Source organism: Actinacidiphila yeochonensis CN732, from assembly GCF_000745345.1.
In the GTDB taxonomy this organism is placed as follows: Bacteria; Actinomycetota; Actinomycetes; order Streptomycetales; family Streptomycetaceae; genus Actinacidiphila; species Actinacidiphila yeochonensis.
The window spans coordinates 1326094-1381581 of record NZ_JQNR01000004.1; the positions used below are offsets into that span (position 1 = coordinate 1326094).

Annotated in this window: 26 protein-coding genes and 1 pseudogene (1 of these 27 only partly in view); 14 read left to right on the forward strand and 13 right to left on the reverse strand. The window is 74.4% G+C overall.

Annotation, left to right across the window (positions count from 1 at the left end):
• Nucleotides 1-150: the final stretch of a M56 family metallopeptidase gene (locus BS72_RS12100; RefSeq protein WP_051950969.1), read on the forward strand. Its footprint begins 771 nt before the window's first position; the window shows 150 of its 921 coding nt (coding positions 772-921); its start codon lies beyond the left edge, outside the window; the stop codon is at nt 148-150.
• A 329-nt stretch (nt 151-479) separates the two neighbouring features.
• Here the strand turns inward: BS72_RS12100 and BS72_RS12110 are convergent, their stop codons facing one another.
• Nucleotides 480-3914 carry a glycoside hydrolase family 3 C-terminal domain-containing protein gene (locus tag BS72_RS12110; RefSeq protein ID WP_051950970.1) on the reverse strand — a complete coding sequence of 1145 codons (3435 nt, stop codon included), beginning with the start codon at nt 3912-3914 and terminating at the stop codon, nt 480-482.
• Between the two features lie 513 nt (nt 3915-4427).
• On the opposite strand from BS72_RS12110, the gene BS72_RS12115 reads away from it, so the two are divergent.
• From BS72_RS12115 to BS72_RS12145, 6 genes are all read left to right on the forward strand, one after another.
• Nucleotides 4428-5309 carry a hypothetical protein gene (locus BS72_RS12115; protein ID WP_051951042.1) on the forward strand — a complete coding sequence of 294 codons (882 nt, stop codon included), beginning with the start codon at nt 4428-4430 and terminating at the stop codon, nt 5307-5309.
• Nucleotides 5310-5671: 362 nt separating this feature from the next.
• On the forward strand, nt 5672-6301 hold the full coding sequence (locus BS72_RS12125) for a hypothetical protein (RefSeq protein WP_037909297.1): 630 nt from the start codon (nt 5672-5674) through the stop codon (nt 6299-6301).
• Nucleotides 6302-6642: 341 nt separating this feature from the next.
• Nucleotides 6643-7290, forward strand: coding sequence for an RNA polymerase sigma factor (locus tag BS72_RS12130; RefSeq protein ID WP_037909299.1), 648 nt, complete (start codon nt 6643-6645; stop codon nt 7288-7290).
• Nucleotides 7291-7367: 77 nt separating this feature from the next.
• Nucleotides 7368-8264 carry a hypothetical protein gene (locus tag BS72_RS12135; protein ID WP_232792344.1) on the forward strand — a complete coding sequence of 299 codons (897 nt, stop codon included), beginning with the start codon at nt 7368-7370 and terminating at the stop codon, nt 8262-8264.
• A 302-nt stretch (nt 8265-8566) separates the two neighbouring features.
• Nucleotides 8567-9400, forward strand: coding sequence for an SAM-dependent methyltransferase (locus BS72_RS12140; RefSeq protein ID WP_037909301.1), 834 nt, complete (start codon nt 8567-8569; stop codon nt 9398-9400).
• Nucleotides 9401-9914: 514 nt separating this feature from the next.
• Nucleotides 9915-10406: a hypothetical protein gene (locus BS72_RS12145; protein ID WP_037909303.1), complete on the forward strand. Its 492-nt coding sequence runs from the start codon at nt 9915-9917 to the stop codon at nt 10404-10406.
• Between the two features lie 117 nt (nt 10407-10523).
• On the opposite strand, the gene BS72_RS39195 is transcribed toward BS72_RS12145, so the two are convergent.
• From BS72_RS39195 to asnB, 10 genes and pseudogenes are all read right to left on the reverse strand, one after another.
• Nucleotides 10524-17105, reverse strand: coding sequence for a non-ribosomal peptide synthetase (locus tag BS72_RS39195; RefSeq protein ID WP_198545857.1), 6582 nt, complete (start codon nt 17103-17105; stop codon nt 10524-10526).
• Nucleotides 17042-19219 (reverse strand): type I polyketide synthase, encoded by a 2178-nt coding sequence (locus tag BS72_RS39200; protein ID WP_078901256.1) that lies wholly within the window; start codon nt 19217-19219, stop codon nt 17042-17044. The genes BS72_RS39195 and BS72_RS39200 overlap by 64 nt, the downstream gene beginning before the upstream one ends.
• A 96-nt stretch (nt 19220-19315) precedes the next feature.
• The gene (locus tag BS72_RS32245) at nt 19316-27763 is read right to left on the reverse strand and encodes a non-ribosomal peptide synthetase (RefSeq protein ID WP_265736797.1); all 8448 of its coding nucleotides are present in this window, start codon (nt 27761-27763) and stop codon (nt 19316-19318) included.
• A gap of 172 nt (nt 27764-27935) precedes the next feature.
• Nucleotides 27936-32492 (reverse strand): type I polyketide synthase, encoded by a 4557-nt coding sequence (locus BS72_RS12165; RefSeq protein WP_051950973.1) that lies wholly within the window; start codon nt 32490-32492, stop codon nt 27936-27938.
• A gap of 77 nt (nt 32493-32569) precedes the next feature.
• Nucleotides 32570-35926, reverse strand: a complete 3357-nt coding sequence (locus BS72_RS39205) for a non-ribosomal peptide synthetase (RefSeq protein ID WP_037909305.1) — start codon at nt 35924-35926, stop codon at nt 32570-32572.
• A gap of 38 nt (nt 35927-35964) precedes the next feature.
• Nucleotides 35965-39153, reverse strand: a pseudogene (locus BS72_RS39210) (non-ribosomal peptide synthetase); the annotation flags it as partial.
• Nucleotides 39039-39836, reverse strand: coding sequence for a condensation domain-containing protein (locus BS72_RS39215; protein WP_037909308.1), 798 nt, complete (start codon nt 39834-39836; stop codon nt 39039-39041). The pseudogene BS72_RS39210 and the gene BS72_RS39215, both read right to left, overlap by 115 nt.
• Nucleotides 39833-41569, reverse strand: coding sequence for a non-ribosomal peptide synthetase (locus BS72_RS12180; RefSeq protein ID WP_051950974.1), 1737 nt, complete (start codon nt 41567-41569; stop codon nt 39833-39835). Before BS72_RS12180 ends, BS72_RS39215 begins: the two co-directional genes overlap by 4 nt.
• Nucleotides 41566-42336: an aspartate/glutamate racemase family protein gene (locus BS72_RS12185; protein WP_078901258.1), complete on the reverse strand. Its 771-nt coding sequence runs from the start codon at nt 42334-42336 to the stop codon at nt 41566-41568. Before BS72_RS12185 ends, BS72_RS12180 begins: the two co-directional genes overlap by 4 nt.
• Nucleotides 42324-44204 (reverse strand): asparagine synthase (glutamine-hydrolyzing), encoded by a 1881-nt coding sequence (gene asnB / locus BS72_RS12190; RefSeq protein WP_037909311.1) that lies wholly within the window; start codon nt 44202-44204, stop codon nt 42324-42326. Before asnB ends, BS72_RS12185 begins: the two co-directional genes overlap by 13 nt.
• Before the next feature lie 209 nt (nt 44205-44413).
• On the opposite strand from asnB, the gene BS72_RS12195 reads away from it, so the two are divergent.
• On the forward strand, nt 44414-45196 hold the full coding sequence (locus BS72_RS12195; RefSeq protein ID WP_051950976.1) for a thioesterase II family protein: 783 nt from the start codon (nt 44414-44416) through the stop codon (nt 45194-45196).
• 338 nt (nt 45197-45534) lie between these two features.
• On the opposite strand, the gene BS72_RS12200 is transcribed toward BS72_RS12195, so the two are convergent.
• Nucleotides 45535-46032, reverse strand: coding sequence for a GNAT family N-acetyltransferase (locus BS72_RS12200; RefSeq protein WP_051950977.1), 498 nt, complete (start codon nt 46030-46032; stop codon nt 45535-45537).
• A gap of 39 nt (nt 46033-46071) precedes the next feature.
• The gene (locus BS72_RS12205) at nt 46072-48135 is read right to left on the reverse strand and encodes a M20/M25/M40 family metallo-hydrolase (RefSeq protein ID WP_198545858.1); all 2064 of its coding nucleotides are present in this window, start codon (nt 48133-48135) and stop codon (nt 46072-46074) included.
• A 452-nt stretch (nt 48136-48587) separates the two neighbouring features.
• On the opposite strand from BS72_RS12205, the gene BS72_RS12210 reads away from it, so the two are divergent.
• The 6 genes from BS72_RS12210 to BS72_RS12235 form a co-directional block, all read left to right on the forward strand.
• Complete coding sequence (locus BS72_RS12210; protein ID WP_037909314.1) at nt 48588-49499, forward strand: ABC transporter ATP-binding protein; 912 nt, start codon at nt 48588-48590, stop codon at nt 49497-49499.
• A gap of 122 nt (nt 49500-49621) precedes the next feature.
• Nucleotides 49622-50458 carry an ABC transporter permease gene (locus tag BS72_RS12215; RefSeq protein ID WP_078901261.1) on the forward strand — a complete coding sequence of 279 codons (837 nt, stop codon included), beginning with the start codon at nt 49622-49624 and terminating at the stop codon, nt 50456-50458.
• 57 nt (nt 50459-50515) lie between these two features.
• Complete coding sequence (locus tag BS72_RS12220) at nt 50516-51022, forward strand: condensation domain-containing protein (RefSeq protein WP_157856209.1); 507 nt, start codon at nt 50516-50518, stop codon at nt 51020-51022.
• 152 nt (nt 51023-51174) lie between these two features.
• Nucleotides 51175-52254 (forward strand): condensation domain-containing protein, encoded by a 1080-nt coding sequence (locus BS72_RS12225; RefSeq protein WP_037909322.1) that lies wholly within the window; start codon nt 51175-51177, stop codon nt 52252-52254.
• A 527-nt stretch (nt 52255-52781) separates the two neighbouring features.
• Nucleotides 52782-54020 (forward strand): glycosyltransferase 87 family protein, encoded by a 1239-nt coding sequence (locus BS72_RS12230; RefSeq protein ID WP_051951044.1) that lies wholly within the window; start codon nt 52782-52784, stop codon nt 54018-54020.
• A 948-nt stretch (nt 54021-54968) separates the two neighbouring features.
• A partial coding sequence (locus tag BS72_RS12235; RefSeq protein WP_037909324.1) for a hypothetical protein occupies nt 54969-55488 on the forward strand: 520 nt, incomplete at its 3' end.

A 55488-nucleotide genomic window follows, 5' to 3' on the forward strand; every position in this document is an offset into this window, starting at 1 on the left:
GCCCCACCCGTGCCCGCCCGCCGAGCACCGGTGGCCGCGTGCACCGCCCTCATGCTGGTCTGCTGCGTGACCCTGGTCCTGGCGGCCCACCACGTCGACGCCGTCTTCGACGCCTCAGCCTTCACCCGGGGCGGCGCCCACGGCGCCTGAGGAAGCGGGGACCGCTCCGGTGGCGATCCGGCGGCGCCGTCCCACCAGTGGTCCCGGTCCGTGGCCGCCCCCGGCTCCCGGGTCGGGCGCCGTCACGAGGAAGCAGCGCTTCGAGGCCGCTCGGAAACCCGCCGCGACGGTGCCGGCGACCTGCCCGGCACGCTCGCCGGACGGCGGGTCCCGTTCGTCCACCGGCTGCCGGCGGGCACCGACGACCGGCCGGCCCGGCCGAACGACCGGGCCGCGGCCGCCGCGGTGCTCAGCGGGGCCCCACCGGCCGCGGTGGGGCCCCGCTGACGTGCGCGGGTCTCAGCCCGGGGGCGCCGAACTCACTGCACGACGGACCACACGAAGGCGGCCGTGCCCGAGACCCCCCTCGTGTCCTTGGCCGTCACCGTCACCGTGTAGGTCCCGAGGGTGCTGCTGGAGCCGGAGACCGTGCCGTTCGAGGCCACGGTGATGCCCGGTGGCAGCCCGCTCGCGGTGAAGGTGAGGGTCTGCGCGGCGTCGGAGTCCACCGCCTGCAGGGTGAACGACGCCGTCGCGCCCTTCGGGCTGCTGTAGCCGAACGGGTTGACCACGCCGACCGTCTCGGCGCCCGGCACGCCCGAGTTCGCTGTGACGTTCGCGCTGACGGCCGTGTTGGCCGTCGAGACGCCCGCCCCCGAGGCGCCCGCGGCGACCTGCCCGGTCAGGGTGTGGGCCAGGCTGGTCGAGCCGGACAGCGGCAGGCTGGCGGAGGAGTCCCCGACCTTGATCGAGTACGAACCCGCCGGGGCTTCCCACTGGTTGTCCGCGGCCGAGAAGGAGGCCAGGTCGTGGACGGTCAGCGGGAAGGTGACCGTGGAGCTCTGCCCCGGATCGAGGGAGACGCGCTGGAAGCCGCGCAACTGCTCCGGCGGGTCGGCGCCGGCGGCCGGGTCGCCGACGTACAGCTGCGCCACGTCCGCGCCGGCCACCGACCCGGTGTTGGTGACGGTGGCGGTCACCGTGGCCGTGCCGTTGGCACCGAAGGCGCCGACGGCGAGGTTGGAGAAGGAGAACTTCGTGTAGGACAGCCCGAAGCCGAACGGGAAGGCGGGGGTGATGTTCTGCGACTGGTACCAGCGGTAGCCGATGTCCACCCCCTCGCTGTAGACCGGCCCGGTCGGGGTGCCCGGCCACTGCGCGGTGGTCTGCGCCGGGACCTGGCTCAGGCTGCCGGGGAAGGTGACCGGCAGTTTGCCCGACGGGTCGGCGGTGCCGAAGATCAGCGCGGCCGTGGCGGCGCCGGTCTCCCCTCCGCCGTACCAGTTCTCGAACACGCCCGCGACGTTGTTGAGCCACGGCATGACCACCGGCGAACCGCTGTTGACCACCACGACGGTGTGCGGGTTCGCGGCGGCCACGGCGTTGATCATCGTCTCGTCCGCGCTGGACAGGTCGAGCGTGGTCAGGTCGCTCTCCTCGCCCTCCGGGGCGCTGACGTAGACGATCGCGTCGGTGGCGGCCTGGGCGGCGGCGACCGCCTGCGGGATGTTCGCGGTGCCGTTGTCGTCGCCCGCGGTGTAGGTGACCTTGACGTTCGGGCCGACCGCGTTCTGGATTCCGGTGAGCGGCCAGACCGTGTTCGCGCTGTTGACGCTGCCACTGCCGCCGCCACCGAGCTCGACGGCGGCGCCGCCGTCCGTGCCGATCACCGCGATGGACCCGGTCATGTTCGGGTTGAGCGGCAGCAGGCCGTTGTTCTTCAGCAGCACGGTGCCCTCCTCACCGAGTTTCAGCGCGGTCTGCTGGTGCGCCGCGCTGGTGACGGTGGCGGACAGCGAGCCGGTCTGCGGGTTGTCGAACAGGCCGAAGGCGAACATCTGGGTGAGGATGCGGGCCACGACCGCGTTCAGGGTCGCCTGCTTCAGCGTGCCGGCCGCCAGGGCGGCGGACACGTCGCTCGCGTCGGAGAACGGCATGGCGATGTCCATGCCGCCCACGGCGTCCGCGACGGCGTTGCCGGCGGCGCCCCAGTCGGAGACGACGAAGCCGCCGTAGTCCGCCTCGTCGTCGAGCCCGCGCTGGAGCATCTGCGCGCTCGCGCAGGACGGGGCGCCGTTCACCACGGCGTACGAGCACATGACCGAGCCGGGCGCCGACTGCTTGACGGCGGTCTGGAAAGGCGCCAGGTAGAGCTCCTCAAGCGCCTTCTGGCTGACCGTCTCGTTGTCGCCCCCGTTCGGGTACTGCTCCTGGTCGTAGGCGGCGGCGTGCTTGACCTCGGCCAGCACGCCCTGGCTCTGCAGGCCCTCGACCTCCGCCGAGGTGATCTGGCCGGCCAGGTACGGGTCCTCGCCGTACGTCTCGTAGGTCCGGCCCCAGCGCGGGTCCCGCACCAGGTTGGTCGTCGGGCCGAGCGCGACGTTCGCCCCCTTGCCGGCGAACTCGGCGCCCTTGGCCGCGCCCTCCTGCTGGATCAGTGCCGGGTCCCAGGTCGCGGCCGCGTTCTCGCCGTCGGGGAAGGCGGTCACGCCGCCGTTGCCGTCACCGACTCCGGACGGGCCGTCCTCCAGGTTCAGCGCCGGGACGCACAGGTTCGGGATGCCGGCGACCTGGCCGATGTACCCCGAAGCGCCGTCGCCGGAGGCCAGCGTGACCTCCTCGGACCGGTCCATGGTGGTGAGCACCTGCTGGACCCGCTGGGCGACCGGCGCGGTGGAGCCCACCCACGGGCAGACGCCGTTGCCGCCGTTGCCGTCGCCGCCGGTGACCGGCGCGGTGGTGGTTTTGCCGTAGACGTCCAGCTCGAAGATGGAGTCGCCGAACTGGGTGCCGCGTGCGGTGGCGTACACCCGGACGTAGCGGGCGGTCGCGGAGACGGTCAGCGTCTGGCTCCCGCCGGTGCCGGCCGTCGTGGAGTAGACCGGGGTCCAGGTCGCGTTGTCGTTGGACACCTGGACCTGGAACGCCGTCGCGTACGCGGCCTCCCAGAGCAGTTCCACGCTGCATATCTGCTGCTGGGCCCCGAGGTCGACGTCCAGCCACTGCGGGTCGGCGGCCGCGCTGGACCACCGGGTCCCGGGGTTGCCGTCGGTGGCGTCGGCTGCCGGGTAGGCGGTGGCGTCCTGGGTCGAGGAGGCCGTGGTCGGCTGGTCGAGCGCGAGGTCCTGGATGCCGCAGTACTGGGTCGGGCCGGTGCCGCCGCCTCCACCGCCCCCGCCACCGCCACCGCCGCTGCCCTGGGTGAAGGACATGGCGTGGAAGTTCCAGCCGTTGGTGTCCTGGTCGACGGTCAGCGTCTGCTGGCCGGCCGGCAGGGTGACGGAGGCGGTGACGGTGGTCCAGGTCTCGTACCCGCCGGTGTTCGGGACGGCGACCGCCCCGGACAGGTTGGTGCCGGAGGCGTCGGCGATGTGGAGTGCGTCGGTGATGCCGTACGGCGAGGACAGCCGGAAGGCGACGTTGTACGTGCCGGCGGCGGAAACGTTTACGGTGTACTTGAACCACTGGCCCGGCGTCGTCCAGCCCATGTCGTACCCGCCGCCGGCCCCGCTGGTGTCCTCCGTGTCCGCGGTGGTTTCGAGGTCCACCCCGTCGGCGCGGTAGCCGTTGGCGCTGCCGTTGGCGGAGGCGACCTGGTAGGCGACGCCCTGGCCGCCGGTGTCGTAGTTCGCGGCCTGGACGGTGCCGGGGACGGCCGCCGGGGTGCCTCCGAAGGCCCCGCTGCCGGCCGCCTGCGCCGAGCCGTGCACACCGGCCAGTGACAGCACGGACAGGGCCGTGGCCGTGAGCAGCACACGTAAGGTGGGCCGGCGGCGGGCCGCCGGGGTCTGCCGCGGGCGGGCGCCGGCGGACGCGGGGGGTGGAGCAGCCTCATCTCGTTCTCTTTCCGTCGTCTCTCGGTCGTTCGGACCCTTCTCGGACGCCGGTCCGCTCGGCACAAGCCGGCGGCGGCGGTACGACCCGCCTCATGACGCCCCGTCAAACAGGGAGAGTGTCCCGCGGACCGGCCCGGCGCGATGAGAGAGCGCTTTCCCAAGGTTGTGTCAAAACTTCCGCGCGCCGGAACCGGAGGAGCGGGTGCCCCAACACCGGGTGTCCTGGAGCGCGCTTCGAGCAGGCCCTGATCCATCTGCCGCGCCAGCTCGAAGGACCGGCCCGACGTCGTCGTCATCCCGCTCGCCGTCCCGGCCCAGGCCACGCGCGACATCCGCCGCCCACCGTGCGTCCTGGTGCCGGGATGGTCCAGGGCGGGGGGAGGGGGCGAAGGAGGCCGCGGCGGACCGTAGAGTCGCGATGTGGTCATGGGATTGGTGTGCGCGCTGGGCGCCGCGGTGTGTTTCGGGACGGCGTCGGTGTTCCAGGCGGTCGCCGCGCGGAGGACGGCGGGCGGGGCGGAGGCGGCGGGCGTCGACGCGCGCCTGGTCGTCCAGGCGATGCGCCAGGGTTGGTACGTGCTGGGCCTGGCCCTCGACACGGTGGGGTTCGGACTGGAACTGGCCGCCCTGCGCACGGTACCGATCTACGCGGTCGGCGCGGCGCTGGCATCCAGCCTCGCCGTCACGGCCGTCGTGGCGGCCCGGATGCTCCGGACGCCGCTGGGGCGGGTGGAGTGGGCCGCGGTGGGCGTGGTGTGCCTCGGTCTGGGAGTGCTCGTGGTGGCCTCCGGCCGTGAGGGGCACGGGTCCGGGACGCCCGCGCTGCGCTGGGCGGCGCTCGCCGCCGCCGGCGTCGTGCTGGTCGCGGGGCCGGCCGCGGGCCGGCTGCCCCGACGGGCGCGGTCGGCCGCTCTCGGCCTGGGCGCGGGCCTGGGCTTCGGCGTGGTGACGCTGGCCGTGCGGCTCGTACCCCACCTGTCGCCCGGCGCGATCGTCTCCGACCCGGCGACGTACGCCGTGCTGGTGGGCGGCGGCGCGGCCTTCCTGCTGCTCACCTCGGCCCTCCAGCACGGCTCGGTCACCATCGCGACCGCGGCGATGGTGATCGGCGAGACCTTCGGCCCCGCGATCGTGGGTGTGGTGGCGCTCGGCGACCGCACCCGCCCCGGCCTCGCCCCGCTCGCCGTCGCGGGCTTCGGCCTCGCCGTCCTGGGCGCGCTCGCACTGGTTCGGTTCGGCGAAGGCGGCGCCCCACCGCACACCACGCCCTCCGACCACGACCACGCCGACCCGGTCACCGTCGAAGCCCGCTGACCAGCGTGGCCGTGCGGCGGCTCCGCGCTGTGGAAGGCGACGACGGCGGCCTCGTGCCGGACGCCGACGCGGCTGACGGGCAGACCGTCGCCCTCGCCGAGCCGGCCCTCCGCCCGGCCGGGGTGACCCTGGCGGCGCGGCCGTCGCGGATCCCGGCGAGCCGCGCACGCCGTTCCGGCTCGGGCCGCGCCACGGAGTACCGGATACGGGCTTCTGCGGACCGGACCCGGTACGTCCGCTCGAACCGGGTCGCCGGCCCTCCTGGGCCGGACGCCACCGGGCCCGCCGATGCCGGTCGCCGCGCTCGCGGCTCGGATGTCCGAGGGCTCTGGTAGACATGGCCGGTGAACAGAGGTCAGTTGATGGCAGCCCTCGCCGACGACCCGCGGGCCGCACTCGATCTCGGATGCCGGATCGTCGCCACGGCGGGCGTCGACGAACGTCGGCACGCGGAAATCCCGTTCGAGATCGCACGGAACGGCGACCGCACGACGGTGTGGTACGCCGCCGAGGCCTACGCGCAGAAGGCCGACGGCAGAGCCGCGCGCTGGATGGCGGAAGGAGCGGCGTCCCTCAGCGACCCGGACGGCATCGTCGTGGACCACCTGACGCTGCCGATCCTCGTCATGGAATACGACGTCGACCGTTGGACCACCTGTGACCAGGACTGGCGTATCGCTGTGCACTGCGATGATCCGGCCCGCGCGACGGTCGCGCTGAACGCGGCAGAACCGCGCCTCTACCTCGTCGCCAACGACGGCAGCGTGCAGCCGGACGGCATAGCCGGACTCACCGGCCCTCCTGGGCCCTGGTACACGCCGAACCACGTAGCCGTCGACGAGGACGCCCCCCTGATCCGGTTGGACTGCAAGAGCGGCGTCTTCCCACTCATGGCCCGCACCGTCCTCGAAATCGTCATCGAGGAGCTCCGCGCGGCCGGTGTCACTCAAGCCAGGCTCACGACGCCGAGGATCGAGGGGACAACGCCCTGACTCCGCCCGCCCGCGGCCGATCCGGGGACTTCCCGACCGGCGCCGCCGGGCCAGGCCGACCGACGAGCACCCACCCGTCGCCGAACCCGAACGGCTCGGCTTCGAGCAGCACTTGACGGCCGCACCTGCGATCTCCGGCTGCGCGCGGGGGTGCGGAGACAGGGCTGGCAAGGCCGGTGGGCGCCGCCGCCCGGCCGCACTCGGCCCTGACCGCGACTCCCCGGGGATGCGGGCGGCCGGGAGGAGTCCGGCGGTTCCGCCGGCGAGGTCGCGCGCGGTGTCCGTCAGGAAGAAGCGCCTTCAGCGGGAACCTTCGACCCGGTGCCGGACACATACAGCGCATGGAACTGAACGACGCCGGCCCCACCGCGCCTGTCGGAGGGATATCCGACCGGGAGCTGTGGGCACGGGCGGTCGACGGCGATCAGGAGGCGTTCGGCCGGCTCTTCGACCGCCACGCCAAGACCGTCTACAACCACCTGTTCCGGCGGACGGCTGACTGGTCCGAGGCCGAGGACCTCACCTCGACGGTGTTCCTCCACGCGTGGCGCCGGCGGTCGGAGACCGTGCTGGACCGCGACTCTGCCTTGCCGTGGCTGCTGGGCATCGCCGACCACCTGGTGTCGAACACCAGGCGGCGGCTGCGCCGGGCCGAGGCGCTGCTGCGCCGGCTCGTCTCGCATGACGAGCCGGCGGGCGACCACGCGGACCGCGTCGCCGGCCTGGTCGACGACGAGCGTCGGATGTCGCAGATCCACCGGGCGCTGGCCCGGCTTCCGCGCCACGAACGCGAGGTCGTCGAGCTGTGCGTGTGGTCGGGCCTGGACCAGCAGGCGGCCGCGGCGGCGCTGGGGGTGGCGGTCGGAACGGTGAAGTCCCGATTGCACCGGGCGCGGCGCAGGTTGGGGGCCGACCTCACCGGCGGACCCCGGGTTCCGGCGTCGTCCAGTTCCAGGAATCCCGTCACCCAGGAGGAGGCCGCACGATGAATGACACGCAGGGTGTTCCCGCGCCTCCCCCCGATCGAGATCTGCCGAACCACCGGCGGATCCGCGAGGAGCTCATGATGAAGATCGATCCAGACGACCGGCACACGTCGCTGGGCCGCAGGTGGGGGCTGCCGCTGGGCATCGCCGCCGGCGTCGCGGCGATGAGCGTCGCGGCCGTGGCCGTCTTCGGCGGGGAGGGGGCCTCCGCGCCCGTCCAGGCCGCCGGCGGCGGACATGCGGCGGGCGCTGCCGCGTCGGCGAGCCCGAGCCCGACGCGGGTCTCCCCGGCGGTCGGCGCCGGCTCGGCGCCGTCCTCCGCCCCTGCGGCCTCCGCCTCCGCCTCCGCCGGGTCCACCGTCACCAGTGTGGCCACGACCCCGATCGGGGCCGGGGCTGTCGCCGAAATCCTGGCCTCCTGCCTCGGACCGGACGCTTCGAGGTTCCACGCGGTGATCGCCGTCCGCACCCCCGTCGCCTCGCAGGACTGGGACGGCGCGGTCATCGCCGTCGACTCCGCCGGTCAGTACGCGCAGTGCGAGACCAAGGGGGACCGGGGCACCAGCCAGGACGTCCCGGCGACGTTCATCAACGACCGCCTGTGGGGGACCGGCCACGTCGTCGAGTACTTCGACTCCACCGGTGGGCCGGCCGGCCAGGGGCAGTACCTCTCGCTGGGCGCGGGCCACTACACGTCGGACGTCGCCAAGATCACCGTCAGCTACGGTGACAACCCGAAGCAGTACCCGGCGGTCATGGCAGGCGGCGCGTTCTTCTGCGCGGCGGCCTTCTCCGGGGCACGTCCGCCGCCAAGCCCTGGGCCGCGATGCCGGCCTCGTACGTCCACGCCTACAACGCGGCCGGCAAGGAGATCTACGACCAGAGGACGGACCCGGAGTTCACCGGCGACGACAAGTAGCGGGCCGGGCCGGCCTCTGCTGAAACACCTCGCACACGGGGTCCGTTCACTCCGGTGACCACGGAACGGGCACGGACCCCGCGCGCGCGGCGCGGGGGGCTCTTCGCCCGCAGCGGCCGCGAGGGGCGCCGGCCGCCCCTCGCGGTCCTCGTGCTTCCCGCGGCCGGCACAAGCGGTTCATCCGGTCCAGGTGGCGAGGTGGCGGCCGTTACGACGCCGGATGTCGCACGAACGGGTGATGTCCGGCCCGTTGCTGACGGTCGCGGCCGCGGTGGGTGCTTTCCTCGGACCGACAGTCCACCGAATGCCCGGTTCTTCACCCTGCCCGTCCGACCGTCGAGACCGCCTGCGAGGCACCCCATGTCCAGCGCGACATCCGACACGCCCGCTCCCGAGTCCGTCGACACGACACAACCCAGTATCGCCAGGGTGTACGACGCCTTCCTCAACGGCGGCAACAACTACGAGGTGGACCGCGAGGTGGTCCGGGCCGTGCGGAAGGTCGCTCCGGAGGCCGCGGACCTGGCCGTCGAGAACCGCCGCTTCCTGATCCGCGCCTGCCGGTTCCTGGCCGGCCAGGCAGGCATCACCCAGTACCTGGACTGCGGCTCGGGTCTGCCGACCGCGGAGAACACCCACAACGTGGTGCAGCGCGCCAACCCGGACTCGCGGGTGGTCTACGTGGACAACGACCCGGCGGTCCTGGCCCACAGCCAGGTGCTGCTGAAGGAGAACGAGAACGCCGTCTTCGTCTCCGCGGACATCTTCGAGCCGGAGAAACTGCTGCGCGACGACGCGGTGCGCGCCCATCTGGACTGGGGGAAGCCGGTCGCGCTGCTGCAGATGGGTACGCTCCACCACTACAACGGCGAGCACACGCGTACGCGCAAGGACATCATGCGCGCCTACGTCGACGCGCTTCCGGACGGCTCCTATGTGGCGATCAGCCACTTCCTGGACCCGGAGGACGAGTACACCGCGACGGCCCGGAAGATGGAGGAGATCTTCCTGCACAGCATGATGGGCAGCGGCACGTTCTCCACCGCGGCCGAACTGCGGGAGCTGTTCGACGGTCTGGAGCTGGTTCCCCCGGGCCTGGTCCGGTGTGCCGAGTGGCGGCCGGACGCTCCGCGGCTCGCACCGCTGAACGCGCCCCAGCGGTGCATCGCCGGTGCCGTGGCCCGAAAGCCGTGAACCGCGCTCCGCGCCCCCGCGGAACCTGACGGCGGAACCAGCACACGCGTCCGCGGCTCCTCGCGGTCCCGGCCCGGCGGCCGGGCTTCCCCGGGGCCGGCCTGTGGACGAGCGCCGACCGGGTGGACGAGCGCCGCCCCGGCGGACGAGCGTTCCGGGCAGGTCCGGCCGGGTGTCTCCGTCGCGCGCCGGGGGCTCGTGGGTCCGGACGACGCGCGGCAGGCATCGGCACCTGGCCGTATCAGTGCGGCCCGGCCTGACGGCGGCTCTGTTCACGGGGTTCCGGCTCTGGTTCACCCTCCCCGGTGCCGCCGGCCAGGGCTGCCTGGTATCGGGGTCGTACCCAAGGGGGCGGTTGCCCTGAGCGGGTCGCGGCGTCAGCCGCAGAAACGTCATGGCGCCCGCTCGTCACTCCCGCGAGGGATTCTCGCCCTTTGGGCGCGTTGTCACAATCGAGACCGCATCTGGTGGATATCGCCGCGCACACGCGCGGCACACCCGTGAAGGATTCCGGATGAACAAGGTCTGGTCCGCCCTGGCTGTCGCGGTGACGGGCTCGGTCCTGCTGCCCGCCGGTACGGCGGACGCCGCCCCCGCGAAGTACGCCCGGCACAACGACGCGGCGGCCCAGTTCCGCAAGGCGGGCATCTCGTGGACGTCGAGCGGGAACTGCGCCGACTGGAACAAGAGCGGATGTACGTCCTTCACCGACATCAACAAGGCGACCGTGGCGGGCGCCATCGCCTTCAAGAAGCTCAGCAAGTGCCGGGTGGTCATCACCGCCGGAACCGAGGTCGGCCACACGGCGGGCACGTACTCGCACCGCAACGGCTACAAGGTGGACATGTCCAAGCGGGACGGGTGCCTGGACCGCTACATCCCCAGCCACTTCAAGCGGGCCGGCGCGCGTAGGGACGGCACGAAGCTCTACACGTCACCGGCCGGCAACGTGTACGCACGCGAGAAGAACCACTGGGACGTCCTGTACCGCAACGGCCGTGCCTGACGGGCCGTCCCGCGCCGCGTGACGGGCGGGACCGCCCGCCGAGCCAGCGGGTCCGCCGCATCCGGCAGACCCGCTGGTCCCCGCCCGCCGGGAGCGGCAGGAGGGAGGCTCTGCCTCTCAGCCCGCGGCAGCGGTGCTCCGGGTGATTTCCGCGGCCACCTCGCGCGCCGTCGCGTAGGAGAAGAGCATCTCGACGTCGAAGTCCGGGTCCAGCTCCGCCTGGATCCGGGAAGCCACCCGCATGGCGCGCAGCGAGTCTCCGCCGTGGTGGAAGAAGTCGTCGTCGAGGCCGACCTCGGGGAGGGCCAGCACGTCCCGGAAGATCCTGACGACCAGCTCCTCCAGCTCCTCCAGCTCACGCGACGTGGCCCGGGGGGCGTCGGACCGGGTCGGCGCCGGCTCGTCGGACGGCACCGTGAGGGAGAGCAGGTCGGTCTTGCCGGCGGGCGTCAGCGGCAGTTCGTCCATGGCCACCAGGATCTCGGGGATCATGTACGAGGGAAGGCGGTGGCGCAGCCGTTCGCGCAACCGGTCCGGTTCGGCGGGGGCGGTGCGGTCGGCCGGCACGGTCCAGGCGACGAGCCTGCCGTCGCGCACCGCGACGGCGGCCGCCGCGATCTGCGGCGCCTCCAGCAGCACCTGCTCGATCTCGCCCGGCTCGATGCGGTAGCCGCGCAGCTTGAGCTGGCGGTCCATCCGGCCGAGCACCTCCACCCGGCCGTCCGGGAGGGTGCGCGCGTGGTCGCCGGTGCGGAACATCCGCGAGCCTTCAGCGTACGGATCCGCCGCGAAGCGCTCGGCGCTCAGTTCGGGCCGGTTCCAGTAACCCTCGGCAACGCCGTCGCCGCCGATGCACAGTTCGCCCACACAGCCGATCGGAACGAGGTCGCCGCGCGGGTCGAGGACACGGAGGACGGTGTTGGAGATCGGGCGTCCGACGGTGATCCGGGTGGTCTCGGCGTGGACCTCCTCCACGCTGGAGTAGACGGTGGTCTCGGTCGGGCCGTACATGTTCCAGACGGACTGGCCCCGCTTGGCCAGCGGCTCGGCCAGGTCCGGGGGGAACGCCTCGCCGCAGCTGTACAGCCGCGGCCGCCCGCTGCCCTGCCACCCGGTGTCGAGGAGCGCCCGGTAGCGCGACGGTGTGGCCTGCAGGGCGGTGATGCCGTGCCGGGTGGTGTAGGCGTCCACCTCCCTGCCGCTCAGGCCGAGCTTCCGGCCCCCGAGGTGGATGGTGGCCCCCACCGCGAGCGGTACCAGGAGTTCGGCCAGCGACGTGTCGAACGTCAGAGTCGTCAGCGCCAGGAAGCGGTCGTCCCGGCAGAGCCCCGGGTGGCGCAGCGCCAGGCTGTCCACCAGGTTGGCCAGGGCCCGGTGGCCGACGGCGACGCCCTTGGGGCGTCCGGTGGAGCCGGAGGTGTAGATGACGTAGGCGAGGCCGTCCGGGTCGGCGGCCGGCGGAGCTGCGGCCTCCGTCTCGGCGACCGTTGCGAGGTCCTCGCGGGTGACGTCCAGGACGGCGCCCTCCCAGCCCTCCAGGCCCGGGGCCGCCGCGGTGTCCGTGACGACCAGCACGGGATCGGCGTCCCGCAACACGTAGGCGGTCCGCTCGGCGGGGTGCGCCGGGTCCAGCGGCACGAACGCCGCTCCCGACCGCGCGACGGCGAGCAGGGCGGTGACCAGATCGGCGCGGCGGCCCAGGCAGAGGCCGACGCGGTCGCCCGGACCTGTGCCGAGGGCCTCCAGGCGCCGGGCGAGGGCGGTGGCCCGGGCGTCCAGCTCGCGGTAGGTGTACGTCGCGTCGTCGGCGACGACCGCGGGGTGGTCCGGCCGGGCGGCGAGCGCCCCGTCGATCAGGTCGGCGAGCAGGGCGCGTGGCGGGGTGCGATCGACGTCCGTACCGTTCCAGCGGTCGAGCAGCAGGGCGCGGTCCTCCTGCGGCACCGCCAGCAGCTCGCGCACGGACATGGCCGGACGGTCGCCGAGGCGCTCCAGTACGGCGGTGACGTGCCGGAGGAGTCCTTCCGCCTCACCCTCGCCGAACACGGCCGCGTCCACGACGAGTTGCAGGCGCAGTTCGGCCGCGGCCCGCACCACCAGGGTGGCGTTGTAGTTGGTACGGGTCTCGTAGCGGACGTCGGTGATCCGCAGCGCCGTCCCGGACAGCGCGGCCTCCGACGGGTCCGGGTAGTTCTCGAAGACGACGACGGTGTCGAAGAGGTGTACGCCGTGGTCCGTCCCGGCCCAGCGCCCGACGTCGGTGAGCGGGGTGTGCTGGTGTTCCAGCACGGGGTGGCGGGATGACGCGTACCGCTCCAGCCACTCCTCGGCCGTGGCGTCGGGTTCGACGCGCGCCCGCACCGGAACGGTGTTGATGAACATGCCGATCATGTCCTCGGCGCGCGCCAGCGGCGGCCGTCCGGCGACGGTGACGCCCACCACCACGTCGTCCCGGCCGGAGTAGCGGGCGACGGTGCCCGCCCAGGCGGCCTCCACGAGGCTGCTCAGGGTGATCGACCGGGCCGCCGCCACGGCGCGCAACCGCGCGGAGGTCCGGGCGGGGAGGAGGGCACGGACGGTTCGGAAGCCGCCCGACGGCTTGGCGCCCGGCCGGGTGCCGGGCAGGGTGAGCACCGCGGGTTCGCGGTAGCCGGCCAGGTAGTCGGTCCAGAAGACGCGGTCGCGCTCGGGATCCTGCCGGCGCAGCCAGGCGACGTACTCCCGGAACGGCGGCGGCGTCGCCGAACTGCCGCCCGGCTGTCCCAGTTCGGCGGTGACCTCGGCCATCAGCAGCGCTGCCGACCAGCCATCGAGGATCATGTGATGGTACGTCCACACCATCAGGTGTTCGTCCGGGCGCAGCCGCAGGGCCAGCAGCCGCATCAGTGGCGGCCGGGTCAGGTCGAACGGCTCGGCGCTGCCGCGCGCGACCTCCGCGGCGACCGAGTCGGCGCGTGCCGCCTCGTCCAGTTCCGACAGGTCGCGGAAGTCGACCCGGACGTCCGCATCGGGAAGGACCACCTGGTGCGGGGCGCTGATGCGCTCGTGGACGAAGCCGGTGCGGAGTACCGGGTGCCGTGCGGCCACGGTCCGCCATGCCTCCGTCAGCGCCCGCAGGTCGAGTTCGCCGAGGAGCCGGAAGGTGGTCGTCTCGACGTAGAGGCCGTGTCCCGGAGAGGTGCTGGTGTGGAAGAGCATCCCTTCCTGGGCCGGAGAGAGCGGGTAGATGTCCTCGATGCCGTTCACTGCGTGTCCTCTCCGGACCGGAACAGGTGAAGCACCCGCGCCAGGTCCTCGGTGGTGAGATCCGCGTCCGGGAAGTGGCCCGGCGCGTCGGCGGGTGGGGCGTCCTCCGCCGGGGCGCGGCCCGCCGCGGGCCTCGGCCAGGGCCGCGGGTGCCGCGGCTTCCGCGCCGATCCGGTCGGCCAGCGCGGCGGCGGTGGGGTGGGCGAAGAGGTCGCCGGGCGACACCGCCAGCCCCGCGTTCCGCATCTCGGCGGCTATCTGGACGACGGCCAGCGAGTCGGCGCCGAGTTCGAAGAGGTTGTCGTCGGCTCCCACGACGGGCACGCCGAGCATGCGCGCCCAGATCCGCGCGACGCGCCCCGGCAGGCCGTCAGGTCCCGGCAGGTCGTTCGAGGGTGCGGCGTCCTGCCTCTGCCGGGCGCGGCCGGACCCGGCCGCGAGCCGCGGGGTGACGAGCACATGCGGCAGGTGGGGGTTGGCGAGGACCAGGTCGAGTGCGCGCAGGCCGCGCCGGGTGGGGATACCGTCGGCGCCGCGGTCCCCGGCCGCCGGGTCCCGGTCCGGCGCGGTGGGCACCGGGCGCAGGACGAACCCTTCAACGACCGCCGCGGGCCGGCCGTCCGGACCGGTGAGCGTGACATCCGCGACGAGGGTGCCGCCGGCCTCCGGGTCGCCGGAGCGCAGCACGATGTGCGCGTACCCCTCGGCAGCGAGATCCTGGTGGACGATCAGCCTTCGGTAGGCCGCGGGCAGGTGGCCGCCGGTGCCCTCGGCCACGGCCCCGGTGGCGGCATCGAGCAGCGCCGGGTGCAGCGGGTGCACGGCGGTGTCCCCGTGGCAGTGCTCCGGCAGCCGCAGGACGAGCAGGGCCGACCCCTCGTCCCGGTGGGTCCGCGCCACGCAGGCCCACCGGGGCCCGGTGGCGAGCAGGCCGCCGGGTCCCCGGTCCCGCGGGGCGCCGGCCGGGGCGGCGGGAGCGCGCAGTGCGTCGAGGTCGAGGGGGCCGGGGCGGGGCCCGTCGTGGGAGCGGACGCGTCCCTGGCCGTGCGGGCGGCCGGCGGACGCGGAGGAGTGCACCTCCCAGCCGTGGCCGCCCTCCGGGTGCGGCCGCAGCCGGACGACGACCACCGGCGGTCGCGCGTCGGGGATCCGCAGCGGGCTGGTGAAGACGGCGTCCAGCTCGACCGGGGCCGGGTCACCCGCCGGCTCCGCGCACCCGTGGTCCGCCACCGTCAGCAGCCGGTAGGCGGCGAGTGCCAGGTCGAGCAGGGCCGTGCCGGGGAGGACCGGCTCCTCCGCCAGGCGGTGCTCGTCGGACAGCCACGTCGTGTGCGGGCCGCGCCGCAGCCGGAAGTCGGTACTCCCGTCGGGCCCGTCGCGCCGGGCGTCGAACAGCGGGTGGCCGAGTGGCTCACCTTCTCCCTCCGCCCAGTCGGCGGTGCCGCTCCGGACGGCCATGCCGGTCTCGGACCAGCGGTCCCAGCCGATGGAGACGGCCGTGTCGGTGGCGTGCGCGAAGCTGTCGAGGAAGGCGTTGGCGCCGGCGTAGTCGGCCTGGCCGGCCGCGCCCGCCACGGACAGCAGGGAGGAGCACAGCACCATGACCGGCCGGTCCTGTCCGGTCAGCCGGTGAAGCAGCACCGTGCCGCGTACCTTCGGCTCCAGGACCCGTGCGACGTCCTCGGGGCGGCGCAGGGTCATGACGCCGCCCCCGGGCAGGCCGGCCGCGTGCACGACTCCGGCGATCCGGCCGTAGCGCCGGCGGACCTGGTCGAGCGCCTCCGCCAGGCCCCGCTCATCGGCGACGTCGCACTGGACCAGGCAGACCTCCGCACCCTTCGCGGCGAGCTCGGCCAGAGCGCGGGCCGGCCCCGGAGGGCAGAACCGCGCGGGCTCGCGGTTCTTCGGCCTGATCACCTGCCAGTCCGGACCGTCGGGCACCGGCCGGCGGGTGAGGAGCACGAGGGTCCGGCCCCGCTCGGCAAGGTGCGCGGCGACGGCGGTGCCGATGCCGCCCATGCCTCCGGTGATCAGCCAGGCCCCGCCGGGAGGCCCGACGGGCGACCGCGCGCCGTCGTCCAGCGCCGGGCGCGCCGTGCTCGGCAGCAGGCGCGCGCGCCCGCGGACGGCGACGACCGGCTCGGCCGCTCCACCGCCGAGCGCCGCGAGCTCCGCGACCACCGCGTCCGCGGCCCGGGAGAGGTCGGCGCGCGAGCGGCCCGCGCAGTCCAGGTCGAGCACGCGCACCGTGCTGCCCGGGAGCTCCAGCGGCAGGACCCGGGCGGGCCCGAGGGCCGTGGCGGCGTGCGGTGCGCGGGGAGGCTGCCCGCCCACGGCGAGGGCGGCGTCGCTGACCAGCAGCATACGGACGGGACGGCCGGGAAACCGCTCGCCCAGCGCCCGGGCGAGGGCGGCGGGCACCGTGACGGCCCGCAGCGCGCAGCGCGCGATGTCGTCGACGGGGGCGCGGTCGAGGGCGGGCGCGTCCACCGCCCAGCAGGAGACGACCGCGTCGGGCGGCGTGCCCCGCGAGGACAGCTCGGCGGCCAGGCCGCGGAACGCCTCCTGGCTGTCCGCGTCCAGCCGGTGCCCCTCGCCCTCGGGCCCGATCCCGCCCGGCAGGTCAGGGGCTCCGGAGCGCACCATGTGCACCCGGACACCGTCGTGTGCCAGTCGAGCGGCGACCTCCTCGGCGAGTCCCGAGGCGTCGGCGAGCAGCAGGACCGTACCGGGCGTGGTGCCGGGAGCGGGAGCCGGGGGCGCGGAGGGGGACCAGGCGAGCACGTGCAGCCAGTCGCCCGTCCGCCCCGGAGCGGTGCTCTCGTCCGCGGGGTCCGGGGCGGCGGCTGCCGGGCGGTGCGCGGCCGGGGCTCCGGCCGCGGCGGGGGCCGACGGCTCGAACCAGTGGCGGGTCCGTTCGAACGGATAGGTGGGCAGCGGGACGCGGCCCCGGCCGGTCCGCTCGCCCAGCGCCGTCCAGTCGACGTCGGCGCCGCGTTCCCACAGCCGGGCGACGGCGGTGAGCCGGGCAGGGGGCTCGCCGCCCCCGCCGCGGGGCCCTCCGAGCACCGGAAGGACCAGCCGGTCCCCGCCGAGGGTGCGGCGGGCGAAGCCGGACAGCGCGGTGCCCGGGCCCGCCTCCAGCAGCGCGGCGGAGTCCGGCAGGGCCCGCAGGGCGTCCGCGAAGCGGACGGCCTCCCGGAGCTGGCGAGCCCAGTACCGGGGCGAGGACGCCTCCTCGGCGGTGAGCAGCCGACCGGTCAGGGAGGAGACGACGGGGATCTTCGGTTCCTGGACGGGCGTATCGGCGACGAGCGCGGCGAAGTCGTCGAGCAGCGCGTCGGCGTGGCGGCTGTGGAAGGCGTGCCGGACGGACAGCGGGCGGGCCGTCACACCGTGCTCGGCGAGCACCTCCCGCAGCTCTTCGACGGCGGCCGGCTCACCGGCCGCCACACAGCGGTCGGGCGCGTTGACGGCGGCGATCTCCGGCGGGGACCCCGGGCCGAGCCGGCCCCGGCGCACGCGGTGCCGAGGAGGCGGCGCAGCTCGGCTTCGGGCAGCGGCACCGCGAGCATCGCTCCCGCCGGCATCCGCCCCATCAGTTCGCCTCGCCGGGCGACCAGCCGCGCGGCATCCGGCAGGGCGAACACCCCGGCGGCGCAGGCGGCGGACAGTTCGCCGACGCTGTGCCCGGCCAGGGCCGCCGGCCGTACGCCCAGGGCCCTCCACCACTCGGTCAGGGCGTACTCGACGGCGAACAGGGCAGGCTGGGCGACCTCGGTGCGGTCGAACGCGTCCGGCTGCGAGGGGTCCAGCAGCAGCTCGCGCAGCGGCGCGCCCGTCCACGGCCGAAGGGCCTCCAGACACCGGTCCAGGGCGGCCCGGAACACCGGCTCCTCCGCGTACGGCTCCGCCGCCATGCCGGGGGTCCCGGCGCCCTGCCCCGGGTAGAGGAAGGCCACCGCTTCAGGGGTGTCCGCGGCGGGCACGGGATCGCGGCGCGGCGCGGCCGGCGCCGCCGCGCGACCGGGCGCCGCGATGCCGGCTCGGCGCCAGAGGCGGTGCGTACGCCCGGTCTGCAAGGTGTGCGCGGCGTCGGCGAGGGCCGGGGCGCCGGGCCGCGCGAGCGCCGCGTCCAGCCGTACCGCCAGCTCGTCCAGCGCCTCCGGGGTACGGGCGGACAGCGGCAGCACCTGCCAGCCGCCGTCCGTGTCCGAGCCCGGTGCCCGGCGGGGCCGCGGCGGGGCGTCCCGAAGGATCACGTGGGCGTTGGTGCCACCGATGCCGAAGGAGCTCACCCCGGCCGTGCGGGTGCCCTGCCGGCCGGGCCAGGGCTCCGCGGCGGTGAGCACCCGGAAGCTGCCGGGGTCCAGTCCGGCCGAAGGGCGTTCGAAGTGCGCGGTGGGTAGCAGGGTGCGGTGCTGGAGCGCCAGGACCGTCTTGATCAGTCCGGCCATACCGGCACACGTGTCCAGGTGGCCGACGTTCGACTTGACCGATCCGAGCACCCTGCGGGGGTCGGGAGCGTCGGCGAAGACGCGGTCGAGGGCGGCGAGTTCTATGCGGTCGCCGAGCGCGGTGCCGGTGCCGTGCGCCTCAAGGCAGGAGATGTCCTCGGGGCCGACAGCGGCGACGGACTGCGCGGCGGCGATCACCCGGACCTGGCCTTCCAGGCCCGGCGCGGTGAAGCCGACCTTGCGGCCGCCGTCGTTGTTCACCGCCGAGCCGAGCAGGACGGCCCGCACCGTGTCGCCGTTCGCGACGGCGTCGTCGAGCCGCTTGAGCACCACGACGCCGACGCCGCCGCCGAAGACGGTGCCGTCGGCGGCGGCGTCGAAGGGGCGGCAGCGGCCGTCCGCCGACAGGATGCCGCCTTCGGTGTGCAGGTAGCCCAGGCCCTGGGAGACACCCGCGGAGACGGCTCCTGCCAGGGCCACCTCGCACTCGCCGCTGAGCAGTGCCTCTCCGGCCAGGTGGACGGCCACGAGGGCGGAGGAGCAGGCGCTCTGCACGCTCAGGCTCGGCCCGGTGAGACCGAGCCGGTAGGACGTCTGGGTGGCCAGGTAGTCCTTGTCGCCGGCGGCCAGCCACTGCATGTCGGCGCGGTCGGCCAGTTCGGCGGCGTGCGGCAGCAGGTGGTGGGTCAGGTAGGAGTTGAAGCCGGCCGACGCGTAGACACCCACACCGCCCGCGACGTCCTGGACGGGCTGCCCGGCGTCCTCCAGCGCGGTGACCGCGCACTGCAGGAAGAGGCGGTGCTGAGGGTCCATGAGCGCGGCGTCGCGCGGGGTCACGCCGAAGAACCCGGCGTCGAACTCGTCGATGCCGTCCAGCACCCCCCCGGCCGGGACGAACCGCGGGTCGGCCAGGCGGTCGTCCGGAACCCCGAGCGCTGCCAGCTCCTCCCGGGTGCGGAAGGTGACGCTGTCCCGGCCCGCCACCAGGTTCGCCCAGAAGGTCTCGGCGTCGGGCGCGCCGGGGAACCGGCACGCGAGGCCGGTCACGGCGATCGCGTCCTGCAGGTCCGGTGCGCCGGCGGGGACGTGCCCGGTGTCCTGACTGGTCATTCGACTCTTCTCCTTAGGGGCGCCTTAGGGGGCGGTACGAGCCGCGGTCGCTGTCGCGCGGACGGGGCCGGCCGCCGGCCCCGTCCGCGCGGGCTCTCAGTCGGTGGACGGGCCGCCGGCGCGGCGTGCGGCCCGCCGCCGCTCGTGGTGCCGGCGTCGGCCCTCGGCCGGGGCCGCGTCGTCCTCCGCGCCGGGCAGCGCCGCGGCCGCCGGCGCGACTGGTGCGGCGCCGTCCAGCGCCTCGGCGAGGTGCCGGACGGTCGGACGGTCGAACATCTCGACGACCGACAGCTCCGTACCGAACTCCTCGGTGATCCGGCGCTGTACGCGCACCAGATGGATGGAGGTCGCCCCGGCGTCGAAGAAGTTCGTGTCGAGGCCGATCTCCCGGCCGTCCAGCACCTCCTGCCACAGGGCCCCGAGCCGCTCCGCGGTGCTGCCGGCGGCGGAGCCGGCTCCCACCCCCTCGACGGCCGGCTCCACGGCGGTCCGGCCGCCGGCCGGCGGGGCGTCGGAGCGGGCGGCGGACGAGGCCGCGGGGACGGGCCGTGCCGGGGTGCCGTCCAACCGGGCGAGCGCCTCGCGGTCCACCTTGCCGTTGGCCGACAGCGGCAGCGCCTCGATCAACCGCAGGTGCCGCGGAACCATGTACCCGGGCAGTCGCCGGGCGAGTTCGTCCCGCAGCCCGGCCACCCACCCGTCCGGGCCCTCCGCGGCGGTGTCCAGGCCCACCGGGAGACCGCCGAACAGCGTGTGCAGCACCGTCTGGTCGTCCTCCAGGCACAGGATCTCCCGCAACGCCCCGGCGTACACGTCCCCGATCGGGCACAGGCCGATCCGGCAGTCCGCGGCCCGCTGCCGCAGCAGCTGCGCCATCGCCCCGGCCTCCAGCAGACCGAAACGGTCGGAGAGTTCGCCGTACACGGGCGTCAGGGCCGCGTTCCGGGCGACCAGGTGGACGGCGAAGCCCGCCTGCCGGGCCAGCGGCCGGTTGGACTCTCCGAACAGCGCCGGATCGAGGGCCCGTTCGGCGCCCTTGGGCCCGTCCAGCGCCAGCAGGGCGGAGCCGGCCGGGTCGAGGTAGTAGACCCCGGCCGCGATCCCCTCGACGCCGCCGTCCCCGACCACCACGTACGTCTGCACGGGGTAGAGGCCGCCGGCCGAACCGTAGGCGTAGCGCGGCACGCCGTCGTCGTCCTGGCGGGTGAGGACGGTGAGCAACGCGTACAGGTCCGCCGCCGGTACCGGGCCGGTGCCGAACCCGGTGGCCGCGCCGCGCGCGGCGGACGCGGCGCGCAGCTCCAGGACGTCGGAGGGCAGCGCGAACGGCAGCACCTCGCGGCCCGCGAGGTCGTCACGCCGCCCCGGCTGGCGAAGCCGGGTCTCCAGCCTGCGCACCCGCTCGGCGTCGAGGACCGCTGGGGTGGCGGCCCCGGTTCCGCCCGGCGCGGCGCTCCCGGCGACCGGTGCCTCCCGTACGACGTAGGCCGCGAGCTGGGCGGACGTGCCCGAACCCGTGACGTAGGCGGCGGCCTCCCGGACGCCCTCGGTCCGCACCAGCGCGGCCTCGATCTCACCCAGTTCGATGCGCATGCCGCGCACCTTGACCTGGGAGCCCTCACGGCCGAGGAACTCCAGGTCGCCGTCCGGCATCAGCCGGGCCATGTCGCCGGTCCGGTAGAGCCGCTCCCCGGTTGCCGGGTGGGTGGGGAACGCCCGGCCGGTGAGCTCGGGCGCGCCGCGGTAGCCCACGGCGAGACCCACCCCGCCGATGTACAGCGCGCCGGGCACCCCGGTGGGCCGCAGCCGGAAGGCGTCGTCGAGGACGTACATGGTCTGGTTGCGCATGGGCCGGCCGTAGGGGATGCTCGGCCGCTCCGGGTCGACCGGGCCGACCGGGTGCAGCACCGACCAGATCGACGCCTCGGTGGCGCCGCCCAGGCTGACCACCTCGGCCCCGGGCGCGACCGACCTGACGGCATCGGGCATACCGACGGGAATCCAGTCCCCGCTGAGCAGGACCAGACGCAGACTCCCCACGTCCACCGCCGGGTTGCCGGAGGCGTGCACGAGCAGCATCTCCATCAGCGCCGGCACGGAGTTCCACACGGTGACGCCGTGATCGGCGACGAGCCGGGCCCACCGGACCGGGTCGCGCTCCTCGCCGGGACCGGGCAGGACGAGCGCCGCGCCCGCGGCGAGGGTGCCGAAGATGTCGTACACCGACAGGTCGAAGCCCAGGGACGACAGGGCGAACACCCGGTCGTCGGCCGTCACGCCGAACCGCTCGTTGACGTCGGTGACGGTGTTGAGGGCGCCCCGGTGGTCGGTCATCACGCCCTTGGGCTCGCCGGTGGACCCGGACGTGTAGATCACGTACGCCAGGTCGCCGGGCGCGGTGGCGGGGCGCGGGTCCCGGCCGGCGTCGGCGGCGGTGCCGGCCGCGACCGCTTCGCCGAACGGGATGACGGCGACCCCCTCCGGCGCCCGGTCCCCGGCAGGCGCGGAGCCCGGAACGATCAGGGCGGCGGCTCCGGCGTGGGCCAGGGAGGCGGCCACGCGTGCGGCGGGCAGGCCGCTGTCCAGGGGCAGGTAGGCGCCCCCGGCACGCAGCACCCCGATGGCGGACGCGACCTGCTCCCATCCGCGGTCCGCCAGTACGCCGACGAGGTCGCCGGCCCGGACGCCGGCCCCGCACAGGGTCCGGGCGACGGCCAGCGAGGCCCGGTCGAGTTCCCCGTAGGTGACCGTGCCGGTGGCGGAGACGACCGCGACGCGGCCCGGCTCCCGGCGGGCGCGGGCGAGGAACGGCTCGTGCAGCAGGCCGTCCGGGAGCGGACCCGCGGTGTCGTTGAGCGCCGCGTACCGCGCGGCCTGCTCCGGGGGCAGCACCTCGCGGTGCGGGTCGGTCCAGGCCGCGGGCTCGTCGGCGAGGGAGGCGAGCAGCGCCGTGTACGCGCCGAACATGTCGTCCAGCGCGCTGGGCGCGAACAGCGCCTCCACGGCGTCCCAGGTGAGCCGGAGCCGGCCGCCGTCCTCCGCGATCTGGTGGTCGAGCCAGACCTGGGGGGTCTGGGTGATCGTGTACGCGACCCGGGCGCCCGGATCCGCCGGGGGAGTGCCGCCCGTGTCCGCGGCGCCCAGTTCGCTGGTGAAGACCACGGGCATGACGGCGTCGGCGACGCCGCGTCGGCGCGCCAACTCGCCGGCCGCCCACACCCCGCTGACGAGCTGGTGGTCCAGGTCCTCCCAGAGCCGGTCCTGCACCCGGCGGGCGCGGTCCTCGAAGGAGCCGGCGCCGCCGCCGTCCACCTCCAGCATGGTGAGGGCGGTGAAGTCGCCGACGAGCGCGGGCAGGTCGGGGTGGTCGCCGACCCGGTTGAAGAGGGTGAGGTTGAGGGTGAACCGGTCGGTCCCCGCCCAGGTGCCGAGCACCGTGGCGTACGCGGCGAGGGCGAGCGCGGACGGGGTGATCCGCGCCGAGGCGGCCCGCTCCTTCAGCCGGGCCCACACGTCCGCCGCCAGGTACGCCTCGCGGCGCCGGAACCGCGTCTCGGCCAGTTCCTCGGGGCGCCGGGCCAGCGGCAGCGGGGGCGCGGGCGGCAGGGTGTCCAGCCGGTCGCGCCAGTAGGCGAGGTCGCGCTCCCGCTCGGGACCGCCGCGACGCTCCTGCTCGGCCATCACGTAGTCCCGGAAGGACAGTTCGAGCGGACGGGGCCGGAACTCCCCGCGGTAGACGGCGAGGAGCTCGCGCAGCAGGATCTGCACGCTGCCGCCGTCGGCGATCAGGGTGTCGATGCCGAAGTGGACGCGGGCGCCCGTGTCCCCGGTCCGGCTGGCCCGGACGTCGAACAGCGGCCAGGTCTCCGAAGGCAGCACCTGGTGGGACATCGCCTCGCGGGTCGCCCGCAGACGGCTCTCGCACGCGGCGGCGTCGAGACCGCGCAGGTCGTCGACCGCCACCCGGTAGTCCGGGACGTCCGCCAGGATCCGCTGGGCGCCGTCCGCGTCCACCACGATGCGCAGGGCGTCGTGGCGCCGCACCAGGGCCTGCCAGGCCCGCTCCAGCCGGGGCAGCTCGACGTCGTCGACGTCGAGCTCGACGTACAGGTGACAGGAGACGTCTCCGCCGACGGTGCCGCTGCGGCCGATCCAGTAGGCGCGCTGCACGTCGGTGAGCGGGAACGGGTCGTGGCGGTGCTCCGGGTCGGGCCGCAGCACCGCCGCGGCGGGTGCCGCCCCGGCTTCCGGGCCGGCTTCCGGGCCGGCCTGGGCCGCGCCGAGTCCGTCCACGGCGCGGGCGAGCGCGGCGACGGTGGACGCCTCGAACAGGGTGCGCAGGGGCAGCCGGACGCCGAACGCGCGTCGGATTCCGGCGGCGACCTGGGCGGCCAGCAGGGAGTGGCCGCCGAGTTCGAAGAAGTCGTCGTGCGCCCCCACCCGTTCCGCGCCCAGGGCGTCCTGCCAGATCTCCGCGATCAGCTTCTCGGTGGCGGTCGTCGGCGCGATGGGGGCGGCGGCGCTCCTCCCCTCGGGCCCGGGGGCGGGCAGCGCCGCGCGGTCCACCTTTCCGTTGCCGGTCAGCGGCAGCGCGTCGAGGAGGACGAAATGGGACGGGACGAGGAACGGGGGGAGCACGCGGGCCAGTTCGGCGCGCAGCTCGGCGGCCGTGGGCGGCTCGCCGGGCGCCTCCGGTACGACGTGGGCGGCGAGGGCCGCGCGGGAGGTGCCGAGGCCGTGCCCGGTGACCACGCACTGGCGTACCGCTGGGAGCGCGGTGAGCGCGGCCTCCACCTCCCCGGCCTCGACGCGGTAGCCGCGGATCTTCAGCTGGTTGTCGTTGCGGGACAGGTAGCCGAGTCGCCCGTCGCGCAGAACGCGGACGACGTCTCCGGTGCGGTAGAACCGCATCCCGGTGTCGGCCCCGCCCGGAACGGGTCCGAAACGCTCGGCGGTCAGCTCCGGGCGGTCCAGGTATCCGGCGGTCACACCGGCGCCGCCGATGTACATCTCGCCCGGAACACCGACGGGGACCCGGCGGCCGTACGGGTCGAGCACCCGGACCGCGGTGCCGGCGACGGGGCGCCCGATGGTGACGGCTCCCTCGGCCGGGTCGACGAGGTCGGTGGTGGACCACACGGTGGTCTCGGTCGGCCCGTACATGTTCCGGATCGTGCCGCTGACGTGCTGCGCGAGCCTGGCGGCGAGGTCGGTGTCCAGCGGCTCGCCGCCCAGCAGCAGCTGCCGGAGCCCACCGAGCGCGGCCGTGTCCGCCTCGTCCAGCAGAGCGCGGGCGTGCGAGGGGGTGCACTGGAGGTGCGTGACGCGGTGGGCTCGGACGAGTCCGGTGAGGGACACCTCGCCCCGCGGGGCGGTGGGAGCCGCCGAGGCGGCCCGCTCCCTGAGGGCGGCCAGCCCCGGCAGGGCCCCGATCGCGGCGTCCGCGTCCACGCCGAAGTCCACGAGGCAGGCGATCTCGTCCACTCCGGCCCCGGCCAGCCGGCGGACCAGGGGCAGCCGGTCCTCGACGGTGCCGATGAGCGAGCTGTCCGCCAGATAGCGGGCACAGGCGTGGTCGAGGAGGGCCTCCTCGTCGTCGGCCGTGAAGTCCTCGGCCCTGATGTCGACGCCCATGGCACGGGCCATGTTCTCGATCAGACCGACGGAGGAGCGCAGGTAGTCGCGGAACGGCTGCCAGGCGTGCCCCCGGACGTCCCCGGCGTCGGCACCGACGAAGGTGTGCAGCATCAGCGTGACATGCGGGCGCCCGGGGTGGCCGGCCCGGTGCCAGGCGTCCCGGTAGACGGCGACGCGCTCGGCGAGCTCACCGACGCTCTGGCCGAGCAGGTGGGTCAGCAGCCGCACACCGGCCTCGCCCGCTCTGCGGCAGGTCTCCGGGCTGCCCGACGAGGTGAGCCACACGGGCAGTTCGTCCTGGACCGGGCGGGGCAGCACCCCGACCTCGACGGAGCGTCCGCCCGGGCCCTCGAAGGCCAGCCGGTCCCCGCGCCAGAGCCTGCGCACCTCGTCGAGCCCCTGGAGGGTGCGGATCTGGCGGTCCTCGTAGGCGTCCTTGGCCAGGACGAAGTCGTCCATGTGCCAGCCGGACGCGAACGACAGCCCGACCCGCCCGCCGGACAGGTTGTCGACGACCGACCACTCCTCCGCCACCCGGACGGGGTGGTGGAGCGGCATGACGACGCTGCCTGCCCGGATGCCGATGTTCCGGGTGGCCGTGGCCACGGCGGCGGCCAGGACGGACGGGGCGGGGAAGGAACCGCCGAAGGCGTGGAAGTGGCGCTCCGGCAGCCAGACGGCGCTGAACCCCTGCTCGTCACCGAAGCGCGCCCCCTCCATCAGCAGCCGGTACTGCTCCGGTCCGGGCAGGAGCCGGCTGGAGTCGCTGGCGAAGTAGAAGAGGCTGAACTCCGGTGCGGCGACGTCCCCTTGGGTCTCGTCCGGCACGGGGACGGCGGCGGTGCCCCCCTCGTCCGGGGTGACGACCACGCGGTGGCCGCGGCTGACCGTCCACAGCAGCTCCAGTACGGAGATGTCGAACGAGATACTGGTGACGGCGAGCCAGGTCACCGGCTGTCCGCCGGTGTCCACCACGCGGTCCATCGCGGCCAGGAAGGCCGTGAGGTTGCGGTGCAGGACCACGACGCCCTTGGGCCTGCCGGTGGAGCCAGAGGTGTGGATGACGTAGGCCGGCGACTCGGGGTCCGCCTCCGGCAGAGCGCCGCCCGCTCCCGCGCCGGCGGTGCCGGCCGGCGCGTCCGCGTCGACCAGGGGCACCCCGGCGGGGACCGCGTCGGCGGTCGCGAACACCGCGCGGGTCGCCGCGTGCACGAGCACGGCGGCGGGCGTCGCGTCGCCGCACACGTACCGCAGCCGCTCCAGCGGGTAGTCGGGGTCGAGCGGCAGGTAGGCCGCGCCGGTCATGAGCACGGCGAGCAGCGCGGCCGGCAGGTCGGCGCACCGGCGCATGCCCACGCCGACCCGGTCGCCCGGCCGGACCCCCGCGGCCCGCAGCAGGTCGGCCATGCCGGCCGCGCGGCCGTGGAGCTCCCGGAAGGTCAGCGAGGCGCCCGCGCAGACGACGGCTTCGGCGCCCGGACGATCGCGGACGGCCGCAGAGAAGGCGGTGAGCACGTCCGCGGCGCCCTCCGGTACCGGACCGCCGTCCCCGGCCGCGTCGAGCAGGGCCTGTTCAGCCGGGCTGAGGGCGAGCAGTTCCGACAGCCGCAGCCGCTGGTCGGCCGTGGCACGGCGCAGCACGCGCTCCAGGGCCTCGACGAGGGTACGCGCGGTGCCCTCGTCGAACAGGTCGCGGCTGTACTCGCAGATCCCCTCGGTGACGTCGCCCTGCCGGGCCAGTTCGAGGCTGAGGTCGGTCCGGCACAGGCCGTTGTCCAGGTCGACGATCCCCACCTCGACGCCGGGCAGCACGACCGCGCGCTCGGGCACGTTGCGGTAGCCGAACTGCGCCTGGTAGAGGGGCCCGTGGCTGAGGTCGCGCTCGGGGCTCAGCTCGCGCACGAGCCGCTCGAAGGGGACCTGGGCATGGGCCAGCGCGCCCAGGGCCGTTTCTCTGACCTGGGCGAGCAGGTCCGCGAAGGAGGGGTCGCCGGACAGGTCCGCCCGCAGGACCAGGCTGTTGACGAACATGCCGACGAGTCCGGCCAGCTCCGGCCGGTCCCGTCCGGCGGTGGGCACGCCGACGACGACGTCCTCCTGCCCGGAATGGCGCATGAGGACGGCCTGCCAGGCGGCCAGGGTGACCATGAACGGCGTCGCCCTGGCCTCCCGGGCGGCCGCCTCGACGGCCTCCGTGAGCCGCGGGTCCAGGGTGAAGCGGACCCGGCCGCCACGGTGTGTCGGCACCGCCGGGCGCGGCCGGTCGGTCGCGAGGTCGAGCAGCGGTGGCGCGCCGGCCATCCGCTCGCGCCAGTAGGCCAGTTGCTCGGCGAGGTTGTCGTCGGTGAGGTGGCGGCGCTGCCAGGCGGCCCAGTCGCCGTACTGGAGGGGCAGCGGCGGGTGCGCGGCCGCGGTGCCGTCGAGGTGCGCGCGGTAGCCGGTGCACAGGTCGTCCACGAGCACGGCCCTGGACCAGGCGTCACCGACCATGTGGTGGTTGACCACGACCAGCAGGGCGTGGTCGGGCGCGGTCCTGATCAGCAGGGCCCGGAACAGCGGCCCGCCGGTCGGATCGAAGGGTCGGGCGGCCTCCGCCTCGGCCAGCGCCCGTTCGGCGGGCCGGACGCCGTCCTCCTCGGGCCCGGCACCGTCGTCGTCGCCGGGCCCGAGGTCGACCACGGTCAACACGGACTCCGGGGACGGCAGCACCCGCTGCACCGGGGTGCCGTCGGCGGGGTCGACGACGGTGCGCAGCGCCTCGTGGCGGTCGACCAGCGCGGTGAGCGCCGCGTCGAGCGCGGCAAGGTCGAGGGGGCCGGCCAGGCGCAGCGCCACGTACTCGTTGTGGACGACGAGGCCGGGCATGAGCTGCTCCAGGAACCACAGCCGTTCCTGGCCGAAGGACAGGGGCGCCGGCCGCCGCGCGGGGGTGACGGGCCCCGGGCGGCGTCGGCCGGCGTGCCGGGGCCGGCGGGCGTCGTGGACGGGGCGGCCGAGCGGCCTCGGCTGCGGGCCTCGAACGCGGCCCGCTGTTCCGGGGTGAGCCGGGCAAGACGCTCTTCCCGGCCGATGGACTTGGTCACTGGCTCTCCAGTTCGGCGAGGATGCGCTCCTCGATCAGCTCGCCGAGGTCGGCGACGCGGCCGCCCTCGAAGAACGCACGGGCAGGCACGTCGACCTGGAACTCCGCCCGGAGCCGGGCCACGATCTGAGCGGCGAGGAGGGAGTGTCCGCCGAGGTCGAGGAAGTCGTCGTGGACACCGACCCGGTCGATGCCGAGCATCTCGCCGTATATCTCGGCGAGCCGCTCCTCGGTCGGGTTGCGGGGAGCGACGTAGGCGGTGGCGAGGTCGGGGCGGGGCAGCGCCGCGGTCGTGCGCCGCACGGCGGCCGGCTCGTCGGCGAGCCGCAGCGCGCCGTCCACGACGCCGGCCGAGGAACGGGCCACGACGGCGTGGCCGGGGAGCGCCGCGAGCAGCGCCGCGAAGGCGCGTGCCCCCTGGTCGGGGGTGAGGGCCCCGGCCAGCATGCGCTCCTGGAGCACCCGCAGGTCGGCGGGCACCTCGGCCTCGCTGGCCATGCCGACGCCGGCCCACATGTCCCAGTCGACGGCGACGGCGCGGCGGTCGCCGCGCGCCGTCTCCGCCTCCGCCGCGGCGGCCAGGTAGGCGTTGGCCGCCGTGTAGTCCGCCTGCCCGTAGGTGGGAACCAGGGTGGCCAGCGAGGAGCACACCACGAGGACCCGGGCCTCACCGGGACGCAGGGCGGCGAGCAGGTTGCGCGTACCCGTCACCTTCGGGCCGAACACCGTTCGCGCGTCCTCGTCGTCCCGGAGGGCGACGGAGCCGCCGCCCGGCACACCGGCGGCGTGCACGACGCCGTCGATGCCGCCGAACCGGGCTCGGACGTCGTCCAGCGCTCCGGCCAGGGAGCCGGCGTCGGTGACGTCGGCCTGGAGCACGAGCACCTCGGCGCCCGACTCCCGCAGTTGCCGCAGGAAAGCGGCCGCCCCGTCGTCGGGGGCCCGCCGCGCCAGCAGCGCCAGCCGGGCCCCCGAGGCGCGGGCCAGGTGCGCGGCGAGGGTCCGGCCGATGCCGCCCAGCCCACCGGTGACGAGCCAGGTCCCGCCGCCCTCAGCGGGGCCGGAGGGGTCCGCGGGGTCGACGGGGACGTCCGGGACGGTGCGCTCGACGGCCTCGACGGTACGGGTGAGCAGGCGGCCGCCGCGCAGGGCGAGGAGTCGGGCGGGAGCGGCCAGGACCGCGTCCAGCACCGCTTCGGCGTCCGGCCCCAGCGCCGCCCCGGCCGGCAGGTCGACCTGGGCGCACCGCAGGTTGGCGTACTCCTCGGGGAGGACCTGGACCGGGCCGCTGAGCATCGCGGCCGCGGGGTCGGGGCACTCGTCCGCGGCGGTGCGGAACGCGCCCCGGGTCAGGACCCCCAGGCGCACCTCGTTGACGATGCTCTCGTCCGCCATGGCACGGGCGAGCCGCACGAGTCCGAAGTAGCACGCGGTCTCGTCCGGATCGGTGGTGCTGCCGCCGCCGGCGCCCTGTCCGGGGCTCAGGCCCCAGGCGTAGAGCACGGCGGTGGGCGTGCGCACGAGCGCGCGCAGGTCGGCGAGCAGCTTGGTGTAGTGGGCCGGGTCGCGCGGGTCGAGTTCGTAGACGCCGCGGCGGACCCGCCGGTACTCGGTACCCGGCCGCACCACGGTGACGATCTGCCCGCGTGCCGTCAGCACGTCCACGGCCGGCTGCGCCGCGCCGTCCGGGTCCATCAGGACCAGCCAGGTCTGGCGCCGGCCCGGAATCCGGCCGGCGGTCTCCGGCCCCTCGTCCAGGGGGCGCCAGACGACGGCGGCGTGCACGGCGTCGGCGGCCTCCGGCCCGAGGCCGGGCGCGGGCGCCGCGGACAGGTCGGTGGGCCCGGGGTCGATCCAGTGGGGCAGGCGCTCGAAGGGGTAGACGGGCAGGCTGGTCACGCGCGCGCCGGAAGCGACGGGTTCCCACTGGACGCGGACGCCCCGAGTCCACAGCCCGGCCAGGGACAGCACCGCGCTCGCGGGCTCGTCGCCGGCCCCGCGCCGGCCGCGGGAGGGCAGCGGCGGCGGGGCGACCCCGCTGTCGTCGGAACGGACCGACCGCACCAGGTCGGTGAGGACGCTGCCGGGGCCCGCCTCCACCAGGACCAGCCCCTCGTCGAAGGCGGCGAGGGTGCGCAGGGCGCGGTCGAAGCGCACCGGTTCGCGCATCTGGCGGGCCCAGTAGGCGGGGTCGGCGGCCAGCTCCGCGGTGATCCAGTCACCGGTCACACCGGAGACGAACGGCACGCCGGGCGCGCCGCGGACGGCTCCTGCCACCTCCTCCGCGAAACGCGCGGCGGCCTCGTCGCACAGGGAGCTGTGGAACGCCCGGTCGACCGGCAGCGGCAGCGGGCGCAGGCCGCGCCCGTCGAGATCCGCGCGCGCCCGTTCCACGGCGTCCCGCGGGCCGGAGAGCGTGGTCGCCGTCGGCCCGTTGACCGCGGCCAGGTCCAGCCCGTACGCGGCGGCCGTCTCGACGGCGTCAGCCTCGCCCAGCGGTACCGCCAGCATGGCCCCGGCCGCGGTCTCCTCCATGAGGCGGCCGCGTACGGCGGCCAGCCGCAGGGCGTCGGGCAGGTCGAAGACACCGGACAGCGCGGCGGCGGTGAACTCGCCGAGGCTGTGCCCGAGCAGGGCGGCGGGCCGAACGCCCCAGTGCTCCCAGAGGCGGGCCAGCGCGTGCCCGACGGCGACGACGGCGGGCTGGAGCACGGAGGTGCGCCGCAGCTCCTCCGCGCCGCCGTCCCGCAGCAGGCCGGTCAGGTCCCGTCCGAGGTGCGGCCGCAGGATGCTGCCGCACTCGTCCAGCGCGGCCCGGAACACCGGATGCGCGTCGTACAGGCCCATTGACATCCGCGGCAGCTGGGTGCCCTGCCCCGGGAGCAGGAAGGCGACCGGGGCGTCGGCGCGGGCGGTGCGGGCCCGCACCGTGTCGCGCCGCCCGCCGGCGCGCAGCGCGGTGACGGCCTCCGCGGTGTCGCGGGCGAGGACGACCCGGCGGTGCTCCAACTGGCGGCGTCCGCTGCGCAGGGTGCGGGCGACATCCGCGAGGGGGACATCGCGGTGGGCTTCGAGGTGCGCCGCCAGACGCTCGGCGGCCGTGTCCAGGGCGGCAGCGGTGCGGGCCGACAGGGGCAGCGCCACCGGCAGCACGGAGGCGGCCAGGGGCGGGTCGCCCTCCGCGGAGCGGGCGGCCGGCCGCGGCGCCTCCTCGATGATGAGGTGGGCGTTGGTGCCGCCGATGCCGAACGCGCTGACGGCGGCGCGCCGAGGACCGTCCTCCGCCGGCCACCCGGTGAGCCGGTCGGGTACGAAGAACGGGGTGCGGTCCAGGGCGGGGGCCGGGGTGTCGCCGTCGGCGTGCAGGGTGGCGGGGATCCGCCCGTGGCGCAGGGCCTGGACCGCCGCGATGAGGCCGGTGACGCCGGCCGCCGTGTCCAGGTGACCGACCCTGGACTTCACCGATCCCAGCGCGCACCACGCGTCCGCGGCCGGGTCCGCGGCCGGGTCCGCGGCCCGGTACGCGGCGGTGAGCGCCTCGATCTCGATCGGGTCGCCGATCGCGGTGCCGGTGCCGTGCCCTTCCACGTAGCCGATGGAGCGCGGCGACACGTCGGCGACCGACAGCGCCTCGCGGATCACGGCCGCCTGGCCCGCGACACCGGGGGCGGTGTAGCCGGCCTTGGCGGCGCCGTCGTTGTTGACGGCCGAGCCCAGGATCACGGCATGGATCCGGTCGCCGTCGGCGAGGGCGTCCGACAGCCGCTTGAGCACGACGACCCCCGCGCCGTTGCCGAAGACCGTGCCGTCGGCCCCCGCGCCGTAGGGGCGACATCGGCCGCCCGGCGACTCGATGCCTCCCTCGACGGGGAGGTAGCCGGCGCGGTGCGGCACGGTGACGGTCACACCACCGGCCAGGGCCAGGTCGCACTCCTGGGTCAGCAGGCTCTGCGCGGCCATGTGCACCGCGACGAGTGAGGTCGAGCAGGCGGTCTGGACGCTGACGGCCGGACCGCGCAGGTTCAGTTTGTACGCGGCCCGGCTGGCCAGCTGGTCGGGCTGGTTGCCCTGGAACAGCAGCGGGACGCCCAGCGTCGCGCGAAGGTCGGTGCGGGGCAGCAGATTGCGGATCAGGTACGTGCTCAGCAGCGACCCGGCGTACACGGCCACCGGCCCCGCGGCGCGGTCCGGGTCGCACCCGGCGTCCTCCAGCGCCGCCCAGGCGCACTCGAGGAAGATCCGCTGCTGGGGGTCGATGACCGACGCCTCCAGGGCGTTGTAGCCGAAGAGCCGGGAGTCGAATCCGGCGATGTCCCCCAAGGCGCCCTTCACCGGCACGTATCCGGGCGCGGCCTCCTCGCCCTCGGGCACGCCGGCGGCGCGCAGTTCCTCGGGGGCGAACCGGGAGACCGCCTCGACACCCGACTCCAGCAGGTCCCACAGCTCGTCGGGGGACTCGGCTCCGGGAAAGCGCCCCGCCATGCCGACGACGGCGATGCGGCCGTCGCTGTCGATCCAGTCGTCCCGGTCCGTCTGTCCTGGCTGTGCGTTCATGATGTTCTCCGTTGGTGGCTCGGCGCGGCACTGCGCGTCCGTGGGCGGAGGGGCTGGCCTTCGTTCCCCGCGCGGGGTCAGACCGCCATCAGATAGCGCTGGAAGCGGGGCATCAGGTACTCGAGGGCTCGTATCTCACCGGCCGTCAGGTCGGGGTGCCAGACGTCCCAGAGCAGGACGGAGCGCTGCTCGGTGCCCCGGTTCCACGCCTCGTGGATGAAGCTGTCGTCGAAGAGGATGACCTTGCCCTCCTGCCATCCCCGCTCGTCGTCGCCGACCTTGATGGCGCAGCCCGGCGGGACGATCAGCGGAAGGTGAGCGGTGAGCAGGAGGTTCACCCCGCCCGTGTGCGGCGTGATGTGCACGCCGGGGTTGAGGATGGTGAACATCCCGTCCCGTGGGCCGTGCGGGGTCGCGGCGAGCGCCTCGCAGGTCCGCGGACAGCTTGCCCGCGCCTCGTCGCGCCAGCCGCCGTCGCGGTAGATCTGGAAGGTGTCCCAGCCCTGCCAGCCGAGTTCCTTGGTGTACAGGTCCTCGTACGGGGCGAAGCGGGCCTCCGCCTCGCGCAGGGCGAGGAACTCGGCCCGGATGTCCTGGTACGCGGCCTCCATACCGGCCACCCAGTGCTGTGCCGCCGTGTCGTGCCAGGGCAGGGCACTGATCTCGGGGAAGAAGAGCCGGGTGGGCTCCTGGTCGTCGTGGAGGTACTCGGGCGCCTTCTCGCCCACGAGGATGGCCAGGCACTCCTCGACCCGCTCAAGTCCCTCGGAGCCGACGGCGTTCCGCAGCTCCGTCATCACGCTCTGCACGTCCATGTCAGTCTCTCCCTCTCGGTGCGTTGGACTGGTCCGTCCGGGTGCGGGCGCGGGCCCGGACGGCGGCCCGGCGCCGTCCGGCGCGCGCGGCCGGGTCGGCGGCCGGGTCGGCGAGGCGGGGCCGCGCGGCACCGCGCCGGGCGTGCCACCGTCCAGGCCCGCGACGAATGCGGCGACGGTGGGCCGGGCGAAGACGTCCACGAGCCGTACCTCCCGGCCGAGCCGGCCGCAGAGGTCCAACTGGAGACGGGCCGCCAGCAGCGAGTTGCCGCCCGCGTCGAAGAAGTTGGTGTGGCGTCCGACGGGCCGGCCGGTTCCCAGCACCCGCCGCCAGGCGTCGGCGACCAGCTGCTCGGTGCCGTCCAGCGGCGGCGCGGCGGCGTCCGGGACGGCCGCCTCCGGGGCGGGGAGGCGGGCGCGGTCCCGCTTGTTGGTACGGGTACGGGGCAGCGCGTCCAGCAGCACGACCTGTTCGGGAACCACCGCGGCGGGCAGGCGCCCGGCGAGGAAGGCACGGAGTTCCGCCCCGGTGACGTTGCCGTGCACGACGGCGTACCCGATGAGCCGAGGTGCCAAGAGGGTGCCGTGGGCTGCCGCGGCGGCCTCCCGGACCGACGGGTGGGCCTCCAGCAGCGCCTCGATCTCCTCCAGTTCGACACGGTTGCCGCGGATCTTCACCAGGCCGCCGGTGCGTCCGGTGAAGGCCAGTTCGCCGTCCGGCAGGAAGCGGCCGAGGTCACCGGTGCGGTAGAGCGTGCCGCCGGGCTGCCAGGGGTCGGGCACGTATGCCTTGGCGCTCTCCTCGGGCCTGCGGTGGTAGGACCCGGCGAGGAAGTCGCTGCGCAGATGGATCTCGCCGACCACGCCGACCGGGCAGGGACGGCCGCGGTGGTCGAGCACGAGGGCCTGCCGGCCGGGGATCGGCCGGCCGACGGGCACGGAGGGCGCGAACCGTTCCCCCGGCGCCAGTTCCCGGTGGGTGGCGAGCACACACTCGGTCGGGCCGTAGAGGTTGTGCAGCCGGGGCCGCACCGCCCGGTCGGCCCAGGCGGCGGCGAGCGACGGTGGCAGCACCTCACCCGCCAGCAGCACGTGCTCCAGGTCGGGGAGTTCGGCGCCGCTGCGGTCCAGGGCCTCGGTCACCACGGTGAAGAAGCCCGGTACGGTCTGGAGCTGGCTGACGCGCTCGGCGCGGAGCCAGTCGGCCAGGGCCGCCGGGTCCCGGCGGGCGCCGTCCGGTGGCACGCAGAGCGTCGCACCGTGGCACAGGGCCGCGAACACCTCCGTGTAGGCGGCGTCGTAGGTGAAGGGCGCCCACTGGGCGACACGGCTGCGGTACCCGATGCCGAACCGCTCGCCCTGCCAGTCCGCGAACTGCGCGAGCGTCGCGTGCGACAGCGCGATGCCCTTGGGGCTCCCGGTCGAGCCCGAGGTGTACACCAGGCAGAGGGCGTCGCCGCCGGTGACGGGCGCGGCCGGGATCCGCGCGGCGGTCGTGCTGTCCGGAACGCCGGGGCCGAGGATGTCCACGGGCACGTCGGCGAACCGGCCGGCCGCCCGGTCCCGCAGACCGGGGTATCCGCTCAGGCCTGGTTCGTCGGCCAGCACGCACACCGGCTCGGCGTCCGCGAGCACGGCCCGGAGCCGCAGTTCGGGGCCGTCCGGGTCGAGGACCGCGAAGGCCGCCCCCGTCTTGGCGACCGCCAGGATCGCCGCGGTCTGCGCGGGGCCCGTGGACAGCAGGACCGAGACGAAGCGGCCGGGCGCGGCGCCCAGGTCGAGCAGCCGCGCGGCGATCCGGTCGCTCCAGGCGTCCAGCAGGCCGAAGGTGACGTCCCGTCCGTTGTGGCGGACGGCCACGGCGTCCGGCCGCGCCGCGGCCTGCGCCCGGAACACCTCGTGCACGGGAGCGGCGTGGGCCGCCCGAGCGGCACCCGACGGACCGGCGGGCCGGGGGGACGGCGTTTCGGCCTCGCCCCGGTCGAGCGGGGCGAGGGCCGCCTGGGCGTCGGGATCGTCGAGCGCCGAGCGCAGCAGGTTCTCCAGGTGGCGTGCGAACCGGCCCGCCGAGACCGCGGTGAACCGTGCGGAGGCGTACTCCAGAAGGCCCTGGAACCGGTCGGGGTGCTCCTCCACGGCGAGGGTGAGGTCGTACTTGGCCGTGCGGGTGGGCACCGGCCGCAGGACGCCCGCGGCCTCGCCGAGCCGGACCACGTCCGGCATGGCGTCCTGCAGCACGAGGCTGGCCTGGACGAGCGCCGGCCGGCCCGGGTCCCGGGGGGTGCCCAGAGCGTCCACGAGCCGGTCGAGCGGCACCAGCGGCCGGTCGAGGTCCTCGGCGAGCAGCCCCTGGGTGCGCCGGGCGAGCTCGGCGAACGTCGCGGTCCCGGTGAGATCGACCCGTACGGGCAGGGTGTTGACCAGGGGGCCGATCAGGCCCTCCAGCTCCGGTGCGCCCCGGTTGGCCACGGGGACGCCGACGATGACGTCGTCGGTGGACGCGTAGCGGCCCAGCAGGGACGCGTACACGGTGAGCAGGACGGCGAAGGGCGTGACCCGCAGCCGGGCGGCCGTCGCCCGCAGCCGGGCGGTGAGGTCCGGCGGCAGCGCGACGGGCACGGTGTCGCCGGCGCCCGGGGCCGCGGGCGGGCCTGGGGGTCGGTCGGCAGCTCCAGCACCCCTGGGTGGCCGTCGAGGCGGGCACGCCAGTACGCGAGCTGCGCGTCCCGTGCCCCTGCGGCGGGGGAGGCCGCCGCGGCGTGGTGGAGGAAGTCGGGGCGGGGCCGGGAGGGGGCGCCGGTCCCGGTGTGCAGGGCGTACAGCGCGGCCGACTCGCGGACCGCCACACCGATCGACCAGCCGTCGACGGCGAGGTGGTGCGCGGTGAACAGCACAGCACAGGCGCCGGGGGCACGCAGCAGGGTGACCCGCAGCAGTGGCCCGTCGGCGAGGTCGAAAGGCCGTACGGACTCCTCGGCGGCGGTGGACTCCAGCCAGGCCCGGACCGCCTCGGCGTCTTCGGCCCGGAGCTCCTTCGGCGCGTCGATCACCGCGGGACGTACCGAGTCGGCGGGCAGGCGGAAGAGCACCGGGCCCTCGTCGGCGAGCTCGCAGCGGGCCGCCAGCACCCGGTGGCGGGTCACCAGGTCGCGCAGTGCCCGGGTGAGGGCCGCCGCGTCGACCGGGCGGTCGAGGTGGAGGGCGGCGCAGAGGTGGTAGGCGGCGGACCCGGGAGCGAGGCTCTGGGCGAGCCACAGCTGGCGCTGCTGGTCGGTGAGGGGGATCGGGGCGTCCGGGGCGAGGGGCACGGGCGGTGTGTCCACCGTCGCGGCGGGTTCGGCTGCCGGGCGGGCGGCCAGGCCCCTCGGCGTGGGGTCCGCGTAGAAGTCGGCGAGGGACGGTGCGGTGCCGAGCACGTCGCGCACCCGGCCGAGGAGCCGGGTGGCGACGACCGAGTTGCCGCCGGAGGCGAAGAAGTCGTCCGTGGCTCCCACCGTGCCCGGCTCCAGGCCGAGCAGGTCGGCCCAGAGCGCGACCGCGGTGCGTTCGGCGTCGGTGGCCGGCACGGCCCGCGCGTCTGCGGCGGCCAGTGCCCGGGCCGCCCGCGCCAGGGCGGGGCGGTCCACCTTGCCGCTGGTGTTCAGCGGGAGCGCGGCGAGCGGCGAGACGACGGGCGGCACGACTGCGGCCGGGAGCAGGGTGCGCAGGTAGCGGCGCAGTTCGGCGCCGAGGGCGTCGGCGTCCGCGCCAGGTTCGGCAGGCACGACGAAGGCGGCCAGCCGGGGGGCCGCCGGGCGTTCCCGGTCGACCACGACCGCGGCGGCCCGCACGCTGTGATGGCGCGTCAGAAGCGCCTCCACCTCGCCGAGCTCGACGCGGTGTCCGAGGATCTTGACCTGCTGATCGGCCCGGCCGAGGACGACGATCCGGCCGTCCGGCAGATAGCGTGCCAGGTCGCCGGTGCGGTAGACCGGCGCACCCCCGGCGCCGAGCGGGTCGGCTGCCACGGGATCGGGGACGTACGCGGCAGCGGTGAGTTCGGGGCGGTTCCAGTAGCCGGCGGTGACCCCGGCTCCGCCGATGACGAGTTCGCCCACGGCGCCGACGGGTACGGGGCGGTCGTGCCGGTCCAGGATGTGGCAGTAGGAGCGGGCCAGCGGCCGCCCGACGGTCACCGGCTCTCCCGGTACGACGCGCCCGGCCGTCGACCAGATGGTGGTCTCGGTGGGCCCGTACAGGTTCCACACCTCGGCGCAGCTGTCGAGCAGCCGCTCGGCGAGGGCGGGGTCGAGGGCCTCGCCGCCGCTGAGGGCCCGCAGCGTCGGCGCTCCCCGCCAGCCTCCGTCGAGGAGGGCCCGCCACAGGGAGGGCGTGGCCTGCATCAGGGTCGCGCCGGATCGGAGCAGCAGCGCGCCGAGCGCGTCGGGGTCGCGGACCGTGGCGTGCGGCGCGATCACGACACGGGCGCCGGCGACGAGCGGGGCGAACAGTTCGAGGACCGAGATGTCGAAGGTGAGGGAGGTGACGGCGACCAGAACGTCGTCACCGCGCAGGCCCGGCTCGCGGACGACGCCGTGCAGCAGGTTGGCGACGCGGTCGTGCGGTACCGCCACGCCCTTCGGCCGCCCGGTGGAACCCGAGGTGTACATGAGGTAGGCGAGCGAGCCGGCCGCGGGTCCGTCCGGGAACGGGACGCCGGCACGGTCCGCCGCGTCGCCGTCGCCGGCGGGCGCGGAGAGCAGTTCCGCCGCGTCGGCACACGGGACGGAACCGGCGGAGCCGGCCCCGGCGCGCTGTTCGGTGACGAGCAGCCGGGCGCCGCTGTCCCGCAGGACGTACCCCCTGCGCTCGTCCGGCGTGGTCTCGTCGAGGGGCACCAGGACGGCACCGGCCCGCCACAGTCCGACGATCAGCGGGACGAGCCCGGCGCCGCGGGGCACCAGCAGGGCTACCCGGTCGCCGGGGCGCACTCCGAACCGTCCGGCGAGGCGTGCGGCGACCCGGTCGGCGGCGGCGTCCACGTCCGCGCGGGTGAGGACCTCGTTCTCACAGGCCACCGCGGGGACGTCGCCGCCGCGGGCCGCGAGGGCACGCAGCGCCCCGGGAACCGTGGACCAGGCGGGTCGGGTCCGATCGGACGCGTTGAACCCGGTCAGGACGCGGCGGAGCCGGGCACCGGTCATCACGGGCAGGTCCGTGAGGCGCCGCCCGGGCTCGGCGACGGCGGCCTCCAGCAGGCACAGCAGGCCGTCCGCGATGCCCTCGACGGTGTGCGGGGAGAGCAGCGCCGTCCGGTACTCCAGGCCGCAGTCGAGGTCGCCCCACGGCCGCGGCCGCAGGAAGAGCGACAGGTCGTACTTGGCGGTGCCACTGTGCGCTCGGTCCGGCGTCGTCTCGACACCCGGCAGGCGCAGGACGGTCGTCGGTCCGCTGTGGAAGGAGTACATGAGCTGGAACAGCGGGGCCCGGCCGCGGCCCGCCGCGGCGAGGTCCTCGACCACCAGGTCGAAGGGGGTGTCCCGGTGCGCGAGGTCGCTCTTGAGGTTCAACCGCGTGCGCTGCAGGGCCTCGTCGAAGGTGGGGCTTCCGGAGAGGTCGACGCGGTGGGCCATGACGTTGAGCAGCGGGCCGATCATGGCGCCCAGAGCGGGCCGGTTCCGGGTGGCGACGGGCATCCCGACGACGAGGTCGTCCTGGCCCGTGTAGCGCTGGACGACCGCGCAGAAGGCCGTCAGCACCGTGGCGGGCAGGGTGGTGAGCCGGGTGCGGGCCAGCGGGCCGAGCCGGGCGACGAGGTCGGCGGGGACGACGAAGTGGTGGACCGCCCGGCGATGCCGTCGGCCGATCGGGGGCCGCCGTGTCCGTCGGCGGGCAGGTGCAGTGCCGGCAGTTCCCCGTCGAGCCGCTCGCGCCAGTGGTCCAGGCCGCGTCCGGCTGCGGGGTCGCCGCGCTGCCAGGCGGCGTAGTCGCCGAAGTCGGGGCCGGGAGCGGGCTCCTCGACGGCCGGACCGCCGGTCTCGGCGGCGTACTGGGCGGCGAGCCCCTCCAGGAAGGTGCCGAACGCCCAGGCGTCGACGACGATGTGGTGGGCGACGAAGAGCAGCAGGTGCCGGTCCTCGCCCAGCCGGTACAGGCACGTGCGCATCAGCGGCGGCCGGGCCAGGTCCAAGGGCAGCGCGGCGGCCTGCCGGACGAGTTCCGCCAGCCTCTCCTCCCGCTCCTCCGCCGGCAGGTGCGTGAGATCGGTCCGCTCGACGGTGTGCTGGACGCGGTCCGCGAAGTGCTGCCACGGACGGCCGTCGGCGTCGGCGACGATCGCGCAGCGCATGGCCTCGTGGCGGGGGGCGAGAGCCGCCAGAGCGCGTTCCAGCGCGTCCGCGTCCACCGGGCCGGCGAGCCGGAACGCGGCGGTCTCGTTGTGCAGGGCGCTGCCGGGGACCACCTCTTCGGCACGCCAGATGGAGCGCTGGGCGAAGGAGAGCGGGGCGCGGCCGCGCTCGCTCCTGGACGGAAGGGCGGCAGCGCTCATCGGGTGCTCCCTGAGGTCACGGCGGCGGCGAGGCCGGCGACGGTCGGGTCGTTGACGAAGGCGCGCAGCGGGACGTCCACTCCGAACAGCGAGCGCAGCCGGTCCAGGAGCCGGGCGATCGCGAGGGAGTCGCCGCCGAGCAGGGTGAAGCTGTCGTGGCGTCCGACGGCCGGCAGGTGCAGCAGCTCGCTCCACACCTGCGCGATCCTGGCCTCCGCGCCCTCCCGGGGCGGGTCCGCGGTCTCGGCGGCGACCCGCGCGGCCGACGGCGGCGGCAGGGCCCGCCGGTCGGCCTTGCCGTTGAGGGTGCGGGGGATGGCGGCGAGACGCACGTACACGGCCGGACGGCTGCCCGGCGCGAGGCCGCTCTCCGCGTGGGCGCGCAGTTCCCCGTCGGTCACGGCGGCGCCCGCGACCACGTAGGCGAGCAGCACGGCGTCGGCGCCGTCCTCGGACACGGCGGCGGCACACACGTCGCTGACCCCGGGGTGGCGCCGCAGGGCGTCCTCGACCTCGCCCAGTTCGACCCGTACGCCGTTGACCTTGACCTGCTGGTCGCGGCGGCCGAGGACTTCCAGAACGCCGTCCGGGCGCAGCCGGCCGAGGTCGCCCGTGCGGTAGGCGTGGACGCCGGTGAAGCCTCCGGGCCGGCCGTCGAGGTAGCCGCCGAGCGGAAAGGGCGTCCGGATCTCGACCTCTCCGATGGAACCGGTGACGGCCTCGCCCGCGGCCAGGACCCGCACCTCCACGCCGGGCATGGGCCGGCCGGCGGGCACGGTCAGGGCCTCGGCATCCTCCGCACCGAGGCGCCGGAACACCTTGGTCATGGTGGTCTCGGAGGGGCCGTACAAGTTCACCAGCCCCTTGCGGTCGCCGAACAGGCCGCGCCACCAGGCGACATCGGCGGGCCGCACCTGCTCCCCGGCGAGCAGGACGGTCCTGAGCCGGGGGAGGGAGTCCCCGGTGAGGGCGGCGGCGCGCAGGGTGCGGAAGAGCGTGGGCACGCAGTGCAGCACCTCGACCTCCTGCTCCTCCAGCCACTCGGCGAGGGAGCCGGCGACGGGTACGGCCCCGGGGCCGACCGCCCGGACACTGCCGCCCGCGCGCAGCGGAACGAGGGCGTCGCGGAGGAAGGCGTCGAAGCCGGGCGAGGTGAGCAGGGAGACCCGGGCGCCCTCGGCGATGCCGAACTCGGTGGTCTCCCAGTCGAGGAAGTGCTCGACCGCCCGGAGGCTGCCCTTGATGCCCTTGGGGCGCCCGGTGGTGCCGGAGGTGAAGTAGACGTACCCCGCGTCGGGTACGTCGAGCCCGCGCCAGTCCGCCGCGTGCCAGGGCCCGGGCTCGACGGCGTCGGCGTCGATGTGGCGCGCCGTGCCGGAGGTCAGGACCTGGTGGCCGGCGAGTGCCGCGCCGCCGGCCCGGTCGCTGACGACGGCTGTCGGGCGCAGGTCCTCCAGCATCGCGGTCCAGCGCGCCGCGGGCTGGCGGACGTCGACGGGGCCGAAGGCCCGGCCGGTGGCGGCGCACGCCAGGATGGCGGCGATGACCGGGAAGGGGTCGGCGCAGGCGATGAGGACCGGTCCGTCCCCTCCGGCAAGACGGTCCCTCAGACCGGCCGCGTACGCGGCGAGTTCACGCCGGGTGTACTCGCGCCCCGAGGTGACGACCGCGGTCGCCCCTCCGTCCCGCTCCACATGGCCGGCCCAGCGGTCCAGGATCATGGTGTGGCTCACAGCTCTCCGTTCTTGATCCGTCGGGCCACGACCGCCAGGGGGTCGATGGCAGGGAACTCTTCCGACCTTCCGGATACGGCGATGGCCTGGGTGACCAGGTGGAGCTCGGTACAGGCCGCGACGAAGGCCCGCACCCCGTAGCGGGGCAGGGCGTCACGCAGGAAGTCGACCGTCCCGAGCGGGTCCCCGCCGCGCTTGACCCGGTAGACCTCCCGGTGCAGCTCCTCCAGGTCGTCCGGGCGGAGCGCCACCAGGTGCCGCACGGCCCGCTCCGCGTGCGGGCCGGAGGTCAGCAGCCCCTCCCTCGCCGTGCCCTTGGTGCACAGCAGGAGGTGCGGCTCCGCCGCGCGGACCAGTTCCTCGTGGATGATGTCCACCAGGGACACACAGCGTCCGAGGAGGTCGGACGGCAGGTCGCCGAACACCCGGTGGGCGGTGACGCAGGCGATGACGATCCGTTCGGCGCCCGCGGTCACCAGGCCGCGGACGGCCCTCTCGACGGCCCGGTACAGCGGTTCGAGGTCTCCCCGGCCGATCGCCTCGGTGCGGTCGACCACCGCGGGGTCCGACCACAGCAGCACCCGCGGCGACTCCTGCTCGGGGCGGCCGTCGTCGGGGCGGTAGACGGTCCGCAGCAGCTCGGTCGAGGCCAGGGGGCCCATACCGCCGACGACTCCGACGAGAGGCAGCGCGGGCCGCGCGCCGCGCGGCCGGGTCGCACGGCCGGTCTGTTCGCCGGGGGAGGCGAGGCGGGTCATCCGAGACATGGCAGGCCGAACTCCTCGACGAACAGGGCGAAGGTCGCGATGACCATCAGGTAGTCGATGTCCAGGTGCGCGTGTACCTGCCGGCCCTGTTCGCGCTGACGGCGGACGAGCGCGCCGACCGTGTCCGGGTCGAAGTAGCCCTGCCGGCGCACCACCGACGGCGAGAGGAGCTCCTCGAACCAGTCCGCACCGCTGTTCAGCAGGTGACTGCTGGTCTGGCCGCGGAAGCCGAACTTGGGGCGGGCCAGCACCTCGCCCGGGACGCGGCCCGCGGCGACGCGCCGCAGGACCGCCTTCTCCGCCCCGCCGGCCACCATCAGCTCGGGGGACAGGGTGGTGACGTGGTCGACGAGCGGCCGGGACAGGAACGGGAAGCGCAGCTCGACGGCGTTGGCGAGGGCCATCCGGTCCCCGTGGTCACCGAGGAGGTGGTCAGCGAGCCGCAGGTGGAAGTCCAGGTAGGAGCGCTGGTGCAGCGGATGGCGCCCCTTCAGCCGCTCCGTGTCGACCAGGCGCTGCGAGGTGACGGTGAACTCGTCGAAGCCGGGGGCGAGATCCTCCGAGTACAGCTCGCGCCGGAACTCCTGGGCGATCAGCTGGTCGGTCTCGTACCCGATGTCGACGCCCCACATGCGGTGCCGGATCTCCCGTTCCAGCTCGGCGTCCAGACCGCCGAGCCGGCTGTCGCCGAGGCCCGTGGCGTCGTAGCGGTACCCGGGGTACCCGCCGAAGAGTTCGTCGGCGCCCTCCCCCGTGAGCACGGCCACGGTGCCGTCGGCGCGCACCGCCTCGGACAGCATCATCGAGCAGACGTTGTACGACTCACGGACGGGCATCTCCGCGTGCCGCACCATGCCGGCGAGACGCGCGGCCAGGTCCCCGTGGCGAACCGGCACTTCGTGGTGGCGGGTGTCCAGCTTGGCTGCCACCAGCCGCTGGTGGGGGCTCTCGTCGAAGTCGTCGTCGGGGAAGGTCGCGGAGTAGCTGGGCCAGGTGTGACCGGGCCGGGAGCCTGCCGCCAGCGCGGCGATGAGGCTGGAGTCGATTCCGCCGCTGAGGTAGAGGCCCACGGGAACGTCCGCGACGAGCCGGTCGCGCACGGCACTGTCCAGGAGCGCCGCCGTGCTCCGCGCCGCGCGGTCGAGTTCGCCGTCCAGGGCGGTGGGTCCCACCGGCTCCAGCGCGTCGGCGGTCGGGTAGTCGAGGTCCCAGTACCGCTCCACGGTGAGCCCGGACGGGTCGGCGACCAGCCGCTCACCGGGCCGCAGGGCCCTGATGCCTTCGAACATGGTGCGGGGGCTGACGAGTCCGGGGAGGCTGAGGATCTGGTCGAGGCCGCGCAGATCGACCTTCGGGCGCACCGCCGGGTGGCGCAGGATCGCTTTGATCTCCGACGCGAAGACGAGCAGCCCGTCCACGACCGTGTAGAAGACGGGCACGATGCCCGCGTGGTCGCGGGCGAGCAGCAGGCGCCCCGTGGCGGTGTCGTGCAGTGCGAAGGCGAATTGGCCGTCGAGGTGGGCGGTGAGGTCGAGGCCGTACTCGCGGTAGAGGTGAACGATCACCTCGCTGTCGCACTCGGTCCGGAAGCGATGCCCCCTGCCGACGAGCGACGCCCGCAGCCGTCCGTGGTTGTAGATCTCGCCGTTGCAGACGGAGACCAGGCCGCGGTCCTCCGAGTAGTGCGGCTGGTTGCCTCGCTCCAGGTCGGTCAGGGCGAGCCTGCGGAAACCGAGCGCAATATCCTTCCCGATGTGGTGACCAACGTCGTCCGGGCCCCGGTGAATAAGTTCGGAAGTCATCTCCGAAATAACTCGACTATTGAGCAGTGCTCCGCCGAGGGCGAATATACCCGCTATTCCACACATGCTGGGAAGTCCCCCGTTCCACACTTGCACGACGGCGGCCGGATTCAAGCACAGTACCCGTGGAGAAAATTGGCGTCAACGAAGTCTTTTTAGTGTCCGTCAGATCTCGTGGCCGACAGGACTGGCCTGCGGAGCGGATTCGAGAATAAAGTCGCCCGCAGGGTCGGGCCCGGCCCCGGAGACACCCGGAAAGAGAAGGGCGAAAAGCAGTGAAGCGGAACCAATGGACACCCTGGGACACCGACACCCCGACCGGCGGCACGGAAACGGAATCCGTGCGCGTCTACTGCCTCCCGCACGCCGGCGGATCGGCCGGCTCGTACCTGGCCTGGTCGCGGTCCCACGAGGTTCCCGGGCTGCGGTTCGTACCGGTGGAGCTGCCCGGCCGGGGCACCCGCCTCGGCGAGCCCCTGCCCACCTCCATGGACGAGGTGGTGGACGGTTTCCTCACGGTGCTCGCGGACCGGCCGGAACACGAGAGGTTCCTGCTCCTGGGCCACAGCATGGGCGCCCAGATCGCCTACGAGACAACGCGCCGCCTGGCCGTGTCCGGCCGGCCGCTGCCCCGGGCCGTGGTGGTGTCCGGGTGCCGCCCGCCCGGTGCCCCGGTCGCGCTGCCCCTGCACGACCGGAGCGACGACGAACTGCTGGAAGGCATCGTCGAGCTCGGCGGCACACCCGCCGAGGTCCTCGCGGAACGGGAACTGCTCGGCATGCTGCTGCCCGTGATGCGCGCCGACCTCGGACTGCTGGCCCGGTACACGACCGACGTCCGTCCGACCGTCCTGCCCTGCCCGGTCCTGGCACTGGGCGGCGCCGACGACCAGCTCGCCGGGCCGGAGTGGATCACCGGCTGGCAGGCGGTGACCGCCGAGAACTTCCGCCACCGGATTCTCCCCGGTGACCACTTCTTCCTGCACGCCCGGGCGGCCGAGGCGATGGCCGAGATCGCCGCCGCGGCCCGGGAGCATGCCGCACCCGCCGGCGGCTGAGACCGCCGCCACCCGCCCGGACGCCTCGCGGGCCTCCGGGCGGGGACCGCCCCGGCCGGGCGCGCGGGCGCGCCGGCGGCGCCGATCGGGCGGCGCCCACCCCGCGACCGGTCGCCGAACCCCGGCGCGGGCCGCGCGTGGGGCGGCCGGATCCCGCCCAGCCCGCTGTCTTCGCCCCGCACGTCCTCACTCCTCCCCTGAGCCGCGGCCGGCTGTGCGGGACCGCGGCACTGCCGTGTGTGAAGTACCGGACCGCTGTGTGTGAAGCACCGGACCGCTGTGCGTGGAACACCGGGATCAGTCCGTTCCCGGTCCGTCCGTCATCGCCGGGCGCCGCCTCAGCGGGCGGTCCAGTGGTAGGCCACGTCCGGTTCGTTCTCCTCGTTGCGGCTGCCGTCGTCGAACTCCCCTGCGGAGAAGCCGTGGCGCTCGTAGAAGGCGCGAGCCGCGTCGTTGCGCTGGAAGACGTGGAGCGAGAGCGACCCCGCGGAGGCGTCCTTGACCGTCGCGAGGAGGGCCGTGCCGATTCCCCGGCGCCGTACGTCCGGGCGCAGGTAGAGATGGTCGAGCACCTGGCCGTCCAGCGCCGCGAACCCGACGATCTCCGCCGGCTGGGCCGTCTCGGCCACCCACACGGTGCTGCCGGGCAGGACGACCGCCTCGATCCAGGCCAGGGTCTGCTCGTCGCTGTGCAGCCTGGGCAGGTACGGCATGGCCGCGGCTCGCGAGGCCAGGAACACCGTGGTGATCTCCTCGGCATCCGCGGGGTCGGCCCTACGCAGCAGCAGGCCCTCCGGTGCCCCGGCGCCTTCAGTTCTGTCGAGGTTCGACGACATGAGGGGCGTTCTCTCTTCTGTCGGTTCGGCGAAACTGGTTCACAGGGTGTAGACGCGGCTCGCGAAGGAGACACCCGCCGCGCCGGGAATCCAGGTCAGGTCGTCGGGACGCGGCTGGTCCATGGCCGACACGGGCAGCCCGGCGTCCTGCGTCATCGCCAGCAGCCGAGTGCGGCTTCCGGCGTCCCGGACGGTGAGCGTCAGCTCGAAGCCCTCACGAGGCGGCGCGACGAAGACGAGTCCCCACTTCCACACCGACGCGGCGTGGGGAAGGTTGACTCCGCCTCGCAGGGTTCCCGTGCCCGCCGGTGCGCCGCCCACCTGGGCGTCCACGACCGGGGTGACCGTCGTGTCGACGTACAGGCCCAGCAGCACCGGTGTCCCGTTCTCCGGCCGCACCGACAGCCGCAACGTACGGGTGCCGCCGTCCCGGGTCTCGGACAGGGTCTTCACCAGGGGGCGGGAGACCGGGGCGACGGGGGCGCTGCCGGCGAGGAGCCCCCCGGACGGGGTGGGAAGAGCGGGAGACCACGCCTCCAGGGAGTCGGTTCGCCGCGTACCGGTGTAGTGGGTGACCCAGGCCTGCGGATCGGCGTCTCCGGACACCCAGAAGGCGCGCTGCCGGTCGGCGTCCAGCGCGTAGATGAGGCTGACCGGCTGCGGGTGCCCGGCGTCGGGTGCGGCGACGGCCGCGTCCACTCCCACCAGGGCGCTGCCCACCAGCGCCGCGGCGGCCCCGCCGGCGACCACGCGGCGGAAGCTCGCGGCGCGGACCTGGCCGACCAGGGGCACCAGCACCACGGCGGCGGCCACCGCGGCCAGGACCAGCGGAGCGGCGGCCAACGCGAGCCCCAGCGTGGGGAACAGCAGGGCGACCAGCGGCGCCGTGACCACCACACCGGGCAGTGCGGAGCCGACCAGTGCCGCCGTCCGCCACGGGGAGTGCTCGGCCGTACGGGCGGCCAGCGCGATACCGGCCGCCCCGCCGAGCACGGTCCAGGTGAACACGTAAGCGGCGCCGGGCAGCAGTACGGCTGTGACCACGGCCAGCAGCGCCGGCCACACCATCGTCCCGGCGGCCGCCTCCAACGAGCTGGCCCGCCTGCCGACCCATACCGCCCACAGCCAGACCACCGTCACGGTGAGCAGCAGCAGACCCGCGACGGCCGGGCCCGTGCGGTACGGATCACCGGTGCTGAACGACCCCAAGGAGGGCCTGACGAGCAGCAGGGCACGCCAAGCCGCCAAGCCGAGGGCGCCGGCGGCCAGCAGCGGGAGCGGAAAGGTCAGTGCCGAGCGTGCGGCCGCTCGCAGGCCCAGGGCGCCCCGGCGGCGGGCGTACCAGACGGCTGCGGCCAGGGCGGCCAGGGCGGCGAGTGCCAGCGGCACGACGGCACCTGACGGGTACCAGACCAGCAGCGGACCGAGGTTGAACCAGGTCGCGTCGGAGGCTTCGGACACCTGGCGAAGGTCCGTGGCCGCCAGCTCGCGGGAGGCGGACAGGGTCGTCTCCCCCAGATCCTGGAGGCTGCCCAGATCGACGTGGGCGAGATCGTCCTCCGGGCTGTGGTAGCGGGCGCTGCCACCCATCACCGCGAAATTCAACCCGGTCATGCCCGCCTTGCGGAGAGCGGTGAAGTCCGTGTCGTTCGGCAGGCGCCGGTAGATCTCGGCGGAGAGGGACGTGGCCACGGGCGGGGTGTGCCGCAGGGCCCGGACCAGTGCCGCACTGTGCCCGCCGGTCTCGAACATGACGGCTCGTCCGCTGGTCCCGCGCGCCTCCAGGTTGATGACCACGTCACGTCCCGGGTCGCTCCCGGCGAGGTCCCGGGCGGCGGCCCGCCCACCCAGCTGGCCTATCTCCTCGTCATCGGTGAACAGCAGGACCACGTCGTTGCGCGGCCGCGGGCCCTGCGTGAACGTACGGGCGATCTCCAGCAGGGTGCCGACCCCCAGGCCGTCGTCGGAGGCACCAGGTCCGGTGGCCACCGAGTCGGTGTGCGCGACGAGCAGCACCCGCCCCGTGGAGGACCGCCCGGGGATCGTGGCGGTGATGTTGTGGACGCGGCCGGCCAGATGCGCGTCCTTTTGTCCGGGAAGCACCACGGTGGACACCTTTTGCACAGGCGAAAGCCCGAGACCGGTCAGCTGGTCGGTGACGTAGGAGCGAACGGACTCCGCCTGCGGCGTTCCCGAGGGGTGAGCGGAAAAAGCGATGTGCTCGATGTGCTCCTTGGCGCGCACCGCGGAAAACGCGGAAGAACGGGAATTCGCCGGCGCCGGATGCGGCGGGATGCGCACAAACAACCCACAGCCGAATGCGACGGCAATGAGTATCAGAACGCCGGAGAGCACCTGCACGCGCGACCTCATGAACACCCCAGTCGGATGGGCCTCCTCGGCCGCGAACGTGATCGCCCATCAACGTAGTGTCAACATCGGTGGAAAACAAGAGTTCCCAATCCACCTGGGCGTGCGCTTATATGGGTCGATGCAGCCGGGCAGCCGCCACCGCGCCCCGGCCCAAAAGCACTTGGCAAGCAGGAGGGGCCAGGATGGGCGTTTCTGCCGTCCTTTTCCGTGATGTCACGAAGAGCTACGGACAGGAGAACGCCGTCGACGGGCTCGACCTCGACGTCCCCCCAGGGGTCTTCTTCGCGCTGCTGGGCCCGAACGGCGCGGGCAAGAGCACCACCATGCGCCTCATCACCGGGCAGAGCCGGGCAACCGGCGGCAGGGTGGAGGTCCTCGGGCACCGTCTGCCGAGGGAGTCACGGCGGGTCCGCTCCCTTCTCGGGGTCGTCCCGCAGGAGGACAACCTCGACATCGAGCTGACCGCCAGACAGAACCTGGACGTGTTCGCCCGGTTCAGTTCCATGCCCGCGCACCGGTACCGCGAGGCGGTGGACCGGGCCCTGGCCGCGGTACGTCTCACCAACCGGGCCGACAGCCGGGTGGAGGCGCTGTCCGGCGGCATGCGCCGCAGGCTGCTGCTGGCCCGCGGCATCCTCACCACCCCCCGGCTGCTGCTGCTCGACGAGCCGACGGTCGGCCTCGACCCGCAGATCCGACAGGACCTGTGGGACGTCATGGAGACGTTGCGCGTGTCCGGGACCACGGTGCTGATGTCCACGCACTACATCGAGGAGGCCGAGCGCCTCGCCGACGAGGTGGCCGTGGTGTCCGCCGGCCGGCTGATCGCCCGAGGCAGTCCGCAGCAGCTGCTGCGGACCCACGCCGGGAAGCAGGCCGCGGAGTACCGGGGCGACGCGGACCGCCGCGCGGCCGTCGAGGACTACGCCTCACGCGCGGGCATGACCAGCCGGCGTACCGGACTCTCGGTGTCCATCCTGCGGGCCGAGACGCTGCCCGGTGAACTCCGCGAGGTGCTGGGCGATCCCGACGTACTGCGCCCCACCACGCTGGAGGACGTCTTCGTCGCCCTGACCGGCGAACTGTTCGTCTGAAGCCCCCGCCCCTGCCCCCGCCCCTGCCCCTGCCCCCGCCCCCGGCCCTGCCCCCGTGCCCCCGCCCGCTCCTCGCCACCACGCCGTTCGGCAGACCTGAGCTGACCAGAGAGGACCACCCCATGACGAGGGCAGCACCGGCTCGCCCTGTGGAGACGCCGCCGAGTACGTCCTCCGCGGACCTCGACGCCACGGCTCCTCCACTGCTGCCCGCCCTACGCGCGGTGTGGCTCCGGGAACTGCTGCTCTTCCGACGCTACTGGCCCGCCGTCACCTTCGGCTCGCTGATCGAGCCGCTCGTCTACATGGCCGGCTTCGGCCTCGGCTTCAGCCACCTTGTCGGCTCGGCCGAAGGACGGCCGTACCCCCAGTTCGTAGGCGTCGGCATGGTCGTGACCTCGGTCCTCTTCGCCGCCGCCTTCGGGGGCATGTTCGAGAGCTTCAACCGGCGCTGCTACCAGCATCTGTACGACGCCGTGCTCAGCCGGCCGGTGGACGTCTGGGAACTCGTCACCGCCGAGGTCTCCTGGATCGCGGTCAAGTCCTCCGCCTACAGCTCCGTTCCCCTGCTGGTCACCCTCGCCGTCGGACTGCCCGTCGGCCCCGCTCTGCTGCTCGTACCCGTCGTCACCCTGCTGTCGGGCCTGGCCTTCGCCCTGTGCGGTATGTGGATCTCCACGCTCGTACCGGCGATCGACTGGCTGCGGCTGGTCGTCTCCGGCGTCCTCACCCCGCTCGTCATGGCCGCCGGAGTCTTCTTTCCGATCGGCGAACTACCCGGCTGGGTCCGGGCCGTCGCGGTCGTGAACCCGATCTACCACTGCATGCAGCTCGTACGCCACGCCGCGTTCGGCGCCCTCGGCGCCGGCGACTGGCTGCACGCCCTGGTACTCGTCGCCTTCACGGCCGCCATGTGGCTCCTCGCGGTGAGGGGCATGAACCGTCGGCTCGTCGACTGAGGGCGGGCGCCCCCACCTTGTACCTGTCCCGGCCACACAGAACCCTGAGGAGAGCACGTGCTGACGGCGACACAGCGGAGTGTGCCACTTGCCCTGGCCCGCGGCGGGCTGCGCCCCGCCACCTGGAGCCAGCAAGCCATGTGGGAGATCCTGGCGGTCCTGGAACCCGAGACCGAGTCCCTGAACCTCCAGCAGCTGCTTCTGGTCCCCGGCGAGCTCACGGTCGAGGCCGTGCTGGAGGCGATCGGCGAGGTGGTCTCCCGCCATGAGTCGCTGCGTACGCGCTACCGCCTGGACGAGAGCGGCGAGCTGCTGCAGTACCTGCCCGAGCAGGACAGGCTGACCGCCGAGGTCTACCACGTCGACGCCGAGCAGGTGGTGGAGCTGACCCGCCAGGTCGAGGACGACCTGGCGGCGACACGGTTCGACATCACGGCGGACTGGCCGTTCCGTCTGGTGGTCGCTGTCGTTGACGGCCTGCCGCGCGCTGTCGCCTTCGCCGTCTCCCACATCGCCGCCGACCGGGCGGGTGCCGAGATCCTGGGGCCGAGCTGTCGGAGCTGATCGGGGCGCGGGCGAACTCCGCGGTCCCGCCGGCTTCCCCCGCGGCACCGCGCGGACAGCAGCCGTTCGAAACGGCGGCCTACGAGCGTTCGGCGGAGGGCGACCGGCTCCTCGGCGCGGCACTGGACCACTGGCGCGGGGTCCTGGACGTCATGCCGCGCGCACCGTTCAGCGAGGAGCCCCGGCAGCCCGCGGAGGGAGGCCGCTACTGGCGCGGCGAACTCCGCTCCCGCGCGGTGCCGCTCGCCGCGGAGCTGCTCGCCAAGCGCTACCGGATGACCTCCTCGGCCGTCCTCCTCGCCGCCACGTCCATCGTGCTCAGCCGGAGAACGGGCAACCCGCGGTTCGGCATCGGGCTGATGACGAGCAACAGGTTGAATCCTGAACTGGAGCGGGCCGTCGGCAACGTCACCCAGATCGCCTACACCCCCGTCAGCCTGGACGGGCCCTCGTTCGAACAGGTGGTCCGCAGCGCTCTGTCCGGCGCACTGCGCGCCTACCGGCACGGCCGGTTCAACGTCCAGCGCAGAGACGGGCTGATGGCCGAGATCGGCCATCAGCGGGGCATGAAGCTCAAGCTCTCGACGTACTTCAACGACGTCCGAGGGCCGGCCAAGCCGCGCGCTGCGGAGGTGACGGCACAGGAGGTCCTGGACGCACAGGCGGACTCCGCGTTCAGCTGGGTGGCACGGCTGCCGCGGGAGAATCTGCAACTGCTCCTCTCCGTGGGGGACGACGGGACAGACGGCACATGCCTGTCCATGCTCTTCGACACCGCCTTCCTCGCGCCCCAGGAGGCACAAGCGGTACTGGAGGGGATCGAGACGGTCCTGGTGACGGCGGCGACCTCCAGCGTCGACCTCCCCACCCTGGCAGAGGCGGCCGGCATCACCCCGCCCCCGCGCGACAGCCGATGGCTCCTGGTCGAAGGCTGCTGGACCCATCTGCCGAGCGTCGAAGAGCTGGTGCGCGACGCCGTGCGTCCCCTCGCACTGGACGTGGCGGTGGAACACGCGGCGGACGGATCGCCGCAGCTCGTCGCCCATCTCGTGCCCGAATCCTGCGGCCTCTCACCGGAAGCCGTCCACTCCGCCTGCGTCGACCTCCTGGCCGACCGGCCGACCGCCATGGCACCGCACCGCTATGTCCTGTACGCCCAGGCGCCGCAGGAACCGGACACCACCGCGTGGCGGGAGGCGACGGTACTCGCCTCGGGTTCCGGCCGGCGGTGAAGAGGGGCCTTGCGTGAGCACGGCCAGGACCCCGGCGGTTGGCCAGTACCAGCAGCCGCCCCGCGGGAGAACAGGAGCTCCGCAGCGGGAGAAGGCGAGCGCGCCGTCGACCGCGACCATCGTGGAGTCCGTCCCCGATGGCGCTCAGGCGGGCGGTGCGCACGCTCGACTCCAGCGGCACTCCGCCGGGAGCCGGTGCGCTGTTCGGTCCGCGGCCGCTGAGAACCCCGACCGGGTCTGCTTCACCGACGAGGCGGCCGGCATCTCGAACCCGCTCAGCGGGCCGTGGAACAACCGCTTGCATGGGGCTGTCCAGGGCTCCGCGCAGGCCCACCGCCGGAGGGCGAGCCGCGCCCGCCTGCTCTGCCCGAGCCGGGCGGGCGCGGGCCATCCGGGGGAGGCTCGCGGACACGGCCCGTCATCCGGTGGCGGAGCGCCCCTACCATGCGACGGTCTTCCTGCGTTCTGTGGCCGCTGGAGCGTCAGCGGTGCCGCCTCGGGAAGCGTTGGGAGTGGAGGGTGCGTTCATGAGCCGGCGGCTGCGTACCGGCTGCGCCCTCGGGGTCTGTGCGGCGTCCCTGGTACTGGTGTGGATCGTCCAGCGGGTCACGCACGTCTCCCTGGTCGACGTGATGGTCTACCGCGCGGCGGGACAGACGGTTCGCGATGACGGCGACCTGTACGCCATGCGCGCCACCTCGGCCCGGCTGCCGATGACCTATCCGCCCTTCGCCGGGCTGTTGTTCGTCCCGCTGACGTGGCTGGACACCGCCGCCATGCGCACCGCGGTGACAGCCGCTAACCTGCTGCTCGCCATCGTGGTGGCCGGGCTGTCGCTGCGGCTGGTACTGCCGCGCCGACCGGACGCGGCGCTGGTGCTGGGCACGGCGGCCTGGGCGGTGTGGAGCGAGCCGGTGTTCTCGACCGTGCGCTACGGCCAGGTGAACCTGCTCCTCGCCGCCCTGGTGCTGTGGGACTTCACCCGTTCCCCCGGCAACCGGTGGTCGGGCGTGGGCACCGGCCTGGCGGCGGCCATCAAGATCACACCGCTGCTGTTCCTGGCCGTGATGGCCGTCGCGGCCATCGCCACGCGCGGCCGCGGCACGCCCTGGCCGCGCCGCTTCCTGACGGCCCTCGCCGCGTTCGCCGGCGCCACGCTCATCGCGGTGGCGCTGCTGCCGCACGACTCGAAGACCTACTGGACGCGAGACGCCTTCGCACCCAACCGCTCCGGGTCCGCGGTGAACGTCGCCAACCAGTCGCTGCGCGGCATCGTCGCCCGGCTGCAGCACACGCAGACCCCCTCGTCGATGTGGGTCGTCGCCGCCGTCCTGGTCGCGATCGGCGGCACCGCCATCGCGGCCGCGGCACTCACCGCCCCCGCCCGCCTGCGTTCCTCCGCCGCCTGGGCAACGGTGACCTGCGCCGTCACCGCACTACTGGTCAGCCCCATCACCTGGACCCACCACTGGGTGTGGGACGTGCCCATGGCGGTGCTCCTCGTCCACGAGGCGTTCCGCCGCCGCGACCCACGCTGGACCGCGGGAGCCGCAGCCTGCGTCGTGGCCTTCTCCACCGCTGCCCCGTGGACGGTTCCGCACGGTCCGGGCCGTCCCGAACTCCACGAGAACCCGGCCCAGATGGTCGTCGCCGCGATCTACCCCCTGGCCGGGATCGCCTTCCTCGCGACCGCCGCCGTCGTCACCCTGCGCGCACGAGCCGCCAACCCGACCCCGGCCGCCGAGCACGGCACAGCGGCTCCGTGACGCCGAGATCCGCCGCAGACGGTTGCGACACGTCATCGAGTCGGTCAACGAGACCTTCAAAGGCCGACCTCGGTCTCGAAGCGCACCCTCGCGCCGACCGCAGCGATCTGGCACAAACGACCACACCGGACAACCCGCCCTGCGCTCACCGACCACTCGCGACCAGTGACCACATGGAACTGATCATCGAGGACCGTGGATGCATCCGGGGCTACGGTCCGGCGAACCCGAGCCGCTGACGCGGCACTTGCCGGTGCCTGATCACGGACTGAAAGATCGCCATCTCTGACCCCCCTCGATGTCACCGCATCGCTGATCTGGCAAACGGTCAGCTCGGGAAGGGAACGGCTCCGCGGGGTCGAGCCCGTGGGCTTCTGCACGGGCGGGCTGCCGGGCGTCCGCCTGAGCCTGCGCGGCGGTGCGTTAACCTTTCTCCTGGGTGTCTTCTCCTCATGGTGGCAAGGCCAACCGCAGCTTCGACGGCGCGTGTTGGCCCTGTTCCGAAGCGCCTTTCTGTTGTCCGATCAGTCTCGGGCACCCGCCGCGAGGCATGGCCGAGACCAGGGAGCGTTGTATGGGCGCAGTATCCGGACGTGGTGAGCAGTCGGGCGAGGCGAGGCGGGGGCCGGCCGCTCCCTCCCGGGTCGGTGGCCCCCGCCCGCAGGAGCCGATGATGCCGTCGCACCTTGCGGGCGTCCTGGCGATCCAGCGTCTGGCCGGCAACGCCAATACGACTCAGGCCCTGACAGTGCAGCGTATGGCCGGGCAATCACAGAGTTACTACGATGCGTCTGTGAACTTCGGGCCTTCGGCGGGCCCATCAGGAGGATCTTCCGGTGGAAGGCGGGGCGCGGGGACGACAGGGACGACTCCGCCCTGGCTTACGGCTCGTACTACAGGACTCCGTCGCCCCCCGCCGAGACCCCGTTCAGCGATACGGTGGGCGGAGTGCACTTCTCAAGCGAGGACAACGGCGGCTTGATGAGGGAGATCTTCAATTTCGTCGCCGCAGCGTCCCCTCATTTCTCCCGGGAGCTTTCGGCCGCCGGCAGCGTCACGGTGCGGCTGGGCCGCACGCAGGGAGGAACCCCCGGCGAATGGCGGGTGGGCAGCCGCACGATCGTGCTCGATCCGGGGCGGGCGAGTACCGCCCACCTCTGCGGGACCGCCGTGTTCGAGATCCTCAACGCCGCGGCCGAGCGGGACCTGGCTGCCCTGGAAGCGGATGTGCTCAGCGGCCATCTCGACCGCGAGGCTGCTCGGCAGGGATGGTCACCCCAGCATTTCTACGCGATGGAGGTGGAACGTATCGAGTGGCGGAACGGCAGGAGGCACCGGGAGATCGTGGCTGCCGCGGGCGGATCGCAGACGGGAGCCAACCTGTTCGCGAATGAGGGCGACTTCAATTCCTACTACGCGCGTCAGGTGCGTGCCGGCCACACCCATAGCTACGAATTCCGCTACAACC

Excerpts from the sequence above, each read along its gene's own strand:
- BS72_RS12230 (WP_051951044.1), top strand. The coding sequence starts at position 52,782 with ATGAGCCGGCGGCTGCGTACCGGCTGCGCCCTCGGGGTCTGTGCGGCG.
- BS72_RS12210 (WP_037909314.1), top strand. The coding sequence starts at position 48,588 with ATGGGCGTTTCTGCCGTCCTTTTCCGTGATGTCACGAAGAGCTACGGA.
- BS72_RS12200 (WP_051950977.1), bottom strand. The coding sequence starts at position 46,032 with ATGTCGTCGAACCTCGACAGAACTGAAGGCGCCGGGGCACCGGAGGGC.
- BS72_RS12215 (WP_078901261.1), top strand. The coding sequence starts at position 49,622 with ATGACGAGGGCAGCACCGGCTCGCCCTGTGGAGACGCCGCCGAGTACG.
- BS72_RS39200 (WP_078901256.1), bottom strand. The coding sequence starts at position 19,219 with ATGACCAGTCAGGACACCGGGCACGTCCCCGCCGGCGCACCGGACCTG.
- asnB (WP_037909311.1), bottom strand. The coding sequence starts at position 44,204 with ATGTGTGGAATAGCGGGTATATTCGCCCTCGGCGGAGCACTGCTCAAT.
- BS72_RS12125 (WP_037909297.1), top strand. The coding sequence starts at position 5,672 with ATGGCAGCCCTCGCCGACGACCCGCGGGCCGCACTCGATCTCGGATGC.
- BS72_RS12135 (WP_232792344.1), top strand. The coding sequence starts at position 7,368 with ATGAAGATCGATCCAGACGACCGGCACACGTCGCTGGGCCGCAGGTGG.
- BS72_RS12130 (WP_037909299.1), top strand. The coding sequence starts at position 6,643 with ATGGAACTGAACGACGCCGGCCCCACCGCGCCTGTCGGAGGGATATCC.
- BS72_RS39215 (WP_037909308.1), bottom strand. The coding sequence starts at position 39,836 with ATGAGCGCTGCCGCCCTTCCGTCCAGGAGCGAGCGCGGCCGCGCCCCG.
- BS72_RS12225 (WP_037909322.1), top strand. The coding sequence starts at position 51,175 with ATGCCGCGCGCACCGTTCAGCGAGGAGCCCCGGCAGCCCGCGGAGGGA.
- BS72_RS12165 (WP_051950973.1), bottom strand. The coding sequence starts at position 32,492 with ATGAACGCACAGCCAGGACAGACGGACCGGGACGACTGGATCGACAGC.
- BS72_RS12145 (WP_037909303.1), top strand. The coding sequence starts at position 9,915 with ATGAACAAGGTCTGGTCCGCCCTGGCTGTCGCGGTGACGGGCTCGGTC.
- BS72_RS12185 (WP_078901258.1), bottom strand. The coding sequence starts at position 42,336 with ATGTCTCGGATGACCCGCCTCGCCTCCCCCGGCGAACAGACCGGCCGT.
- BS72_RS12140 (WP_037909301.1), top strand. The coding sequence starts at position 8,567 with ATGTCCAGCGCGACATCCGACACGCCCGCTCCCGAGTCCGTCGACACG.